Raw genomic sequence first — 56,000 nt, 5'->3', positions numbered from 1 at the left:
GCCCATGTCGCGGCGGTTGGCGGGCAGCGCGGTGACGTCCTTGCCGCCGACCAGCACCCGTCCGCCGTCGGCGTCCTCCAGGCCGGCCAGCACCCGCAGGGCGGTGGTCTTGCCGCAGCCGGACGGACCGAGCAGGGCGATCAGCTCGCCCGCCGCGATCTCCAGGTCGAGGTTGTCCAGGGCGTGCACCGAACCGAACGTGCGGCGCAGCCCTTCCAGGTGTACGGCTACGCCGGTCATTTCGACTCCTTCTTGGAACCGCCGGCCAGCGACAGCAGCATCAGCAGGACGAACGCCAGCAGCAGCGCGGCGAGGGAGACCGCGACCGACATGGTGGCGCTGCTCTTGCCGAGCAACTCGATGGAGACCTGCAGGTTGGTGCGGTTGAGCAGGGACGCGATGGTGAACTCGCCGAGCACCAGGGCGACGGTGAGGAACGCGGCGGACAGCACGGCCGAGCGGATGTTGGGCAGCACCACCCGTACGATCACCGTCGTCCAGCCGGCGCCGAGGCTGCGGGCCGCCTCCGCGAGGGTTTTGACGTCGATGGCCGAGAGGCCGGCGTCGATGGCCCGGTAGGCATAGGGCAGAACCAGGATGGTGTACGCGAAGACCAGCGTGAGCGAGGAACCGCCGAGGAAGTACGTGACCCAGGCGTAGACCGGCGCGAGGCCCACCACCAGCACGATCGCCGGAATGGTCAGCGGCAGCAGGCACAGGAACTCGACGAGCCGCCGCAGCCTGGGCAGGCGCAGCCGCACCCAGATCGCGGTCGGGACGAGCAGCACGAGCATCAGAACCGCGGTGAGTGCGGCCTGTTCCAGCGAGGACACGATGCCCTCGGCCAGGTCGGGATAGGTGTCGCTGAGTTTCGGCCAGTTGACCAGCAGCGGCCACGTCTCCGAGTTGCGGGTGCTGAACTCGAGCATCGCGGCCAGCGGCAACAGGAAGAAGATGCCGAGTACGACGAGAACGGTCCAGCGGAAGACGCGCTGTCTCCGCCTCCGGGCCGCGATCACCCCAGCCATTTCGCGGTCCTTCTCTCCAGCAGCGAGTAGAGCCCCATCACGACCGCCACCACGATCACCATGCCGAGCGCCATCGCCTTGCCCAGATTTTGCTGGCCGAGGACGACCTCGCTGGTCAGGGCACCGCGGATCTGCAACGGGATGATCGGGCTGCCCTGGCTGACCAGGGCGGCGGCCGTCGCGTAGGCCGAGAAGGCGTTGGCGAACAGCAGCAGCGTGGAACCGAGGAAGGCCGGTGCGAGCAGCGGCCCGGCGACCCGGGTCCAGTACTGCCAGGTGGTCGCGCCGAGGTTCTCGCACGCCTCCCGCCACTGCGGACGGATGCCGTCCAAGGCCGGCAGGAACACGATCAGCATCAGCGGGATCTGGAAGTACGTGTAGACCAGGATCAGTCCGGGCAGCTCGAACAGCCAGACGCCGCCGGAGTAGATGTCCAGGCTCAGATGGTCCTTGAGCCACACCGTGACGAAACCGCTCAGGCCGATCGTCGCCAGGAACGCGAACGCCAGGGTGACACCGCCGAACTGCGCGAGAACGCCGGCCGCCGAGGTGACGATGCGCCTGATCGTTCCCCCGGCGGTGACCAGGGCGTACGCGAGAAGGGCCCCGCCGATCGCGCCGATCAGGGCGCTCACCGCGGACAGCACGATGCTGCGCCCGAACGCGTCCAGGATGTAGTCGTTGGTCAGCGCCCGGACGTTGGCGAGACTGACCCCGCCGTCGTCACCGGCGAACGCCCCGATCACCACGACCAGCGTCGGGATGATCAGGAAGATCGTCACGTACGCGAAGAACGGCACCGTCCCCAGCAGGGCGGTGCCCCGCGGCCTGCGCCGCGGGGCCGCTACGGCCTGACTAGCCAACGGTCTTGGCCCAGTTCGCCGTCAGGTATTCCTTGGCCTTGGTGTTCTGCGCCTCGGTCGGGACGACCGGGGTGCCCTCGATCTTCGGCAGCGCGGCGAACGCGGTCGCGTCGATCGTGCCGGCCTTCTGCATGGCCTCGGCGCGGACCGGGCGGGCTCCGCCCTTCAGCCACAGGTTCTGGCCGTCGTCGGAGTAGAGGAACTCCTCCCACAGCCGCGCGGCGGCCGGGTGCGGGGCGTCCTTGCTGATCGCCTGCACGTAGTACGAGCCGAGCACCGCGCCGGACGGCACGAACGTCTTCCAGGTCTTGACCTTGGCGGCCTCGGCGACGTTCAGGTAGTCCCAGTCGAACACGACGGGGGTCTGTCCGGACTCGATGGTCGCGGCGGTCGGGTCGACCGGCAGGAAGTTGCCGGCCTTCTTGAGGCTGCCGAAGAACTCGACACCCTTGGTGATGTCGTCGGCCGAACCGCCGTTGGCGATCGCGGCCATCTGCACGCCACCGAACGCGGCACCGGCCTGCGTCGGGTCACCGTTCAGCGCGACCTTGCCCTTGTACGCAGGCTTCAGCAGGTCGGCCACGCTGGTCGGGGCCGGGACCTTGGCGCTGTCGTAGCCGATCGACATGTAGCCGCCGTAGTCGTTGACCCAGGTGCCGGCGGCCTCCTTGAGGGCGTCCGGGACGTCGGCGAACGTGGCGACCTTGTACGGCGCGAACATCGCCGTGTTGGCCGAGGCGACGGATCCGCCGAGGTCGAACACGTCCGGCGCCTTGTCCTGGCCCTTGAGCTGGTTGGCGGCGTTGATCTCGTCCTGGCTGGAGCCGTCCGGCTGGGCCGAGTTGACCTTGATGCCGTACTTGTCGCCGAAGGCCTTGATGATCTCGCCGTAGTTCGCCCAGGTCGGCGGCAGCGCGATGACGTTGAGCTCGCCCTCCTTCTTGGCCGCGGCGATCAGGGCATCGAGCCCGCCGAGGTCGGCGGCGCTGGTGGCGGTGGCGGCGCTACCGGCGGCCTCGTCCTTCTTCTTCTCCGGCGGCGAGCAGGCCGCGACGGCGACGGCCGTGGTGGCGGCAATGACAACGGCCAGGGTACGGCCGACAGGGGTGCGCACTGTTGGTGTCCTCCTTCTGCGCGACCGCAACCGGTGCGCGCTGGGTGGATCATGGGAGTGCATAGTTGCGGACAGGCGTCCGCGGTACGTACAGATGGAAACATTCCTGTCGGACGTTGCCTAGACCACAGATCAACAACCCGGTAACCATCGGAGGATGTCGCTGAGGTTATCCGCCTCCTCGTACCGGACCTCCGGCAGCGTGTCCGGCAGGACCCGACCGGCGAGGAGGGCATCGGCGGCTGGTTCCACCGGATCGGCGACCGGGACCGGGCAGCCTGGACACAGGCCGGCCACGAGGGTCGAGGTCGGACACGACCGGTCCCTGGGCCGGCAGACTGATCGCATGGCCGAGACTCACTTCGGCGAGTGGATCGCCGCGCACTACGCCACCCTGTGGCCGGAGCTGTTCGACCCGGCGCTGATCGGCGCCACGGTGGGCTTCCTCGCCGGGCTGGCGCCCGGCGGCGGCTCAGCCCTGGAATTCGGCGTCGGCACCGGCCGCATCGCCATCCCCCTGCAAGATCAAGGGCTCGAGGTGTACGGGATGGAGCTCTCCCCCGCCATGGCCGCCCATCTGGACGGCACCGGCGTCGAGGTGCTCGTGGGCGATTACGCGACCGCCCACATGACAAGGACGTTCGACATCGTCTATCTGCTGCGGAACACGATCACGAACCTGGTCACCCAGGACGAGCAGGTGCGGGCCTTCGAGAACGCCGCGGCACACCTGCGCCCCGGCGGATGCTTTGTCGTCGAGAATTACATCCCCCGGCTGCGGGACCGGGTCTTCGCCGAGACGCCGGAGCATCTCGGCGTCGAGGAGTACGACCTGGCCACCCAGATCGCGGTGTCCCGTCACCGGTGGATCATCGACGGCGAGCAGCGCGAGTTTTCCTCGCCGCACCGCTACGTCTGGCCGGCCGAGCTGGATCTGATGGCCCGGATCGCCGGGCTCCGCCTGCGGGAGCGCTGGTCGGACTGGCACCGCGCCCCGTTCACCGCGGCGAGCACCGACCATGTATCGGTCTGGGCGAAGCCGTTCAGTCATTCGCGCGCCGTGCCGAACAGTTAGGTGTCGTCTGTCCCGCGGTAGGGGGTTCGGGTGCGCCGGTTCCGGTTCACGATCAAGGTACGGATCATCACCTCGATGGTGTTGATGCTGGTCGTCTCCATGTTGGTGGTGGTCTGGTACATCACCAGCCGCAACGCCGACGACGCCCGGAAGACCGGTTTCGCATACGCCGGTGAGGTCGCCGAGCGCAACGCCACCCAGGTCCAGGAGGTCGTGCAGAGCGGCCTCGGCACCGCCCGTGACGTCGCGCAGGCCACCGCCGCGCTGTCCGCGAACGGCGGCAGCCGCAAGATCGCGTCGGCCGAGCTGCGGGCCGTGCTCGCGGCGCACACCGATTACCTGGGGGTCTGGACCGGCTGGGAGCCGAACGCGTTCGACGGCCGGGACAGGAGTTACCGCAACAAGACCGGCCACGACGCCACCGGCCGGTTCGTCCCGTACTGGTACCGCGACGGCAGCACGCTCAGTCTCGCCCCGCTGACCGACTACACCGTCGAGGGCACCGGCGACTACTACCTGATCCCGAAGAACACCGGGGCCGAGAAGATCATCGAGCCGTACACGTACCAGGTGGGCGGCAAGGACGTGCTGATGACCTCGGTGGCGGTGCCGATCCTGCGCGACGGCGTACTCAGCGGGGTTTCCGGGGTTGACATGGCCTTGACCACCCTGCAGACGCTGGTGGCCGGGATCAGGCCGTTCGGGACGGGCACCGCCACCCTGTTCAGCACCGCGGGCACCCGGGTGGCCGGCGACGACTCGGTGGCGGAGAAGCTGACGGCCGGCAGCCGGCGGGTGGTCGACGTCGGCGGCACCGAGACGCTGCAGGTGGCCGCGGCCGTGCCGCTGGGCGAGAGCGACACCTGGACGCTGGTGGTGTCGGTGCCGACCGGCACGATCCTGGCCGCCGCGAACACCACTCAGCGGGTCAGCATCGTGATCACCGTGGTCGCCGTGCTGATCGCCGGGGCGGCGGCCTTCTTCCTGGCCCGCACGATCGTGCGGCCGATCGAGCGGCTGCGTGACCGGATGCGGGAGATCTCGCACGGCGACGGCGATCTGACCCAGCGGGTGACGGTGGCCCGCGACGACGAGGCCGGGCAGCTGGCCGACGCGTTCAACCGGTTCGTGGAGAAGGTCGCGACCACGATCCGCGGTATCGCCGAGTCCACCGGCCTGCTCACCGCGGCAGCCCGGGACCTGAACGACGTCAGCACCCAGCTCCAGTCCGGCGCCGCGAACGCCTCGGACCGCGCGGTGACCGCCCGCACGGCCAGCGAGCAGGTCAACGCGGGCGTGCATTCGATCGCGGCCGGCGCCGAGCAGATGAGCGCGTCGATCGGTGAGATCTCGTCGAACGCGGCCCAGGCGGCGCAGGTCGCGGCCCAGGCGATGAACGTCGCCGAGCGCACCAACGTCGAGGTCGCCGCCCTCGGCACGGCGACCGCCGAGGTCACCGAGGTGGTCGCGCTGATCACCGCGATCGCCGAGCAGACCAATCTGCTGGCTCTGAACGCGACCATCGAGGCCGCCCGGGCCGGTGACATGGGCAAGGGGTTCGCGGTGGTGGCCTCCGAGGTCAAGGACCTGTCCCAGGAGACGGCCAAGGCGACCGAGCAGATCACCGCCCGGATCACCGCGATCCAGCAGTCGAGCGCGTCGGCGGCCGCGGCGATCGGTGAGATCGCGCAGGTCATCACGCAGATCGGCGACTACACGACGACGATCGCCTCGGCGGTGGAGGAGCAGACCGCGACGACCGCGGAGATGAGCCGCACGGTGACCGAGGCCGCCGCGAACAGCGGGGACGTGGCGCACACGATCACCGGTGTGGCCGATGTGGCGTCGTCGACCGCGGACGTCGCCGGCACCACCCAGCTGGCCGCCACCAACCTGTCAAAGCTGGCGGCCGACCTGACCGCGCTGGTCGGCACCTTCCGCTACTGAGACCGCCAGCCACGCCTGGGAGCTGTAGGTCGGCCGGATGTCGTCGGTGCCCAGCACGTCGCGCAGCTCGTCGCGGGTCAGGAAGTGGTGCGCCGAGTTGCGCAGCAGCCGCACGTTGATCACTCCGACGACGAGCAGCGGCAGGATGATCCGCCCGAGCGAGAGCACACCCCGTGATCGGATGTGGTCACGCAGGATCACCCCGGTGCCGGCCCCGTCGCGCGGGGTGGTGACCACGAGCCGCCCGCCCGGTGCCAGCCGTTCCCGGAGCCGGGCCATCGACCGGGCCGGGTCGGCCAGCGCGTAGAGCACGTTCCCGCACACGATCGCGTCGAACTGCCCGGGCAGCGCGGCCAGGTCGCCGTTCAGATCGACGCGCAGGTGAGTGACCCGGGGATTCTTGCGCCGCGCCCGCTTCAGCATCACCGGCGACATGTCCACCGCGACGATCTCGCCCGGCTCCCGCTGCCGCAGCGCCCGGGTCAGGTTCCCGGTCCCGCAGCCGGCGTCCAGCACCCGCCCGGCCCGCAACGGCACCTCGGAGATCACCAGCAACCGCTTCCGGCCGCCCGCGATGCTCGCCAAGATCGCCGCGACCGTCGACGTGGTGGCCGGCGGCCGGATGGTGTTCGGCATCGGCGTCGGCTCCCGGCCCGGCCATCCGCTGGCCAGGCGCGAGTACGACGGGTACGGCCTGCCGTTCCACGACACCCCGCACGCGGTGGGCAGTTTCGCCGAGGCCTGCACGGTTATCCGCCGGCTGTGGAGCGAGGACAAGCCGTTCGACTTCCACGGTGACCACATCCGGCTCACCGGGGCGTTCTGCAACCCGAAGCCGGTGCGGCGGCCGCTCGTCGGCCGTGCTGCGGCTGGCCGCCGAGCACGCCGACATCTGGAACATCCCCGGCTTCGCCGACCTGGACGACCTGAAGAGCCGCAGCGCGCTGCTCGATCGGTACTGCGCCGAGATCGGCCGCGACCCGGCCGGGATCACCCGGTCGATCCCGGTGCCGGTCTCCTACGACCGGCCCGGCGAGACCCGGGACGCGATCGCGGCGGCCCGGGAGATCGGCATCGGGCACTTCGTGCTCAGCCTGCCGGCGCCTTACCCCGCCGGGGTCGCCCGGTGGGTCGCCGACGAGCTGATCACGACGTCGCGGTGACCGGCCGGGCCGGGCCGTAGGTGGTGCCGGCCCGGTCCCGCTCCAGCCAGCCGGTCTCCACCAGCATGCGGCGGGCGCCGGCCACGTCGTCGGTGACCGCGGACAGGCGGCGGTTGATCTCGTCCTCGGTGTGCAGGCCCTCCAGCGCCAGGAACCGCGCGAACAGCTCGCCGACCTGCTGATAGCGCTCGCTCATGGTGGGCGGCAGGCTGGTCAGGCGGCCGTGCGCGAAATTGCCGCGCAGCTGCGGATAGTCGGCGAGGAAACCGGCGATCGGCTGGGAGCGGTCGACCGCGTTGGCCGCCTCGCGCAGAGCGCCGGGCGACGCCCGGTAGACGCCGTTGCCGGTGCCCGTCGCGAGCCCCACCCCGGACAGCCGGGCCAGCAGCTCCCCCGCCTCCTGGATCGGCACGTCCAGCGCGTAGGCCAGCTCGGCCAGGGTCGCGCCGTCCTTACCCCGTTTCACCAGCTCGGCGAAGGCCGCCAAGCGGGCGGGAACGGCAAGCTGCGACAGAAACTCGGCGGCGCGGGCGGCATCGGCGGACATCAGCCCACCGTATTGAAGAAGGCACGCACCGCGCATCCGGATTTTTCCGGGCCGGAAAGGTGCGCGCACGCCGTACGATCACCGATGCATCGACCATCACGGGGAGAGCGACGCGCGGTGACCAATCACAGCAGAGCGGGTTTGCCGGGACAACCGAAGCCGGCCACCGGCTGGGCGATCGGCGGTGTGGTCGCGGCGTCGCCGGTCGCCGTCGGTTTCGGGCTGGGCCTGCCGTTGGGGAACGCATTGACCCTGTCCCTCGGCCTGCTCGCGGCCGGCCTGATCGTCGGGCTGACCGGCCGGGTCAAGCGCCTGGAAGCCAGGGCGCTCAAACCGTTCCTGGCCGCGGCGCTGCTGATCCCGGGCGGCCTGGTCGCCATCGAGGGTGCCCAGATCACGCCGTTCCACGTCGTGCCGCAGTCGCCGGTCGATCTCGCCTCGCTGCAGCAGCCGCTGCTGGTCCTGCCGACCGGCACGTTCGCCGACGGGCTGACCGACGGGTTCCCGGTCATCGCCGACGACCTCCGCAGCGCGGTGCGGACGTTCCCCGACGCGGCCAGCATCGCCTTCCTCCGCAGCCGGGGCATCCGCACGGTGGTGGCGCCCGGCGACCTGTACAACCACGAGAAGATCGCGCCGGAGACCTCGATGAAGCAGGTCCCCGGCGCGGTGATCTTCACACTCAGCTGACGTCGGCCACGAAGGCCGAGATCCACGCGAGCGCGGCGTTCCAGTTGATCGCCTCCTCGTTGGTCGACCAGGACTGGATGTCGTCGATGTAGCAGAACTGCCCGACGCAGCCGGTGAGCTTGCTCTGCGCGTACGGATCCTGGATCGACGAGTTCGCGCCACCGGCGAGGGTGCCGGCGGGCGGGTTGGGCAGGGCCGGGTCGAGCTCGTGGGCGTACCAGCGGCTGTGCTCGTTCTGCGAGCTGACCTCGCCGTACCCGGTCACGTAGGACTGGTTCAGCGCGTTGCGCCCGAGCACGTAGTCGAGCCCGGTGAGCACGGCACTGCGGTAGACCGGGCGCCCGGTCAGCTGGTAGGCCGACGCCAGCACGACCATGTTGTTCAGGACGGTGCTGTTCGAGCCCCAGTCGTACATGTTGTTGTTCGGGGCGTACGGAATCCCGTACGCCTGGGCCTTCTGCACGGCCAGGTACTTGTCGGCTCCGGCGACCACCGACGCCTTGACGGCCTTGCGGCCGGGCAGTCTGTTCGGGATCGACGCCAGGTCGAGGCGGCCGGCCGCGGCCGTCGAGGCCCAGTCGAACGCACCCGGGCCGAACACGTCGGCGGTGTGCTCGGGCGAGGCGAGCACGTCGTTGGCGTAACCCCGCTCCCCCGTGGTCAGGTACAGCTCGGCGGCGGCCCAGTAGAACTCGTCGCTGACCTTGCTGTCGTTGTAGGCACCGCCGCCCACCCCGTCGGACTCCGGCGCGAGCAGCGCCGGGTTGGCCTTGGCCGCCGTGTAGGCGGTCCGGGCCGCCCGCAGCGCGCGGTCGGCGAACGCCCGGTCGTAGGGCCGGTAGATCCGCGCGGCCTGCGCGGCCACCGCGGCCAGGTTGAGCGTCGCGGCGGTCGAGACCGGGTGCAGTTCCCGCGGCTGCGGGTCCTGGTCGGGCAGCAGCGGCAGCCCGGTCCACGCCTGGTCGTGGATCTTGTGGTGGACCATCCCGGCCAGCGGCTTCCCGGCCGGCACCTGCATGCTGAGCAGGAAGTTCAGCTCCCAGCGAGCCTCGTCCAGGATGTCCGGGACGCGGTTGCCGCTCTCCGGGATGGCGAGCGACACCTTCCGGACGGCGTGCGACCGTTCGTACTCGCTGAGGATCTCCCAGGTGGTGATGCCACCGTTGACCACGTATTTGCCGTGGTCGCCCGCGTCGTACCAGCCGCCGCGCACGTCGAGGGTGTAGTCACACACGCCCGCCTGGCAGGGCACGTTGCCGTCGCCCTGGTTGGGTGCCACGTCGACGTGCCCGGCGGCCCGGCCGTAGCCCGGCCGCAACGCGTCGTCGATCGCGATGCCGCTGCGCTGGGTGTAGTAGAACTTCAGCGCGTCGGCCCGCAATTTGTCATACGCCGCCGTCCCGATGTCGAACGGCCGGCTCGTCTCCCCGTCGGCGACAACGGTATAACCCGAGCCCGGCCGTGAATACCGGCCGAAGTCGATCGTCTGCACGTTCTCGCCGGAGGAGATGTCGACGCCGCGCGGCGTGCTGTTACCCCGGGCGACCGCCCGGCCGGCCGCGTCGCGCAGAACCCATGGCAGCGGCGTCGTCGCGGTGGTCACCACGGTCGCGGTCTTGGGGCCGGACGGCACGTACGCGACCTGGTTGACCCGCACCCGCGGGCCGGTGTCGGGCACGTACACCTCGGGCGGCACCCCGCCGACCAGCGAGACGTTGTCGACGCAGAAGTGCCACGGATCGGCGCTGCCGCCGAGCTGGAAGCCGACCTGCCCCTGCGCGGTGTCGGCCGAGGCGGTGAACGTGTAGGAGTAGTGCGTCAGCCCGCCGAGCACGGGCGACTGCTCGAAGTAGGTGTCGTAGGGCGAGACCGCGAGGCCGACGATGGCCCGCACGACGTGCCCGGCGTCGCCGGCGGCGTCGAAGCTGAACCGGTAACTCTCGCCGGCGACCAGGGGCAGATCGTTCTGCCCGATCGCCACGTCCCAGCGGTTGGTGGTGCCGCCGGGCACGTCCACGCAGGCCTGACCGTCGACCAGCGTCATCGGCATGCCTTCGGTGGACCAGAAGGGATCGGTAGTGCCGTCGAATCCGCCGTTGCGGACCTGCTCGACCTCGTCGGCCAGGGCCGGCGCGGCCGCACCGCCGACGAGGAGAGCGGTGAGGACGGCTACCGTTCGGGAGCGCTCCCATAGAGACATGGAAAAGATTGAATCGAGCCGGTGACGCGCTGTCAACGCTGGCGAAACAACGCGTTCACGGCCGGAGCCCCCCGGCATGAGGGCTCCGGCCATGCGCGCCGTCAGTTGACGAAGACCACCGGCGAGCCCTCGACCGTGGTGTCCACGACCGGGGCGTAGGTAGCGGTGAAGTACCCCGCGCTCGGGCAGGTGACCGGCCCGGACGACTTCGTGAACGGCTGGTTCGTGAAGGTGATCGAGTTGCCGGTGTTCGACGAGACGCCGCTGATCGAGCCGCCTTCGGCCTGGAAGACGCAGGTCACCGAGCCGAGCAGGGTGCCGAGCACCAGGGTGGTCTGCACCGGGGCGCCGGCCGCGCCGCTGACCGTCACGGCGCCGGTCGCACTGTCGATCGTGGTACCGAACGGCAGGTTGTTGACCGTCACGCTGTTCACCCTGGTCACGCCGAGGATGTTGGCCGTGCACGAGGCGAACGTGTGCGCGGTGGCCGACTCGGTCGCCACGCCCGGGGCGGCCGGATTGTCGGCGACGGTCGCGGTGAACGCCGACTCGGCGCACTTGATGCCGGTGGTGCCGCCGGACGCGGTGGTGAAGTCGGCGGTCGTGCCGGCCGCGACCGCGGCGTTCAGCACGTCACCGACGGCCACACTCGCACCGGCGAGACTGCCGGTGGTCAGCACGGCCACCGCGTCGTCGGCGGCCCGGGCCGGGCCGGCCACCAGCGCCACCGAGAGTGCCGCGAGCGCGGCGATCGGGAGGCTTCTGGACGCACGCATGGGTGTTCCTCCTTGCGTTGGGAAACGAGACACCCGGGCGGCCACCTGCGGGGGGATGCGGGAAACCGGTCCGGGCTTGCTGCTGCATTTCCGGAAATACAATTAACCGTACGTAATACTCAGCGCCGTCGATGTATAGACCGCTCGCAGGCTGCTCGTCAAGCCGAGAAGACACCCCCTTGACCCGGTCCATACTCAGCGGTAACTTCGGGGCGATACATAGACGGCGGACTTTACATAATGCCGTTGTCGATGAACGACAATTCGATTCCGCTCCATTGTTTACGGCACACAAAGGGAGAAGCTTGATGAGTGCACCGGACACTGTTTCCGCCGGTGGTGTCCGCTGGCGGCGGTTCGCCGTGATGTTCGGCCTGACCGGGGTGGCCACCGCCGCCCTGATGGCCCTGACCGCCCAGGGCGTGCTCGCCGCGAACTTCTCGATCTCCGGCATGCCGTTCGTGGTGGCCGCCGACGAGCTGAACGGCCAGGGCTTCGAGCAGTTCGCGACGCTGGACTCCACCCGCGAGGGCAATCCCAACCTGGCCGACGAGGGTGGGCAGAAGGTTCTCATCGTGTCGGCCATCAACACGGCCACGCTGACCAAGCTGTGCCAGAGCGTCTCGCTCGGCGGCGCGTACCTGAAGATCACCGCCGGCGACGCCGGCACGCCGGTGTCGGCCAAGGCCCTGGTCGTCGACTCCGACCAGATCAACGGCAACGCCGACTTCACCAACATCGAGGTGGGCGGCGACGCCGGCACCTTCGACAAGGTGAAGAACCCGAACACCGGCAAGGAGGTCGTCGGCCCCGACTACGTCTTCGGGCAGCAGGCCGACGCGGTGCAGATCAAGAACCTGTGGCAGAACAACTACGCGACCACCGCGGCCAAGTTCACGCTGCCGCACCTGCGGATGTCGTTCTCGACGACCGGCTGCTGACAATGCCGCGCGGGTCCGGTTTCTGGAACTGGCGACACGCCCGCCCCTTCTGGGGCGGGCTGCTCGTCCTGGTGGGCGGCGTCGAGATCTTCCTGACCGTCATGGCGCCACTGCCGATCGTCGTGCACGTCGGCATGCAGGGCTTCATCGGCTATCTGCTGCCGATCCTGATCGCCGTCCTCGGCGTTCTGCTGATCTTCAACCCGCAGCAGCACGTCTTCTACTCGATCGTCGCGGCCGTGCTCGCGCTCGCCTCGTGGCTCACGTCCAACCTGGGCGGCTTCGTCATCGGTCTGCTGCTCGCGGTGGTCGGCAGCGCCCTGGCGTTCGCCTGGTCACCGGACAAGCGCCGGGTGGCCCCGCCGGCCGAACCGGCCGGCGAGGAGGCCGACGACGCCGATCAGGCCGAGGACGCCGATCAGGATGCGGCGGCCAGCCCCGGCGTCCAGCCGGACACGTCGGAGAGCCGGCCACGCCACAGGCGTACCTCGTCGGGCTTGCTGTCCGGCGAGTAGATCCGCGTGTTGCGCAGGTGGATGTACTTCGTCGGGGCCAGCAGGGCACTCATCTGGCGGTGGGTCACCTCACCGCCGATGTCCCGCTGACGGATCGCGTTGTGGGCGAGGTCGGACTGCTCCTTCATGTGCTCGGCCATGCCGACGAAGAAGGCGTCCTCGTAGTCGTTCATCTCGCTGACCTCGGCGTACCACTGCCACTGCGGGATCAGGTCACCGCTGACCAGCAGGCCGTGCACGGTCAGGCTGAGCGGCACCCCCGGCTCCACCAGGTTGATGAGGCGGTCCATCTGAGCCACGTACGTGCCGAGCACGCTGTCCGGCTCGCTCCAGTCGGATCGGCTCATGATCGAGTCGAGCATCGGATCGGACAACACCACACACACCCCCGTGTCAGGCTCCCCGTCCGACTCTAGAACAGCCGGACGGGGCGCCGGAGGCGAACGGGAAAGTCAGCGGTGCAGGTGGCGGCGCCAGTCCTCGGGGACCGCGCCGGCCGGCCCGGGCGCGGGCTGATCGACGGGGTGGCTGGTCGCCGGGGCCAGCTCGGGGCCGTTGCCGGCCTCGTCGGCCGAGTAGTCCCAGAACCAGTCCTCGCCCGGCTCGAAGGACTGGATGATCGGGTGGCCGGTGGCCTTCCAGTGCGCGGTGGCGTGCTGCGCCGGAGAGCTGTCGCAGCAGCCGATGTGGCCGCACTGAGCACAGCGGCGCAGGTGGAACCACCAGCCGTCGGCACCCAGGCACTCCACACAACCGGTGCCGGACGGGGGAACGTCGGGCTGAATCGGGTCGTCGCTCGTCACGCCGGAAAACTTACCCCAGGGTCGTCTCGGTGACATCCGCGAACGTACCCCCGAGGGCCGCGACCGCCTCGCCGGCCGCCACCTGAAGTCCGACGCCGCGCACCCCGGCGCCGAGGTTGATCGTCCGCCCCTCGGTGCTGGCGTCCGCGATGACCGGCCACGGCTTGGCCGAGCCGAACGGCGTGATCGTGCCGCGCTCGTAACCGGTGGCCTCCTTGGCGGTGGCCGCGTCGGGCAGCGACAGCCGGTTGACCCCGAGCAGGGCTCGCAGCTTGGGCCAGGAGATCTGCCGGTCGCCCGGGACCAGCACGAAGACGTAATCTCCCTCGCCCCGGCGCACGACGATGGTCTTGACCAGGTCACGCACCTCGACACCCTGCGCGGCGGCGGCCTCGGCGACACTGGCGACGGGCCCGTGCTCCAGCACCCGATGTGTGATTCCGAGCGCGATGGCGGCCTGTTCGGCTGGTCCTGGCATGTGATCGACTTTAGTCCGGAGTACGTTTCAGGTATGTCTGACAAGCCGGTGCTTCAACCCGGACCGACCCACCCGATCACCGTCACGCCCACGGCCGGCCGCGTCGTGGTGACCTCGGGCGGCAAGGTCGTCGCCGACAGCCGCAACTCGCTGACCCTGCAGGAGTCGACCTACCCCGCGGTGCAATATGTCCCGCTGGCCGACGTCGACCAGACGCTGCTGGAGCGCACCACCACCGAAAGCTACTGCCCGTTCAAGGGCGACGCGAGCTACTACTCCATCACGTCCGGCGGCGACCGGGCCGTCGACTCCGTCTGGGAATACCGGAACCCGCACGACGCGGTGGCCGAGATCAAGGACCACGTGGCGTTCTACCCCGACCGGGTCGACGCCATCGAGATCCAGACCGACTGACCTTCCGGAGCTCTTACTCGTAACGAAGTGCGTCGATCGGACGCAGGCGGGCCGCCCGCGCGGCGGGCAGCCCGCCGAAGAACAGGCCGATGACCACGGAGACGCTGAGGGCGAGCACCACCGAGCTGGGTACGACGACCGGCGTCACGCCGACGATGGTGAAGTTGGCGCCGATCAGGGCGGCGGCCACGCCGAGCCCGCCGCCGATGAAGCTGAGCAGCGTGGCCTCGATCAGGAACTGGGTGAGGATGACCCGGCGGGGTGCGCCCAGGGCCTTGCGGATGCCGATCTCCCGGGTCCGCTCGGTGACCGTCACCAGCATGATGTTGGTGATGCCGATGCCGCCGACCAGCAGGCTGATCGCGGCGACCGCGCCGAGCAGGGTGGTGAACGTGTCGGCGGTCTCGGTCTGGGTCTGCAGCAGCTGCGACGCGCTGCGGATCGTGTAACCGGCCGAGCCGGTCGACGTGGGCGGCACCCGCTGGCCGAGGATCACGGTGATCTCGCTGGTGACCGTGCTGACCATGGTCGAGTTCGCGGCCTCGACCAGGATCGAGTTGAGTGCGCCGTACCCGGTCAGCACCTGGCGGACCGCGGTGATCGGCGCGATGGCGACGTCGTTGGCGTCCTGGAAGCCGCCGCTCGAGCTCTTCTCGTCGAGCACACCCACCACGGTGAACAGTGCTCCGCTCACGGTGACCTGCTCGCCGACCGGGTCGACGCCCGGGAACAGCTCCTCGGCGACGGTCTGCCCGATCACCACGACCCGGCGGCCCTGCGCATCGTCGTCCGCGCTGAACGCGGCGCCGGACGCGAGCGGGTAGTTGGCCGCGGTGAAGTAGCTGGGCGTGGAGCCGACGAACGAGTTGATGTCGTACGAGGTGCTGCCGTACGCCATCGTCGCCGACGTGCTCACCACCGGCGACACCGACTTCACGTCGGGGGCGAGCACCGGGTCGTCGAGGGCGTCGGCGACCTTGAGCGTCAGGCCACTGCTGCTGGTGGTGGTGCCGCCGCCCCGGCCGCCGCCGGTCGACACGGTCAGGGTGTTGGTGCCGAGCGCGCTGATCCGGTCGCTGACCGCCTTGGCCGAGCCGTTGCCGACCGCGACCAGCAGGATCACCGAGGCCACACCGATCAGGATGCCCAGCATGGTGAGCCCGGACCGCAGCTTGTTGGCCGCGAGCCCGCGTAACGCGAATCGAATGATCTCGGCAAAGCTCATCCCGCTGCCCCCACCGCTTCCGAATGACCGGGCGGATGGTACGAGCGGTAGCTCGGAGTCAGCTCAAAGACGGCCCGGCGGGGTGCGCCCCGCCGGGCCGTTCCCGGCTCAGCTCGCCGGCGCGGACGCGTTCGCGGTCGGCTTCAGGGTCGCGCAGGCCGTGGTCGCCTTGGTCCAGGTGGCGTCGTCCACGCCGTCCGGCTGGGTGATCTCGCGGCCGCCACCACCCGGGGCACCCGACGGGCGAGCACCACCCGACGGGCGGGCACCACCCGACGGGGGCGTGCCGCCGTTTCCGCCACCCGGGCCGCCGGACGGCATCGTGATGGTCACGCCGTTCTCCGAGAGGCAGTTGATGTAGGCGGTCATCGCACTGTTGTTGCGGCCGCCACCCGGGCCGGCGCTGGCGTTGCCGCCGGCCGGCGTGGTGCCGGCGTCGCCGGTGGAGTCGTCGTCGGAGCCGCAGGCGGCCAGGGATGCCGCGGCCACGGCCGTGAGCAGGCCGGCAGCCAGGCGCCGATTACGGGACAGCACGGCGGTCAGGGACACGGGGGACTCCTTCGGACCGGCCGCGGCGTCGCGCCGCGGCCGAGGGGGGTAGGCGGCTCAGCGAAGGCGCTGGCCGCTGGTCAGCCGAGCGGCGACGGCGGGCTCCCGCTGCCGGGTGCGCACCACCGCCCGCGCGTCGTTCGCCATGACCCGTACGGGGGCCAGCCGGTCGCGAACCGCGAGCCGGATCCGGTCCACCCGGTCGATGGGGGTGGGCATGGCGTAGGTGGCGGGCTCGTACCCGAAACGGCTCAGCCGGGACCCGAACACCGCTTCGCAGCGTTCGATCTCGCCGGCCGTGAGCCGCTGCTGCCAGCTGCGTACCCGTTCGGTGGTGACGCCCTGGTGCGTGCGGGTGTGCCAGGTCTTGTACTCCGGGACGGCCACCCGGGCCATCTCGTGCGGGCGGGCCATGGCCGGGTCGTACTCCTCGTCGAGGAAGGCGCACAGCCGCCGCAGGTGCGGTTCCGGGTCGGCGACCAGGTCCTCGTACCGGATCAGGTGATAGGTGCCGGGTCCGTAACGGCGTTCGGCGCGCAGCGACGCGTCGGCCGCGCGGGCCCAGCTGGCGAGGTGCTCACCGAAGTCGGCCGAGCTCCACGGCGCCTCCTTGAGGGAGGCCACGCAGTCGCGGCCGTCGCGCATGATGTTGACGATCTGCGCGTCCGGGAACATCCGCAGCAGAGCCGGCAGGCTGCGCAGGTAGGTCGGCCGCTTGTCGCCCCAGCGCGGCTTGCCGAACCGTTCGGCGTACAGCCGGAACACGGTGCCGATGGCCGAGCCGAGCGTGGGCGGCGCGCCGACCACGGCGTCCACGACGCGTTCGGGGTCCAGCCCGAGGTCCGCGAACTGCGCCGTGCCGGTCATCCAGCGGGCCAGGTCGCGGCGGCGTTCCGGGTCGCACAGGTCGCCGAACTCGTGCCGCCGCTGATAGGCGGGCATCACGAACCGGTTCTCCGGCGGCAGGGCGATCCGCGGGTGCGCGTGCAGCATGAGCTGCAGCATCGTGGTCCCCGATCGGGGGCATCCGACGACGAAGATCGGGCGATCAGAGGGCATGACGCTGACCTTAGGCTAGTATTTACGATTTTTCGGTTATGTGGGATGAGCCGGTCAACGCCCGGCCGGCCGCCGGACGAGTGAAGCTTCGGCGGCCATGCTGTGGCTCATCGAGCTTGCGGCTGTCGGGAGGCTATGAACCGCCCGGGTCACCTGCCACAGGTGCCGCACGAGGCGTAGTTCGAAGATCACCAGCAGTGCCGCAGCGGCCAGGGCGGCACCGCCGACGAAGCCGGTGATCGGACCGATCACGAAGACCGTCATCTCGAACTCGATGCCGCTGAACAGGTGCACCCGGATGCGCCGGGCGGCCAGGGCAGCCTTGACCCGGCCTCGGCGGGACCGCGGCGGCGCGGCGGCCAGGCCGGAGTCCTGCCCGCACGCCTCGCGCAGCTGGGTCACCTGGCCGGCGTTGAGATAGCGCAGCAGGTCGAGGCTGATCACCAGCGGCGCCGAGGCCGAAGACGGCGGACAGCCCGGTGAGCCGGTTCGGGGTCACCCACCTCCACCCCGAAACCAGACGAACAAGCCGGACGGCGTACGGGTCGACCAGCGCGACCGTCCACCACGCATCGAGCGGCTTGCAGGTCCGGGCACGTACCTCGGCCAGTGAGTCCCTACGCATCACGCCATCAAAGCAACCGTACGGTGTGAATTAGGACTTACTTGGTCGAAGACCTGTTTACAGCTTGATAACGGCCTCCCGCACGCCGGCCAGGATCTCGTCGGCCACCGGGTAGGGCGTATAGAAGGAGATCCGGTCGATGGTGCCGCCGAACCGGTCGCGCAGCCCGGCCGGCACGTCCCCGCCGACCGCGAACGTGTCCAGCACGTCGTCGCTGATCAGCGTGGTCATCTCGGCCCAGGCCTGCCGCCGGGAGAGCTGGTTGAGCCGGTCGGCGAGCTCGCCCCAGCCGTGCAGCTCGAGAACCGGCCGGTAGGCGGGCGTCGAGCCGTAGAACGCGATCTGCCCCTTCACCGCCTGCTCGGCCGCCGACCGCTCCTTCTCGTCCGCGCCGAGCACCACGAACGCGGACAGCCCGAGCTGGAAGCCGTCGAGCGAGCCGCCCCGGGCCTCCCGCAGGATCGGCAGGGTGCGCTCACGCAGGTAGTCCGGGCTGGTCAGCGGGTGCACGAGCAGCCCGTCGGCGGCCCGCCCGGCCACCGCGGTCATCCGCTCCCCCACCGCGGCGAGCAGGATCGGCGGATTTCCGTACGGGTTGGGGCCCGGATCGAAGAACGGGGTCATCAGGGTGTGCCGGTAGAACTCGCCGCGGAACGCCAGCCGTTCCCCGGTGGCCCAGCACTCCCAGATCGCCCGCACCGCCGCCACGAACTCGGCCATCCGCGCGGCCGGCTTGCTCCAGGGCATCGCGAACCGGCGCTCGATGTGCGGCTGCACCTGCGACCCGAGCCCGAGCTGGAACCGCCCGCCGGAGACGAGTTGCAGGTCGTTGGCGAGGATGGCGAGGTTCATCGGGTTGCGGGCGAACGCCACCGCGATCCCCGACTGGAGCGTGATCTTCTCGGTGGCCCGGGCGGCCAGGGTCAGCGACGTGAAGACGTCATGCTTGGTCTCGGCCGCCCCGAACCCGGCGTACCCGTCCCGCTCGGCCCGGGCCGCGGCCTCTTCCACCTGCAACGGCGAAGCGGCCACCCCGGCCGCGAAGTCAACCAGCATCGGAAAGGTCTACCACGTGGAGATCCTGCAGGACGGCCCGCACCGGCGGGTGGTCCGGATCGGCGACACCGTGCGGCGTCCGCTGTACCCGTGGTCGGCGACCATCCACGACCTGCTGCTCTTCCTGGAGCGAGCCGGGTTCCCGTACTCTCCGCGGTTTCTCGGCCTCGATGAGGACGGCCGTGAGGTTCTCACCTACCTGCCCGGCGATTCCGGCCCGGAGGGCTGGTCGCGGGTGGTGACCGACGAGGGCCTGGTCGCGATGGCCCGGCTGCTGCGGGAGTACCACGACGTGGTCGCCGCCTACCGGCCGACGAGCACGGCGTGGGCGGCGGCTGTCTCGTCCGGAGGACCGGGCGAGATCGTCTGCCACGGTGACTTCGGACCGTGGAACCTGGTGTGGCGGGGCAACCAGCCGGTCGGGATTCTCGACTGGGACTACGCGTGGCCGCAGCCGCCCCGGCACGACGTGGCCTATGCGCTCGAGTACGTCGCGCCGTTCCGCAGCGACGAGGACTGCCTGCGGTGGTTGCGCTATTCGTCGCCGCCGGACCGTCGCCGCCGGATGGAGCGCTTCACCCGGGCGTACGGCCGGGAAGAGGTCACCGCCGCGGCCGTCGTCGCCCAGCAGGAGACCGTCCTGGCCCGGGTCCGGCGGCTCGCCGCCGATGGCTGTCAGCCGCAGGCGGACTGGCTGGCGGCCGGAGCCCTCGACGAGACCGTCGAGCACATCCGGTGGAGCCGGGAGTTCTTCGGGGTCGGCTGAGGCGTCCGTCCCGGAGCGGGGGCGCTCCGGGACGGACGCTTCTTCACCGGCCCGACCGTGTGGAGTTCGGCGTACCGCTGGGGTGGTCCGCCGGACGGGGGCCGGGCTTTCCGGATCCGCTGGGGCGGACGGATCCGGACGTGCGAACTTCGGGCTTGCCACTGGTCTGCGGCCGGCGCAGGTCGGTGCAGAAGTGGTCGACGCGGTCGCGGTCCTTGCGGCCGGCCTCCCGGACGAGGTTGCCGAACTCGGGCTCGTCGAGGGCGCCCTTGCGCTGGTCGCCGGGGCGGGCCGTCCACCGGGCGCAGAGCTTGGCCAGGTCGGCCGGGGCGAGGGAGTGGCTGGGCCGGGCCGACGGGGTGGTCGACTTCGGCCGGGCCGGGTGCGAAGCCTCCGCCGCTACGGACGACGCGGGCGGCCCGGCCGGTTTGTGCAGGGGGCCGGGCAGCGTGCCGGTGCCGGCCGCGAGGGCGACGCCGCCCGCGCCGAGGGCCGCGACCGCGGCGGCCACCTTCACGGTCAGCAGCTTGGCCAGGGTGGTCTTGAGCATCTGGATCCTCCGGGAGCGTGGGGATGTCAGATGGGCCGCCGTGAAGGCCATTGCCGCCGCGTCCTCGCCGGCCAGGTGGCGGCCGGTGGCCGGCGCGGACGCGGCCGCCAGCAACGCACCGACCGGGTGCGCGCGGCGGGCCGCCGGGTCGCGCAGCAGAAGCTCCGCGGTGTCCCGGTCGAGCGGGTGGTGGTCCTCGTGGATGCTCATCTCACTCCCCTCAGCGCCGGAGCCGGTTCGGATGTCACTGGCCCGGGAAATCGCTGCGCGAGCGTGCGCAACCCCCGGTAGGCCGCGGTGCGCACGGCACCGGCCCGCTTGCCGAGCACCTTGCCGGCCGAGGCCGCGTCGAGCCCGATCACGGCCCGCAGCATCACCGCCTCGGCCTGGTCCCGCGGCAGCGACGCGATCAGGGCGATCGCCGCGTCGGTGCCGAGCGACTCGAGGACCTGCTCGGCGGTGTCCTGGGCGGCCACCAGGTCGGCGGCGACCAGGTCGATCGGCCCGGCCGGGACCGGGCGGCGGCGGGTGCGACGCAGGTGGTCCATGGCCCGGTGCCGGGCGATCGTGGCCGACCAGCCGCGGAAACCGTCCCAGTCGCCGCGGAAGGTGCGCAGGTCGCGGGCGATCTGCAGCCAAGCCTCGGACGCGACGTCCTCGGCATCCGCACCGACCAGCACCGTGAGGTAGCGCAGCAGCGACGGTTGCTGGGCCCGGTAGACGATGCGGAACGCCGTCTCGTCGCCCGCGCACGCCGCCGGCAGCATCGCCGCGAGCTCGTCGTCCTCGGCCGTCATGACCACCCCCAAACCTCTCAGCGCGCGGAGGCTCGGATGTGTCACACCTGGATCTTGAATCGGGCCAGGAGGTCGCCGACCCAGAGCGCGTCGAGGATCATGGCACAGCGCGCGCCGAAGACCACGTCGGCCGCGGCCTCCGGTTCGGCGGCGGCGAACGACCCGCACAGCGACATCAGGTTGTTGGTGGCCAGGGTCAGGGTGCTGGCGGTGCCGATGTGCGCGCCGTAGGCCGGGTCGAGGCCGAACCACCGCATCGTGTCCCGGAACAGCTCCTGGTGCATGCGCTGCATGCCTCCCCTGTGACGGCACCCACAAGAAGGTCAACTTCCGGGCCTGAACTTTCGTTAAGCACTTAACACCCGCTAAGGTGTTGTTCGGCTCCTCGATCAGGCAGCCTTTCCGCGCCCCGCGCGTGGCCGGCCAACCGCCGTGCCCCCGGGCGCTGTTCACCAGCCTGACCGGGAGTTTCTGATGACCCACCCTGCCGTCCGCCCCGCGCTGCCCGCACAGCGTCTCGCCGGCGTCGCCAGCTCGCCCGTCCGCGACCTGCTCGCCCTCGTCGACCGCCCGTCGGTCATCTCGTTCGCCGGCGGCCTGCCCGCGCCCGAACTGTTCGACCTGGACGGTTTACGGGCCGCCTTCGACCGGGCGCTGTCCGCCCCCGGCGGCCGCCGCCACCTGCAGTACGCGCCGACCGAGGGCAACCTCGCGCTGCGTACCCTGGTGGCCGCCCGGATGACCGCCCGCGGCCTGCCCACCGGGGCCGGCGACCTGCTCGTCACCACCGGGTCGCAGCAGGCCCTCACCCTGATCGCGGCGGCCCTGCTCGACCCCGGCGACGTGGTCGCCGTCGAGGAACCCACCTACCTGGCTGCGCTTCAGTGCTTCCAGCTGGCCGGCTGTCGCATCGTCACCGTCCCGGCCGACGACTCCGGCGTCGATCCGGACGCGCTGCGGCGGGTCATCGCCGAGGCCCGGCCCAAGCTGCTCTACCTGGTGCCGACGTTCGCCAACCCGACCGGCCGCACCCTGCCGCTCGCCCACCGCGCGGCCGTCGCCTCGCTCGCCGCCGAGCACGGCATGTGGGTGGTCGAGGACGACCCGTACGGCGAGCTTCGCTACCGCGGCGAGTCGGTGCCCACCCTGGCCGCCCAGCCCGGCGCCGAGGAGCACGTGCTGCACCTGGGCAGCTTCTCCAAGATCGCCGCGCCCGGCCTGCGGCTCGGCTGGGTGCGCACCCCGGCCGCGCTGCGCCCCGCGCTGACCGTCGCCAAGCAGGCCGCCGACCTGCACACGTCCACCGTCGACCAGGCCGCGGCGGCCGAGTGGCTGGCCGCCACCGACCTGGACGCACACATCGGCGGGCTGCGCGACGCCTACCGGGCCCGCCGGGACGCCATGATCGCGGCCATGCCGGCCACCGCACCGGCCGGCAGCATCTGGTCCGACCCGGACGGCGGCATGTTCACCTGGCTGCGCCTGCCCGGCGGCGTCGACACCGCCACGCTGCTGCCGGCCGCCCTGGCGCGGGACGTGGCGTTCGTGCCCGGCGCGCCGTTCCACGCGGGCCGGCCGGACACCGCGACCATGCGCCTGTCCTTCACCACCCACACTCCCGCCGAGATCGGCGAGGGCATGGGCCGGCTGGCCACCGTGCTCAGGACGCCTGCTTCCTGATCCAGGACACGCAGGCTTTGTCCACGGCGGCGAACGGCACCCCGTACGCGTCCCGGGCGGCCTGGTCGTAGCTGTTGTCCTGGGTCAGCACCAGCCGCACGAAGGTGAACAGCTTCGCCTCGCCGTACCTCGTGGCCATGCAGTCGGCGGCCCAGTGGCTGAGCCCGTAGAACGCGTCGCCCGCCCGGGCCGGGGCCTTGGGTCCCGGCCGGGGCGGCACCATCGAGTCCGGTGCGTCCCGGTCGAGCTGCCACCGCACGCTGTACCGGCGGAAACTCTCCACCGCACCCTTCGGCCGCCACCCGATGTACTCCGCGATGCCCTCGCTGAGCCAGGTGTCCTCGAGCGCGTCCATCTGATAGGCGCCGGTCAGCGTCACCACGTGCCCGAGCTCGTGCTGCACGGTGGTCCGCAGCGTCAGCGCGTCGTCCATCTCGGACATCCGCACGATGACGTCGATGCCGCGCCGGTTGAGCGGCATGGCCAGTCCGATCGCCCACTCGTCCTGCTCCCCGCCGTACCACGCCTTCCACTGTTTCTCGCCGGCCAGGAAAACCCGGTAGTTCCGCTGCGGTGTGCCGTTGAGCGCCGCGTAGTGGTCGCCGGTCACCGCGGCCTGCTCGGCCACCGGCAGCACCCGCTTCAGGTCGGCCTCCTGCCCGCGAGCCGCCGCGACGATCACCCGCTTGCCCTGGGCGAAGACCAGGTCGGTGCCCTCCCAGGGCAGCGGCTGGCGCAAGTCCGGCGCGGCGGACCTGCCGAGGGCGCTGATCACGTACCGTCCACCCACGAGCCGCAGCGTCAGCTCCTGCGAGATGTGCGGCGGCCGGGCCCAGTCGGTGCCCGGGTTCGCCGGGCACATGTCGTCGGAGAAGCAGTAGTCGGCGTCCACCCGCATCGCCACCGCCGACGCGTCGCCCTTGACCGGTTTCCCCAGGCCCGGCTGGTAGGCGAACCGGGTCACCCGGAGCCCGCGCAGGTTGCGGAACATCGTCCGGTACTTGACCCGCAGATCGGCCTTCCCCGGGTCGACCGCCGCCAGCCACCCGCCCTCGTCCCCGCCGTTCAGCGCCGCCTCCTGCGCCTTCAGCACCGCCACCGCCCGGTCGTAGGGCGTGGTCGCCGCCGACGACGCCGGCGCCGCGCTGGTCGCGGCCACTGCCGCGCCTTCCGGCGACGACTTCGGCGAGAGAACCAGAACCCCGAGCAGCAGTACGCCGAGAGCCGCCACGACCGCGACCGCGACGCGTACGCCCCACCGGCGGCCCCGCCGCACCGACACCTCCGGCTCCGCGGCGACCGGCGCAACCGGCAGCGTGTCGTGCCCGGGGACGCGCTGGGCGGGAATCGCGGCGACGTCGGGATCGTCGGGCATCGCGTCTCCTTGTGAGGTTGGTCAATGGATCCAACCAGATGAGCCGTCGTAACACGACCGGCATGTGGATCAATAGGATGCCGCGCATGCCTGAATCGCTGAGGGCCCTCGTGCCCGGGTCCGAGCTGGACGCGACGATCAACGCCTACCGCACCTGTGAGCTGGTCACCGTCGGGAAGGACGGCACCCCGCTGGCCTGGCCGACCTCCGGGATCTCGCTCGCCGACGGCACGTTCCTGCTGACCACGTCGCTCGGTTTCCCGCAGAAGGCCTACAACATCCGGCGCGACGAGCGGGTGGCGCTGCTGTTCTCCGAGCCGCACGCGAGCGGCCTCGAGCGGCCCGGGCAGATCCTCGTACAGGGCACGGCCATCTGCCCCGACCGGGTGCACACCGTGCCCGAGGGCGACCTGGCCGCGTTCTGGCGGCGGTTGTTCGAACGCCAGCCGAACTGCCGCAAGTACCTGGACCGGCCGGCCACCGCGCTGACCGACTTCTACTTCATGCGGCTGCTCATCACGGTCACCCCGGCCGCCGTCACCGCGCGCGACCTGCCCGCCGCGACCGGCACCCTGCCGGTGGCCGGGAGCGGCCTGATCGGCGAACAGGTGCTGGCCTCGTACCCTTCGACGGTCCTGGCCGCCCGCGACGCCGCCGGCGCGCCGACCCTGCTCCGCACGACGGTCTCCGCCGACGGCGGCGCCTACCGCGTCGCCGTCCCGGACGGCCACCCGGTGGCCGACGGCCGCGCGAGCCTGCTGGTGCACCGCCACGATGCGCAACTGTGGAACCTGCACAGCGCGGTGGTCACCGGCACCCTGAAGTCCGACGCCGACGGCGGCCGCCTCCTGACCCCGGACCGCCTGATCGAGCCGGCCGGCGGCGCGAAGCCCAGCCTCACCGACCCGATCCGCACCGTCCGCGACTGCCGGGCTACCACCAAGAAATACCTGGCCAAGCGCGGCCTGCCACGCCCGCGGATCCCCTGGAAGGCGTACCGCGAGCTGCGCGACTCGCTCTGATTCCGCTACCGGCTAGCGTTTTGCGGCACGGTCGTCGTACTCCTCGCGGGCATCGAGAACTTCCTCGATGTGCTGCACCGACCACTCCGTGAGCGCCTTCAGAGGGCCCCGCAGGGTATGGCCGAGCGGCGTCAGCTCGTACTCCACCCGGATCGGCGCCTCCGGGTACACCGTCCGCACGAGCAGCCCGTCACGTTCGAGCGTGCGCAGCGTCTGGGTGAGCATCTTCTCGCTGACCCCCGCGAGTTCCTGTCGCAGCCGCGTGAACCGGCATGCCCCATGCCGGCCGAGCTCGCCCAGCACGAGCACCGCCCACTTGCTGCCGATGTGGTCGAGCACGTCACGCGACGGGCAGCCGCGCACATAGGGGTCCCACGACGACGTGGGCTCGCTCACCTTCCGCGTAGTCGCCACCGTGCTCACCTCGATCGTTTCGTCCGAGTGGCCACCTTACCCGGAAGTACGTCCTTACCAAAGGAGAGTGACCAGTTCATCGTGGACGCTGTGCCGCGGGAGGTCCACGGCGAGAAAGGAGATGATCATGTCGATCGTAGTCACCGGAGCCTCCGGGCAGCTGGGCCGGCTCACCGTCGAAGCGCTGCTGAACCGTGGGGTGCCGGCCTCCGGCATCGTCGCGACCAGCCGTGACGTCACGAAGATCAAGGACTTCGCCGACCGCGGTGTCGATGTCCGCCAGGCCGATTTCGCGGAACCCGACAGCCTGCCCGCAGCCTTCGAGGGCGCGGACAGGCTCCTGCTGATCTCCACCACGACCCCGAGCGAGCGCGTCGCCAACCACCGCCGCGCCATCGATGCCGCGGTGGCGGCAGGTATGTCGCTGGTCGCGTTCACCAGCATGCTGCACGCGGACACGTCCACCACGAGTCTCGCTCCCACCCACCGTGCCACGGAGCAGTACCTGCGCGAGCGCCTACCCAGCGTGATGCTGCGCAACGGCTGGTACCTGGAGAACTACACCGTCCAGCTCCCCCAGGTGCTGCACGGTGGAGTCCTCGTCGGGGCCGCCGGCCAGGGCAGGATCAGCGCCGCGACCCGAGCCGACTACGCCGACGCCGCCGCGGTCGTGCTGACTACCGACGGCCACACCAGCCAGGCGTACGAGCTGGGTGGGGATGAGGCCTTCACCCTGACCGAGCTGGCCGCGGCGATCTCGGCCGCCACCGGGAAGCGGATCGAGTACACCGATCTCCCGGTCGACGCGTTCGCCCGGCTGCTGACCGACGCGGGCGTGCCGGCCGAGTTGGCGGACGTCCTCGCCGACGCCGACCGCGCCATGAGCCGCGACGAGTTCCGCACCAGCTCCGGCGACCTGCGGCGGCTGATCGGACGGCCGACCGCGACCCCGGCCGAGGCGATCGCCGCCGCACTCCGCTGAACCGCCGCACTGCTGTCCCTCGAACTTCCCGCCGAGACCGCCGATCAACGCAGGACAGGCCCTACGCCGCGACCGGGGCCTCGCCGGCCAGGAACTCGCGGACGCCGCGCAGGCGGGTGTGCAGGAGGGCCTCGGCCCGGCCGGTGCGCAGGCGGATGTCGGCCGGCAGCGCCAGGCCCGCGTCGGTGGTGGTGGACGCCGGGATCAGTGCCGGGTCGAGGCCGTCCCGGACGGCGACCAGGACGCCCAGGTCGTAGCGGCTGATCGGGTCGGTGCCGGCCACGTTGAGGATGCCGTGGTAGTCGTTCGCCGCCAGTTCGAGCAGGGCGTCGGACAGGTCGTCGACGTGCACCGGCTTGCGGATCTGGTCGGTGAGCAGCACGCCGGTGCGGTGGCCCGCGATCAGGTCGTGGGTGAGCCGCTCGTGGCTGCCGCGGCCGTCGCCGACGATCAGCGAGGTGCGCACCACGACCGCGGACGGGTCGATGGCCCGGACCGCGGTCTCGGCGGCCGCCTTGGCCGCGCCGTAGAGATAGGTCGGGTCGGGCAGGGCCGTCTCGTCGTACTCGATGTCGCGGCCGGAGAAGACGGCCTCGCTGGACACGTGCACCAGGCGGGCGCCGACCGCGTAGGCGGCCGCCGCCACGTGGGCGGCGCCGTCGGCGATCACCCGCCAGTCGTCGCGGCCGGCCGCGGTGTGGATGACGACGCTCGGGAAGACCCGCCGGACCAGGTCGCGGACCGCGGCCGGGTCGCGGATGTCGAGCGGCACCTCGCCCAGCTCACCGGCCGTGCTGAACCTGGTGCCGACGACCATCCACCCGGCCGCCATCGCCCGCGACGCGACCTTGCGGCCCAGGTGCCCGCTCGCACCGACGACGAGCATCCTCTCGGTCATGGGAGCGCACCTTACCGACTCACCACACTGGACCGGCACCCCCTGGAGCGGCCTAATCCAGTGCCGGTCCGACCATCAGCTTGGCGGTCCAGCGGCGGGAGGCCTCCTCGTCGCAGTGGTACTGCACGGCGACGCCGTTCTCGACGGCACTGCCACCGGCGATGGTCAGGCACTTGTGGCTGTGCGCGTTCTCCAGCCGGACGTCGGCCAGGGCCAGCCCGCTGCGGCCGCCGACCTGCCACTCGCCGGCCGGGCCGCCGCAGCGGTGCTGGATCGCGAAGCCGTTGTCCTCAAGACTGTCGCCCGCGATCGTGAGGCACTTTCCGCTCTTCACGTTGACGATCCGGTAGCCGGCCCCGGACCGCTGGAACCGCCACCGGTAGGACGAGTCCCGCGCGCAGTCCTTCTGGATCAGGATCGCGTTGTCGGCGAGACCGCCGGCGGTGACCGTGAGGCACCGGTTGCTGTTGGCGTTGACGAGCTGATAACCGAGGTCGAGCAGGCCGCGGTCCTGCGCGGCGACCGGCCCCGCGACCACTCCGGGAACCGCGACTCCGGCAAGGACCGCGACACCGCAGCGGCTCCAGAAGGACTTCATCACAGAACACCCCCGTACCCCGAAGATCAGCACCGCCACGCTAGCGGCTTTGTTATGGTTTACCCGTTTTTTCACCCTTTAACGCGCTGGCGCGTCGCAGCAGGTCCCGGAGGGCCGTCACCACCTCGCCCGGCGCCTCCTCCGCCATGAAGTGGCCGCAGCTGACCGGCAGGTGCACCAGGTCGGGCGCCCAGGCCCGCCAGAGCCCGGCGGCGTCGAAGCCGAGCGCCGAACCCCAGTCCTGCTGCATCACCGTCACCGGCATCTCGAGCCGGCGGCCCGCGGCCCGGTCCGCCGCGTCGTGCTCGACGTCGATGCCGGCCGACGCGCGGTAGTCGGCGACGATCGACGGCACCGCCGCCCGGCAGGCGGCCAGGTAGGCCGCCCGCACGTCGGCCGGGATGGCGGCCGGGTCGTTGGTCCACAGGTCGAGGAAGTAGCCGAAGAACTCGTCGGCGGTCGCCGCGATCATCCGCTCGGGCAGGCCGGGCGGCTGCGCCATCAGATAGAGGTGGAAGCCGATCGCCGCGCTGGTGCCGTGCATGACGTCCCACATGTCGATGGTGGGCAGCACGTCCAGCGACGCCAGGTGCGTCACCACGCGCGGGTGATCGAGCCCGGCCCGGATCGCGACCAGCGCCCCGCGGTCGTGCCCGGCCAGCGCGAACCGCTCGTGCCCCAGTTCCCGGGCGAGCGCGACGACGTCCGCGGCCATGGTCCGCTTCGAGTAGGTGTCCGGTGACGTCTCGGCCGGCTTGTCGCTGTCGCCGTATCCCCGCAGGTCCGGGCAGATGACGGTGTGATCGGCGGCGAGATCGGCGGCCACGTGCCGCCACATCAGGTGGGTCTGCGGGAAGCCGTGCAGCAGCACGATGGGGCTGCCCTGCCCGCCGACCTCGGCCCGGAGGGAGACGCCGTCGGCGACCTGGACGCGGTGGGTTTCGAACTTGGTCATGAACCCAGCCTGGCCGGGCCCGATGAGCAGCGAATGAGTACGGTGAACCGGTGGTGGTCTCGTTCGGCGTGCTGGGTCCGGTCACGGCCTGGGACACGGCCGGCGACCCGATCCCGCTCAAGGGCCCGCGGCACCGCGCGGTGCTGGCCCGGCTGATCGCCGCCCGGGGCCGGGTGGTTCCGGTGGGCGACCTGGTCACGGACCTGTGGGTGGCACCGCCGGACGGAGCAGTCCCGGCCGTACGCACGTTCGTCGCGGCCCTGCGCCGGGCGATCGAGCCGGACCGTACGCCGCGGGTTCCGGCCCGCCTGCTGGTCACCGACGGCCCCGGGTACGCCCTGCGCGCCGCCACCGCCGCCGTCGACGCATGGCGGTTCGAGGATGCCGTGCGCGCCACCCCACCCCCGGACGACCCGGTGAAACACCTGGTGGAAGCGCTGTCCTGGTGGCGCGGCCCGGCCTACGCCGACTTCGCCGACGAACCGTGGACCGGCGCCGACCGCGCCCGCCTGGCCGAGCTGCGCCTGCGCGCGGTCGAGCAGCTGGCCGAGGCCCGGCTGACCGCCGGCGACCCGGCCGGCGCCATCCCCGACCTGGACGCCCACGCCACCGAGCACCCGTGGCGCGAGCAGGCGTGGCGGCTGCTGGCCCTGGCCCTCTACCGCACCGGCCGGCAGCCCGACGCCCTCGCCGTGCTGCGCCGCGCCCGCGACCTGCTCTCCGGCCGGCTCGGCCTGGACCCCACCCCCGAGCTGCGCCGACTCGAGTCGGACATCCTGCACCAGGCGCCTCACCTGAGCCCCGGCCGGGCCGGCGAGGTCTGGGCCTCGGCGGCCGCCGACTACGACCGCATCGTCGCGGCCGGTGCCCGAGCCCGCCTGGACTCGACCGTGACCCTGCTGCGCAGCCTGGCCGTCACCAGCGGCGGCGGCCTGGAGGCGGCCCGCCGGCACCGCACCGCCGCGATCGCCGCCGCCGAGGAGCTGGGCGACCCGGCCCTGACCGCCCGGGTGATCGGCGCCTACGACGTCCCGGCGATCTGGCCCCGCTGCGACGACCCGGCCCAGGCCGCCGCCATCGTCGCCGCCGCCCGCCGGGCATTGCGCCACGCGAGCGGACCGCCCACCCGGGCGCGGCTGCTCGCCACCGTCGCCGTCGAGTCACGGGGCGCGGCGGCCACCGCGGACAGCCGGGCGTGCGCCGAGGAAGCCGTCGGCATCGCGCGCGGGCACAACGATCCGGGGCTGCTGGCGTTCGCGCTCAACGGCCTGTTCATGCAGACCACCCACCGGCCCGGGCTGGCCGCCGAGCGCGACCGCATCGGTGCCGAGCTGGTCGATCTCTGCGGCCGGCACGGCCTGGTCACCTCGGAGATCCTCGGGCATCTGATCCGGATGCAGGCCCGCGGCGCCCTGGCCGATCTCGCGGGCGCCGACGAGCATGCCGCGAGCGCCGACGAGCTCTCGGCGCGGCACGAGCTTCCCCTGGTCACGGTGTTCACGACCTGGTATAGGGCGATGCGGCTGTCGATCGACGACCCGGTGGCGGCCGGGCCCGCCTACCGGCGAGCCGCCGGACTTCTCGACGACTCCGGAATGCCGGGCCTGGCCGACGGCCTGCCGGCCCTGACCCGGCTCGCCCTGGACGTGCGGTGCGGCGAGCCGGCCCGGGACGGCGACTTCGGACCGTACGACAAATGGGCGCGACCACACGTACACCTCGCCGAAGGCCGCACCCGGCAAGCGCGAGCCGCCCTCGCGGATCTCCCCGCGCCCGCGCCCGATCTTCTGACCGAGGTGCTCTGGGACCTGACCGCCCACGCCGCGCACCGGCTCGGCGATCAGGCCACTCTGGACCGCGCGCGGTCCGCTCTGGAGCCCGCCCGCCACGAGATCGCGGCCGGCAGCGGCCTGATCTACGTGCCGGTGTACGCCGCGTAGCCGCGGTCGGCGCGGGCCGCGGCCACCGCCGGGTCCTCACCGTCGGCGATCGACACCTCGGCCCAGGCGTCGGCGCTCAACCGCATGAACAGCTTGCCGTCGCCCTCGGCCACCCAGGCCATGACCTCCTCCATCGACAGCCGGGTGAAGTTGCGGTCGAGGACGTAGCTCGCGAGGCCGAGCAGGCCGGAATCCCAGCCGATGCCGGTGGCTCCGGGGCCGAACTGGTCCCACCACTCGTCCTTGACGTGGGCCACGTGCTCGAGCTCGAAACGGGTGCCCCCGTCGGTCTCCGCCAGGCGCACCGTGATCCAGCTGACGTCCCCGCCGAACTCCCAGGTCGCGGTGAACCCGTGCGGCTTGTCGCAGGACGTGATGGTGCCGCCGGCGTTGCCCTCGAGCTGGTAGTGGCCACCCTCCTTGAGCTCGCCGGTGATCGGCATGAACCAGCGCTCGATCCGCTCGGCGCTGGTCACCACGGTCCACAGGTCGTCGATGTCGGTCTCGTAGACCTGGCTGATCGTGGAGACGCGGGCCTCACCCGCCTCCAGGGTGCGGCGGCCGAGCGTGCGCCGCACGCTCGAGATCTGCTGTCGGACGTCGGGCATGGCCATGGGTCAGTTCCCCTCATCGGCAAGGCGTCGTTGGCGTTTGCCACGGGCCACCTCGGTGGCCATGGCGGCGAGGTGCGGCGTCCAGAACCGGCGGAACCGGCCCAGCCAGGCGTCGGCCTCGCGCAGTGCGGTGTCGTCGACCGCGTAGAGGCGGCGGGCGCCGTCGGGGCGCACGGTGGCGAAGCCGTTCTCGCGCAGCACCTTCAGGTGTTGCGAGACGGCCGGCTGGGAGATGCCGAACTCGGCCCGGATGACCTCGGTGACCTCGCCGGAGGACTGCTCGCCGTCGGCGAGCAGCTCCAGGATGCGCCGGCGGACGGGGTCGCCGAGGACGTCGAACGCGTGCACGGGCCGTACACTATCAGACTTTGCTTATATAAGTCAGTACCTAAATGTGGAGACGAGACTCGTCAGCTCGGCCGACATCCGGGCCAGCTCGGCCGTGGCCTCCTCCGACTCCCGTGCGCCCTGACACCTGATGACCCCTCCGCCCCCAGGGGCCCCACCGGCACCCGGGTAGGGTTGTTGCTTGCGTCAACAACTTCTTCGAGGAACGGAACCGCCCGGTGAGTGATCTGAATCTGCTGGTCGTAGTCGCAAGCACCCGGCCCGGCCGCAACGGCCTGCCCGTGTCGCAGTGGTTCGTCGATGCCGCGAAGGCCCACGGCGGTTTCCAGGTGACCGTGGCCGACCTGGCCGAGGAGAACCTGCCGCTGATGGACGAGCCGCACCACCCGCGCCTGTCGAACTACCAGCACGACCACACCAAGCGCTGGGCCGAGAAGGTCGCCGCCGCCGACGCGTTCGTCTTCGTGATCCCCGAGTACAACTTCGGGCTGAGCGCGCCGCTGAAGAACGCGCTCGACTACCTGCACAACGAGTGGCGCTACAAGGCCGCCAGCGTCGTCAGCTACGGCGGCGTCTCGGCCGGCACCCGCTCCGCGGTGGCCGTGCACGGCGTCACCTACGCCCTGAACATCTTCATGATCGCCCAGGCGGTGAACATCCCGTTCGTGACGAACCAGATCGTCGACGGCAAGTTCGACCCCAGCGAGACCACCGAACAGGCCGCCCAGGCGATGCTCACCGAGTTGGCCAAGGTGGCCGAGGCCCTGAAGCCGCTGCGCGGCTGATGCGAAGGCCCCCCGCCGCGTCTCAGGCGCGGCGGGCGTTGGCCACGACCGCGTCGACGATCTGCCCCCAGAGCTGAACCGGCAGGTCATGCCCCATCCCCGGGAGGACGAGAAGCTCGGCCCCCGGAACGGCCGCCGCCGTGGCCTCCCCGCCGTCGACCGGAATCAGCGGATCGTCGGCGCCATGGATCACCAGCGTGGGCGCGGTGACCTCGCGCAGTCCCGGCGTCCGGTCCGGCGACGCGATGATCGCCGCGTACTGCCGGAGCGTCCCCTGCGGCCGGTATCCCCGGTCGTACTTGGCGGCGGCCCGCCGTTCGAGCTCGGCCTGCGGAGCCGGATAACCGGGCGACCCGACGACCCGGGCCCCCGCCACCGCGTTGGCGACCGCCTCCGCCCGATCCGCGGCCGGCGGCCGGATCAGCACCGCGGCCGCCGCGTCGGTAGGGCGCCCCACCCCGCGCGCCCCCGTGGTCGACATGATCGACGTCAGGCTGGCAACCATCTCCGGATGATCGAGCGTGAGCTGCTGCGCGACCATCCCACCCATCGAGGCCCCCACGACGTGCGCCCGCGCGATCCCGAGCTCCTTGAGCAGCCCGGCGGCGTCCGCGGCCAGGTCGGAGAGAAGGTAGGCCACGGTGGACCGGTCCCCCGCCAGAATTCCCGGCACGTCCGGGAGCCCGACCTCGTCGAACCCCGAGGACAGCCCCGAATCCCGGTTGTCGAACAGCACGACGTAGAAGCCGCGCGAGGCAAGCTGCTCGACAAACCCCGCAGGCCAGTCGATCAGCTGCGCACCGAGCCCCATCACGAGGAGCAGCGCGGGATCCCCCGGAGAACCGACGGTCTCATACCAGATGTCGACCCCGTTGGCGCGAACCTCAGCCACGGCAACTCCCCTCTAGACCAACACGCGAGCCCATCCTTCCCCACCACCTTCACGTTTCCCAGGCTCCCGAAACCCCACCCACCGTGCTAAGAGCCGATCTCCGCAGCGCGTGGCCGGGGTATGGGGCGGAGCCCCGAAGAGACCCTCACCGAACAGCCCGAAGAGTCCGCCGCCCGGCCAGCACGGCAACCCCCGCAAGCACGACAAACACCCCACCACCGGCAACAGCCAGCGTCCAGACCCGAGGAAACGACGGCAACGGCAGAGCCGGCGGATCAAGCCCGGCAAGCGGCAACGCCCACCCCGTCAACCACCACCCGAGAAGCGCGATAGCCATCCCCGCCACAACCGCGGCCCCCACCAGCACGGGATAGGTCCAGAGAGTGGCCCGGCGAACGGCCACCCGAGCCAACCCTTGCCCCCGCAGCGCCGTGAGATCCTCCACGCGCCGCCCCCGATCAACGGCCGCCGCCAGGATCAACGCACCAGCGGCAAGCGCCACCGCCAGCCCAGCGACGATCACATAGAACCACAGGGCGAGCGCCGGCCCTTGCCGATCCAGCCGAGCACGGACCTGCCCGGCCCCGGTATCCGAGATGACCACCAATCCCCGCCCCCGCAACCGATCCAGGACATCGGCCGGCGCCGACGAGGACAGCCACACCTGGGCGGAGGAAACGGGCATGGAATCGGTGGCGGCCCGGTCGGCATAGTCCAGATCAGCCAGAACAGCCGGCAACCCGAGCCCGGGAACAGCCGGAATCCGGGCCACCGCGGCGACCGGCAGGGCACGACCGTCGAAGCCCGGCACCGAGGGCTGGGCCACGTCTCCGGCAACAGCCACCGGCAACGGCAACGGAACATCAGCGGGCTGGACGAACAGGCCGCTGGAAATGCCGTTCAGCGAGGTGACCGCGACCTGCAGCCCCGCACCACCGGCGGACAGCCGGCCGCCGACGGTGACCCGCCACCCGGACGCCGAGGCGAACAGACCCGGCGACACCCCCGTCATGGCGTGCACGGTGATCTGCCCGGTCAGGTCGAGCGACCCTTGCCGCCCACCGATCTGCAGTGCCTTCAACCGGCACCCCGACGCACAGGCCGCCGCCGCGAAGGCGTAGGCGTGCCGCCCCGGCCGGAGCTCCCCGAGTTCGACCGTGCTGTCGGCCGGCCCGCCGACCGGCGCCAGCACCACGGTGGCCAGCAGCGGCTTGCCGACGGTGAGTCCGGTGCTGGTCATGTCGAGGCTGAGCCGTGAGCCGCGCAGAATCACCGGCTCGCCGGTCGCCGGGCGCAGGGCGCGCAGGTCGGGCGGGTGGCCACCCCACGCGGCGACCGAGTCCAGCCCGGCGGTGTCGACGGCGAGGACGGGCGGCTGGCCCTTGGTGGCGGGCAACCGGACGGCGGCCATCGCGAACGTCCCGGACGGGTCGACGCCCCGGACCGCCGCGAGGAGGCCCTGCCGGCTGAGCGGCCCCACCGCGACCACCCGGGCGGCCCCGGTGCCGAGGCCGGCCTGGACCTCCCGGCCACGAGCTCCGACGTCGACGGCGCAGGTCGCATATCCCACCACCGCGACCGACGCGGTGAGCAGCGCGAACAGCCGGGTCCCGCCGGGCCGCCGGGACAGTTGGAAGGCGGCGACAGCGGCGGCGAGCCGGCCGTCGCGGAGCTGACGGCGGGCGAAGACGGTGGCCCAGGGCAGCAGAAGCCGGGCAGCGATCAGGGCCGCGGCGACCAGAACCAGCCCGGTGGCTAGCGTGCCGACCCCGTCCAGCCCGCCGTCGCTGACGAAGAGCTGAAAAACGGCGACGGCGGCCAGCAGAACGACGACCGCCTCGGCCGCGATGGCGGAGGCGGCACGCTGGGCCGGTGGCACTCGCCGGAGCAGTTCGGCGACCGGCCGGCCGAGCTGCCGGCGCTCGGCGAGCAGGGCGGTGACCACCGCGGCGGCCGCGGCGAACGGCGCCCACCGCAGGGCGGCCGGTCCGGGGTCGGCGCCGAGTCCGGGAAACCGCCAGGCGGCGAACGCGTCGACCAGCAGTTGCCCGGCGACGCACCCCAACCCGGTGCCGAGCAGGATGGCGACCAGGTTCTCGCCGGTGGCGAGCCACCACCGCTGGCCCCACCGTGCGCCCCGGAGTGCGACGACGGCGAGTTCGGGGCGGCGGCCTTCGGTGCCGTACCCGACGGCCAGGAAGATGGTGAGGCAGGCGAGCAGCACCAGGCAGACGGCCAGGACCGGCACGATGCGGTGGGCGGCCGACCGCTCGTCGTCGATCCGCGCGAGCAGCGCCGGGATCCCGGTGTCGACCTCGATGCCGGCGCCGAGGGCGGTGGCCCGGGCCTGGACGCGGGCGAGCCCCTCGCGCACGGCCGGCAGCCGGTCGACGGTGAGCGCGCCGGGTGCGGCACCGCCGTCCAGGCTGAGTTCGATGGCGCCGTGGTCCATGGCCCCGACCGAGGCGTACGTGACGAAGGCCGGCTCGCCGGCCCGCCCGCCGGTGTCGGGGCCGAAGTAGTTGTGCCGTCCCCAGTAGGCGTCGGCCGGGTCGCCCGGTTCGTAGATGCCGGTGATCAGGAAGCGTTTCGGAGCGCCGTCCGGGATGAAGGCCGCGACCGCCGGGTCGGAGTTGTAGAACGCGTACGTCAGCGTCAGCGTGGAACCGGGGGTGAGCTTCGCGCGCGCCGCCGTCTCCGGACCGATCATGATGTCGGACTCGCCGAGGACGCAGCGCCCGGCGATCATCCGGAGGTGGGCGCAGACGTCCTGGCGGTAGACGAACCGGGTGCGGATCTTGTCGGTGGGTTCGATGCCGAGCGTGGCGTACTCGGCGGCGTAGACGTAGTCGAAGCCGGGGATGCCCGCGAGTGACGATCCGGTCTCGGTGAGTTTGACGTCGGCCTTCACCGCGTCCGGGTTGGCCTTGCCGGGCCGCGGGTCGTGCTGCCGGGCGATCAGGGTGAGGCTGCGGGAGCCGGCGTCGGCGGTGCTGACCTGCTCGTCGGCGACGGCCCGGTCGGCGGCCCGCAGGTAGGCGGGTGCGGCCACGGCCGCGGCGACGCCGAACATGGTGAGCAGGGCGAGGGTGATGGCCTGGCCGCGGCGGGTCCACACCATGGCGAGGACGAGGGCGATCACCGGGCACCTCGGCGCAGGCCGCGCACGGACAGCCAGCCGGCGATCCCGAAGACGACGAGCCCGATGCCGGCGGCGGCGGCGAGCACCGGCCCGCCGAGGACGCCGGGCGGCGGTATCACCCGCCATCCGTCGGGGAACGGCGGCGCGGTGACGGCGGCGACCGGCCGGGCGATCAGGGCGGCGAGCAGCCCGGCGGCGACGCCGGTGACGACGAGGGCGGCGGTGCCCGCGTAGCCGGCGGTGAGGGCCCGGCCCGGGTCGAGGCCCTGGGTGCGCAGGGCGCGGAGCATGGCCAGTTGCGGTTCGCGTTCGGCGGCGGCGACCACACCGATCATCGCGGCCGCGACGACCAGCGCCAGGCCGGCCGCGAACAGGCCGAACGACGAGGTGATCACCCGGCCTTCGGCGGCGAGGGCGGTGCCCCGGGCCGCGGCGGTCCGATCGGAGAGTACGGCGAGCCCGTTGTCGCGCAGCGCGTCGACCAGCGACGCCGGGGCACCGTCGGCCAGCCAGACCTGGAAGGTTCCGCCGAGGTCGGCGTCCCCGGCCACCCGGCGGGCGGCGTCGAGGTCGGTGAGCATTCCGTCCCGCCCGAGCACCGGGAGCACCGCAGCGGTGGCGACGACCCGGACCGGGGTGGTGACCCCGCCGAAGCGCCCGGACATGGCGTCGTCGAACCGCCACCGGTCGGGCCGTCCGCCGGCGAGGACGATCGGCACCGGCAGCGGAGCGTCGACCGCGTAGACCTCGGTGCCCTCGTTGCCGGCGGCCCGCAGCGCGAGGCCACCCGCCGACGTGGAGAGCCGGGCCACGGTTCCGGTGAATCCGGCCCGCCAGCGGCCGACGTCGGCGACCGCGGTGGTGTCCAGCACCGTCGCGGCCGGGGACCGCTGCCCGACCGAGCGGATGGTCAACCCGCCGCCGGCCGGGAAGAGCTGCCACCCGACCAGGCGGCAACCGGGAGCGACAGCGCACGACGGCACGGCGACGGTCGCGGTCTGCGCTCCGGCCCGCAGTCCCCGCAGCTCCACCCGGAACCCGTCCCCGGTCCCCTCGTGCTGCAGGATCGCTCCGAGCAGCGCCGGCCCGCGGGCGTCCCGGACCAGGTCGACGGCGAGCGTCGAACCGGTGATCAGTGGCGCCGCGGACGGCAGCCGGGCCGCCGCGACGGCCGAGGCCAGCGCCTCCACCGGACCGTAGGCGGGCCGCCACCGGGCCACCGCGGCCAGCCGCGAGCTGTCGACCGCGAGCACCGGTGGCGCGGCGGCGGTGTCGACGACCACGGCCATCGCCTGTTTCCCGCCCGGGTCGGCCCGCCGGACGGCGTACTCGAGGGCGGTCCGCGACGCCGCGCGGACGGTGAGGACCCGGGCCGCGCCGAGTTCGACGTCGGCGCGTGCGGCGCGCTCCGCCCGCCCGGCGGCCAGGCCGCCGGTGGTCAGCGCGAGCAGGGCGACGGCCACGACGAGCAGGGCGAAGACCCGGTCGGTGCCGGGCTGCCGGGACACCTGTACGGCGGTGAGCCCCAGCCGCAGCCGTCCCGCCCGCACCGCCGCCCCGCCGATCCGGTCGGCGACCCAGCGCAGGAACCGGGCCAGCAGCAGCCCGACCGCGAGCGCGACCAGCCCGGGCGCCGCGACGCCGAGCCCGCTCTCCGGCCCGCCGGTGCGCGCCTGGTAGACCGCACCGGCGGCGAGCAGGACGAAGAACACGTCGACGAACCGGGACCGCCAGTCCCGCCGCGCCCCGGAGACCCGCTGCAGCAGCGCGACCACCGGGGCCCGCTGGGCGATCCCGTCCACCCCGGTGAGCACGAGCAACCCGATCAGCTCGACGACCAGGATCGCCGCCACCGAGACGAGCAGGGCGAGCCACCACTCGGCGCGCACCGGAAGGTCCCCGGCGATCAGCCACGCGGCGGCGATCCCGACCGGCAGCCCGGCCACCGCGCCGACGACGAGCGGCACGACGTGCTGGCCGGCGGCGAGCCGCAGCAGCCCGCCCCCGGTGGCGCCGCGCAGCTTGAGCAGCCCGGCGTCGGCCCGCCGGTCCCGCCCGGTGAGCCGGCCGGCCAGCCCGAGCGCGAACCAGGCCAGGATCAGCACCTGGGCGAGCGCCACCAGAACCCCGACGATGACGGTACGACGGTCGGCCAGCACCGCGTCGAACAGCTCGCCGGTCGGGTTGTCCAGGTCGAGCTGGGCGGAGGCGAACCGGGGTTCGGCCGCGTTGAGCACCCCGTTGAGGTCGTAGTTGTTGTCGCCGCGCAGCAGCTCGAGCGGCACCGGCACCGCGACGGCGAGGGTGGGCCGGTCGAGCTGCGGTTCCCGGAACGTCTCCAGGGTGGCGAACGCCGGGTCGAGGTCGCCCTGCGCCCGGAACAGCGGATCGGTCCAGTAGCGGCCGTCCGCGCCGGTGACCGCGTACACCCCGGAGACGCTCAGGCGCAGCGTGCCGAGGGAGCCGTCCGGGCGTACCTCAAAGGTGTCTCCGGTCTGGAGACCCACGCGTTGCGCGACGTCCGCGCTGATCGCGACCGCGCCCGGGGCGGACGGGCAGGCGCCGGTGATCCGCACGTGCGCGCAGAAATCGTCGCGGTAGGCAACCGGCATGCCGGACCGCGCCGACCCGTGCAGCCGGTCGGTGTAGAAGGTGTCCTGGGCCAGGCCGAGGATCGGGGTGGTGCCGGGCAGCGGCAGCAGGCCCCGGGTGGTGGCGGCGAGCCGGTCGAGGGCCCGCCGCGGGTCGCCGTTCGTCGCCACCTGCTGGTGCACGGTGATCACCTGCTGCTCGGCGGGCCGGGCGGTGACCTCGGCGCCGGCCGCGCGGGCGGCGACGGTCAGGCCGTACCAGGTGCCGGCGGTGGCGGCAGCCGCGGCGAGCGCGGCCAGCAGGGTGAGCAGGGCGGCCTGGGTCGTCCGGCGCCGCACCGCGCCCCAGCTCCCGAAGTACATCCCGGCCCGCTCTCCCCGTTTCGCCGGCTCAGCGCCGCAATCGCGCGGCCCGCATGGTCAGGTACCGCCGCTCGGGCAGGCTGCTGGTTCGGGCCGCCGCGGCAGCGTACAGCCGCGCGGCCGTCGATGGATCTCCCGCCTGTTCGTGCAGATGGGCGCGGACCGCATCGAGGCGGTGGTTCCCGGCGAGCTGATCGCCGAGATCATCCAGCAGGGCGAGGCCGGCGGCCGGGCCGTCGGACATCGCCACGGCCACCGCACGGTTGAGCGATACGACCGGGTTGCCGGTGACCCGCGCGAGAAGTCCGTAAAGGGCGGCGATCTGCGGCCAGTCGGTGGTCTCGAAGGTCGGCGCCCGGCAGTGCAGCGCCGCGATCGCCGCCTGCAGCTGATATTCGCCGACCGTCCCGGTCCCGGCCACGGCATCGAATATGCCGATCCCCTCCACGATCAAATTCCGGTTCCAGAGGGCACGGTCCTGCTCCTCCAGCGGAATCAGGTCACCGTCCACCGACGTACGGGCCGGGCGGCGCGCGTCGGTGAGCAGCATCAGCGCGAGCAGAGCGGCACTCTCCGCGTCGACGTGACTGATCCGGCGAGCCAGCCGGATGGCCTCGGCGGACAGCTCGACCCGGTGCAGCGTCCGGCCGGCGCTGACGGCGTACCCCTCATTGAAGATCAGGTAGAGCACCCGGCGGAGGGAGGTGAGGTCGGTGGACGGCCCGAAGGGCCGGCCACGCAGTTTCTGTTTGGCCCGGCTGATCCGCTGGGCCATGGTCGCCTCCGGCACCAGGAAGGCCGCCGCGATCTCCGCGGTGGTGAGCCCGCCCGCGGCCCGCAGGGTGAGCGCGACCTGCGACGACGGCGGCAGATCGGGATGGCAGCACATCATCAGCACGGCGAGGGTGTCGTCGGCCGGGTAGGCGTCGACCGGCCGGTCCAGCCGGGACACCAGTTCCTCGCGCCGGCGCCGGGCCTGCTCGCCGCGGATCGCGTCGATCAGCTTGCGCGAGGCGGTCTGCAGCAGCCAGCCGCGCGGATTGTCCGGCACGCCGTCGACCGGCCAGTGCAGGTGCGCGGCGAGCAGCGCCTCCTGCACCGCGTCCTCGGCGTCGTCGAACGAACCGCACCGCCGCGCGAGCACCCCCAGCACCGCCGGGGCGTGCTCGCGCAACAGGTCGGCGATCACCGGCCGGTCATGGCCTCGAAGTCGGTGCCGTCCATCACCCGGCGGACCGTGACCGGCTGGCGCAGCGGCACCCCGCCCGGCCCCGGCACCGCTGAGACGAGGGCGGCGATCTCGATCGCCCGGGCCTCCGACTCGACCTCGACGATCTGGTAGCCGGCCAGGATCTCCTTCGATTCGGCGAACGGCCCGTCCGTCACCACCGGCGCCGAGGTGCCGTCGGAGATCACCTCGCGGGCCGACCGCGGCTCGGTCAGCGCCTCGCCCCCGACCAGCTCGCCGCTGTCGCGCAGCGCGGCGTTCAGCACGTCGTAGTAGTTCATGTGCGCCTTGATCTCCTCCGGGCGCCACTGGTCCATCGGTGTGTCGTCGTCGCCCGGCCGGTAGTCGACGATGAGCAGGTAGCGCGGCATGGAAACCTCCTTGAGCGGATCTTCTACCTCAGGGACGAAGCCGATCTACCCCGCTCGACATGATCACGTGGATTAAGTTCGCCGGTATGAGTGTGCGCTTCGGGGTATTCGTGCCGCAGGGCTGGAAGATGGACCTGGTCGAGATCGCCGACCCGGTCGAGCAGTACGAGGCGATGACGGCGGTGGCGAAACTCGCCGACGCCGGCCCGTGGGACTCGATCTGGCTCTACGACCACTTCCACACCGTGCCCGAGCCGACGATCAACTCGGTCTTCGAGGTCTGGACGGCGACCGCCACCCTGGCCCGGGACACGTCGCGGGTCAACATCGGCCAGATGGTCGGCTGCAACGGCTACCGGCAGCCCTCGCTGTACGCCAAGATCGCGTCGACCGTCGACGTGGCCAGTCACGGCCGGCTGTACGCCGGGCTCGGCGCCGGCTGGTACGAGCACGAGTGGAAGGCGTACGGCTACGAGTGGGCCGACGTGCCGCAGCGGATGGCCGCCTTCCGCGAGGCGGTCGAGATCGTGCACCGGATGTGGACCGAGGAACGCCCGGTCTTCACCGGCCGGCACTACCGCATCGACGCCCCGATCAACCAGCCGATGCGCCGCCCGAAGCTGTGGCTGGGTGGCGGCGGCGAGAAGGTGACGCTCAAGCTGGTCGCGCAGTACGCCGACGGCTCCAACGTCGGCAACGGCAACCCGGAGATCATCCGGCAGAAGCTGGGTGTGCTGCGTGAGCACTGCGACCGCCTGGGCCGTTCCTATGACGCGATCGCCAAGTCGACCACCGTCGAGGTCGACCTGTCCTGGTCGACGTCGCAGGCCATCGCCAAGGTCGAGCAGGTGCTGGAGGCCGGCGCCGACTACGTGATCTTCTACATCCCGCGGGTGGCCTACGACCACGAGCCGCTGCGGCGCTTCGCCGAGGAGGTCGTGCCCCGGTTCACAACGCCGGCAGCGACACCGTGAACGTGCAGCCCGTCCCCGCGGCGGGTTGAGCCGTCAGGGTGCCGCCGTGGGCGTCCACGATGGCCTTGGTGATGGCCAGGCCCAGGCCGGTGCCCTTGATGCCCTGCTGCACCGCGTTGCTGGCCCGGAAGAACCGGTCGAACAGGTGCGGGTACTGGTCGGCCGGGATGCCGATGCCGGTGTCGGACACCTCGATCACCACGTCGCCGTCGCCGGTGCCGGCTCGTTCGGGCGGCTGGTGCCGGGCCGTCACGGTGACCCCGCCGCCGGCCGGCGTGTACTTGATCGCGTTGGCGACGAGGTTGTCGAGGACCTGCCGCAACCGCACCGGGTCGGCCTGCACCAGCAGCTCCCGCGGTGCCGTCACCTCGATGGTCAGGCCCTTCGCCTCGGCGGCGGGCCGCAGCGTCTGCACCACGTCGCGGATCAGCCGGGTGGCCGACAGCGGCTTCCGTTCCAGGTGCAGCTGACCGGCCTCGAGGCGGGCCATGTCGAGCAGGTCGTCGACGAGGACCTGCATGTGGGCGCTGCGCCGGTCGATCACCTCGGTCAGGTGGCGCTGGTCCCCGGTGAGCTCCGGATCGTCGAGCAGCGCCTCGGTGTAGCTGCGGATCGCACCGAGCGGGTTCCGCAGTTCGTGACTGACCAGCGCGACCAGCTCGTCCTTGAGCCGGTCGACCCGGCGCAGCTTCTCGTTCTGCGACCGCTGGTCGGTCAGCAACCGCTCGCGCTGCTCGGCGAGCACGTGCCGGTCGGTGACGTTGGTGCTGATCCCGTCGACGAGCAGCCGGCCGTTCTCCCGCCGCGGCATCGCCCGGGTCCAGACCCACCGGGTCACCCCGTCCGCGCCGAGCATCCGCACCTCGTTCTCGGCCGGCCGGCCGGCCCGCACCTCGGCGACGAACAGGTCGTAGGCGGCCTGGTCGTCCGGATGGATCCGGCCCTCCATGGCGGCCGCCATGTCCGACTGGACGGCCAGTCGCTCGCCGAACACGCCGCTGCCGTCCGGGCTGGCGTAGACCGAGCCGATGGTCCGGTCCGGCCGCACCTCGACCGTCCACACGTAGTCGTTGACCTGCTCGATCACCCGGTCGAAGTCGCGCCGGGCGGCGGCCAGCGCGAGGGCCAGGTCCTCGGTGCGGCGCCGCTCGAGGTAGCGGCCCAGCTGAGCGCCGATCAGCTCGAGCAGGTCGGTGACGTCCGCGTCGTACTCCTCGACGGCCACGCTGAACAGCAGCAGCACGCCCAGCACCCGGTCACCCGACCGGACCGGCACCCCGAGGGCGCTGTGCAGGCCGGCCGCCCGGATCTGCTCGGCCCGGCTCATCAGTCGCGGATCGTCGGCGACCTCGGCCGAGAACAGTTCGGCCTCGTCGGCCCAGATGTGCCCGGCCAGGCCGACGCCCCGCCGGACACCGAACGGGCGGCCGTCGGTGACGGCACTGAGGTCATACGCCGGATCGGTCCACTGCCCGACCCGGTTGATCACCCCGGCGTCGTCGTCGGCCTGCCAGAACTCGCCGTACACCCAGCCGAGCGCCCGGGTCACCGCGGCCACCGTACGGTCGGCCGCCTCCTCGGCGCTGGTGGCGTCGGCGAGAGCGCGGGCCACCGCGTACCGGACGTCCCGGGAGCGCTCGGCGATCCGCTGGTCGGTGATGTCGTGCATGGCGACCACCGCGCCCAGCCGGCGACCGTCGGTGGTCTCGATCGGGCGGGCGTTGACGTGGAAATGGTGCGGGACGCCGCCGCGCGGGGCGACCACGAGGTGCTGCCGGTCGACCTGCTCCCCGTTGAACGCCCGGATCAGCGGCAACTCCCCGGCCTCCAGCGGGGTGACCTCGTCCGGACCGTAGAGGTCGTACTCCTCGGGCCAGTCACCGAACGACACCGGCCGGGCGTCCGCGCCGTGGATCTCCCGCATCGCATGGTTGAACAGGGTCAGCCGGCCGTCCGAGTCGCAGGCGCCGACGCCCACGTCGAGGCTGTCCAGCAGCGCCTGCAGGAAGGTGCGCTCGTGTTCCAGCTGGCGCCGGTCGGCGACCCGGCCGCTGATGTCGTGCAGGAACGCGTGGTAGCTGTCCTCCTCGACCTGCAGGGTCATCTCGATCGGGAACTCGTCGCCGGCGCGGTTGCGGGCGGACAACTCGATCCGGTGGCCGGCCAACCGGGACCGGCCGCCCCCGTGCAACCGGGCCAGCCCGGCCGAGTGCGCGGCCCGGAACCGGGCCGGGATGATCAGGCCGGCGACCTGGCTGCCGAGGGCCTCCGCGGCGGAGTAGCCGAACAGCTTCTCGGCGGCGGCGTTCCAGGCCAGCACGTTCCCGGCGCCGTCCACCGACACGTACGCGTCCTGGCAGGCGTCGAGGACACCCTGCAGCCGGCGGGCGGCGGCCGCGTGCACCCGGGCCTCGGCCCGCATGGCGATCTCCGCCTCCGCGGTGGCCGCGAGGTCCTCCACCAGCAGCAGGTCCCGCGGTTCCCAGTCCCGCGGCTCGTCGTGCAGCACGCAGAACGCGCCGAGCGGGTGACCGTCGAGACTGCGGATCGGGAAACCGGCGTACGCGACCACGCCGTCCCCGATCGCCGGGTGCCCGGCCACCCGGTCGTCCGCGCGCGCGTCGGTGACCAGCAGCGGGGCGTCGGTGTCGACGACCATCCGGCAGTACGTGTGGGCGACCGGCGAGCCGGCCGAACCGACCACCACCCGCCGGTCGGCGGTCACCAGCGACACCTGGGCCCGGGTGGTGCGCAACTGGTGGGCGGCGGCCCGGGCGAGCCGGTCCAGCGATGCGCTGGAGGCACCCTCGAGCAGCCCGCTGTCACGCATCCGGCGCAGACGCGCCGCATCGCTCAGCCGGCCGTCCGCACCCGTCGTGCCCGCGGTGGACCCCACTCCCTCCAAGTTCGGCCCGCCCCGCCGAAGGCTGAGCGGGTAAACGGAAGTCGTCGCTTCAACCTCTTGTCAGCTTCGGAATCAGTGGAAAGATGGGCCGGAAAGTGTCCGATCCTGCTCCTGGAGATCTCGTGACCGCCAAGACCGTGCTGCACAACTTCATCGGTGGCGCCCCGGCCGCGCCCGCCGAGGGCCGATACGAGGACCTCATCGACCCGGCCACCGGCGAGGTCTTCGCCTCCGCACCGGTTTCCGGCAAACCGGATGTGGACCGGGCTTTCACCGCCGCGTCGGAGGCGTTCGAGAAATGGCGTAACACGACGCCGAGCGAGCGGCAGCAGGCGCTGCTGAAGTTCGCCGACGCGATCGAGGCGCGCACCGACGAACTGGTCGCCGCCGAGTCGCAGAACACCGGCAAGCCGCTCGGGCTGACCAGGAGCGAGGAACTGCCGCCCGCGATCGACCAGATCCGGTTCTTCGCCGGCGCGGCCCGGCTGCTCGAGGGCCGCTCCGCGGGCCAGTACCTGAACGGTTTCGAGTCCTACGTCCGGCGCGAGCCGGTCGGCGTGTGCGCGCAGGTCACCCCGTGGAACTACCCGCTGATGATGGCCGTGTGGAAGATCGCGCCGGCGCTCGCGGCCGGCAACACGGTGGTCCTCAAGCCGTCCGACACCACCCCGGTCACCTCGGTGCTGCTCGCCGAGATCGCCGCCGAGTTCCTCCCGGCGGGCGTGTTCAACGTCGTCATCGGCGACCGCGACACCGGCCGCCAGCTGGTCAGCCACCCGACGCCGCAGATGGTGTCGATCACCGGCAGCGTGCGGGCCGGCATGGAGGTCGCCCAGGCTGCCTCCGCCGACCTCAAGCGCACCCACCTCGAGCTGGGCGGCAAGGCGCCGGTCGTGGTCTTCGACGACGCGGACATCGCGGCGGCGGCCGAGGCCATCGCAGTCGGCGGCTATTTCAACGCCGGCCAGGACTGCACCGCCGCCACCCGGGTGCTGGTCTCCCCGCGGGCGTACTCCGACTTCGTGGCCGCCCTCGCCGAGCAGGCCAAGGGCACCCGGACCGGCGCCGCCGACGACGAGGACGTGCTGTACGGGCCGCTGAACAACGCCCGCCAGCTCGACCGGGTCAAGGGCTTCGTCGACCGCCTGCCCGACCACGCCTCCCTCGACGCCGGCGGCGCCCGGGTCGGCGACCGCGGCTACTTCTACTCCCCCACCGTCATCTCCGGGCTGCGCCAGAACGACGAGGTCGTCCAGGACGAGATCTTCGGCCCGGTGATCACCGTCCAGCAGTTCAGCGACGAGGACGAGGCGGTCCGCTGGGCCAACGGGGTGGAATACGGGCTGGCGTCGAGTGTCTGGACCAAGGACCACGGCCGGGCCATGCGGATGACGCAGCGCCTGGACTTCGGCTGCGTCTGGGTCAACTGCCACATCCCGCTGGTCGCGGAGATGCCGCACGGCGGATTCAAGCACTCCGGCCACGGCAAGGACCTTTCGGTGTACGGGCTTGAGGACTACACCCGCATCAAGCACGTCATGCACTCGCTCGACTGATCTCACCGTCAGGTGCGGAAGCCCGGGCCCGAGGGGGGTCCGGGCCTCCGTTCGTCAGCAGGGCGGTTCGTAGGGCACTCCCGGCACGTACGTCCGCCACTCAGCGGGCGAGATCGGGTCACCGGCCGACGCGCACACCCGGGCGATGACCTCCTCCGGGTCGGTCGACCAGAAGTCGACGCCATCGCTTCCCCGCACCGCCAGCAGCTTGCCGTTCGGACTGAACGCCAGCCCGTTCGGGCTCGTGTTGACCTCCATGCTCGCGTTCAGCCGGGTGGTGCGGGGGTCGCTGATGTCGTAGAGATCAACTATCCCGTCACCGCTGCTCTCGCCGCCCTGCAAGGCGAGGAGTTTGCCGTCCGGGCTGACCGCGAGGTCCGTGTTCACGAAGTTCCGGCGGCCGCCCAGGAGCATCGGTTCGCCGAGCCGCCCGTCATCGCCGACCGGGAAGATACGGACGTACCGGCTGTTGTCGCCGATCACCAGGTAACGGCCGTCCCCGGTCAGCTGGCCGTTGGCCAGGAGGCTGTCGGCCGTGACCGGACGCGACCCGAGCGGCCGAGGGTTGACCGGATCGCTGATGTCCCAGGCCAGGACCTCGTTGTCGCTGAAGCTGTACAGGTAGGGACCGACCGTGGAGAACGCGAACTGGAAGGCCAGCGTCGGCAGGTTGACCAACAGTTTCGGCGTAGCCGGATCACTGAGGTCGAACAGGCGCATCGACGACGGGCGGCCGTCGTCGCGGTGCGAGACGTCGGCCACTGCGAGCAACCGTCCGTTGCCGCCGCCGAACGTGATGCCCATGGCGCCGGACGTGAAGTCCTTCAGCGTCGCCAGCGGCTTGACGACCGTGGTGTATTTGGCCGCGGTCAGCTCGCTGGTGGCGACGATGTCGACCAGGGCCTGGTTGCCGTCGGTGCGAGGGACCGCGAACAGGGAGCCGTCCGGGCTGAACGCCGTCGATGCGTCGATGCCCTCGCCGTCCTCGGTGGACATGTTGTCGCCGTGGGAGGGGAAGTCGCGCACCGGCACCGGGCTGCGGGTCTGGGTGATGTCCCAGACCCGGGTGCCGATGTCGGAGCTGGTGTCGGCCACCAGCTTCGGGCCCTGCGGGTTGAAGGTCACCCCGTTGAGCAGGCCGGCCTTCAGCAGCGGCGTCGATCCGGTCGCGCCCGGACGGAACGCGTCGGCGAGGTCCCAGAGCAGCACGCCCGCGTCGGTCGGGGTCGCCACCACCGGATAATCCGGCTCCGAAGACTTGAGGATCACCGCCGCGCCGAGGCTGTGGGTGGTGCCGGCCGGTGTCTTGCTGGCGAACCACAGCCCGTCGGAGAGCTTCCGCCAGACACAGAGGTCACCGTTTCCGCCACCGACGACGTAGCCGAGCCGGTCGTCGTCCCGGTCCTGGCTGTAGACCAGCGAGCTGACGTTCGAGCACGTGTTGCCGTAGGGACGATCCCAGTTCCGGTCGTCGGTGACCGCCGACACCTTCCGGGGATCGCCGACGTCCCAGAGGCGCGGATACTCGTCGCTTTTCGTGCCGGCCACGGTCAGCAGGTACCGGCCCGTCTTGTCGAACGCGACGCGGTGCATGAAGACGCGAGGCTTCAAGAGCCAGTCGGCCGGCGACGTGGACTCGGCCCGCTTCGCCAGCTCCGGCACGGCCCACAGCCGGGACTTCTTGTCGAGGCCGGAGCTGGCCAGCAACCGGCCGGACGGCGCGAAGGCCAGCGAGTCCACCATGCCCTGGTGCGCGTCGATGGTCCCGGCGGCGCTGGGCTGCCCGGGCCGGGTCACATCCCAGAGCCGGATGCGGCCGTTGTGCCCGGCCGCCGTCAGGGTCCTGCCGTCGGCGGTGAGCGCCACGGCGGTGATGCTGGTGTCCCCCGTCTCCAGCACGGCGAGCGACACCGGGTGCGCCGGGTCGGCCAGCCCGTAGAGCCGGACCCGCGGCCGGGGCAGATCACGCATGTCCTCGGTGTTGGCCTCGGGCGAATCGGGGCCGACCCCGACCGCCAGCAGCCGCCCGTCGGTGCTGAGAGCGACCGGCCCGTTCAGCTCGCCGTCGCCGAACTCGCTGATCACCGCCGCCGACCGGGGGTCGCGCAGCACGAGCGTGTCGCCGGTCGAGACGGCCACGAACGCGCCGTCGCCCGACTGCGCCAGGTCGTAGGCGACCCGGCCCGCGTTGAGCGTGCCGGTACTGGCCAGGCTGGCGAGGACCGGACCGGTTCCGGTGGCCGGGTCGATCTTGTAGGACAGCACACTCAACTGCTTGGCCAGGTTGGGCTGCCGATCGCGCAGTTGGTCGGCCTCGGCGGCGAGCAGGCGGGACAGCGCGAGGTCCCGCTGGTCGGCCGCCCGCCTCTGGAACACCACCGCGGTGATCGCCGCCGCCACCGCCACCACCAGCAGGGTCGCGAGCACCGAGATCACCGACCGGCGTACCCGATCGGACCGGCGCTGCGCCGACCCTGACGCCGCGAGGAACGCGGTCGCCTCCGGCCCGAGTTCGGCGGCCGCCTCCGCCGCTCCGCCCAACCGGGCACCGCGGTAGAGAAGGCCAGAGTCACGGCCGTTCTCCGCCCACGTCCGTGCGTCCGCCGTGACTCGCTGGCCGGTCCGCAGCCGTTCCCGGTCCTCCTCGATCCAGTCCCGCAGCCGCGGCCACGAGCGCAGCAGCGCCTCGTGGCTGAGCCGCACCGACGTACTGTCCCGGGTGACCAGCCGGTCGCGGGTGAAGCGTTCCAGCGCGCGTTCGCCCGCCGCCGGATCGTCGAGGCCGCGCAGCAGGTCGTCGAGCGGCACCGGCCGAATCGTCTCGGGTCCGTCGCCGACGACCCGTACCAGCCGCGGCAGCATCCGGCGCAGCGCCCCGGCCGCCGCCTCGTCCTCGGCGAGACTCGCCCACGCGGCCTCGGCGGTGGCGCCGATCGCGTCCACCCCGCCGGCCCGGCTGTAGCCGCCCAGGGTGAGCCGGTTCTCCTCGCGTTGCTGCCAGGTCGCCCACAACGCGTGCGACAGCAGCGGCAGCCGGTCCTGCTCGCCGAGATCGCGCAGGATCAGGCCGGCCAGACCGTCCTCCACCCGCAACCCGGCCGCCGCGGCCGGGCCCTCGATGGCCGCGCGCATCTCGCCGGGGGTCATCGCGGTGATCAGCGTCTGGTGGTGGCGCAGCGCGTCGGTGAGCTCGGGTCGCTCGGCCGCCCGGCCGTAGAAGTCGGCGCGCAGCGCCAGCACCACCACGTGCCGCTCGGCGAGTGCCCGGACCGCGCCGAGGAAGGACGTGCGTTCCTCGGCCGATTCGCAGAGCGTGAAGACCTGTTCCAGCTGGTCGACGATCAGAACCAGCCGGCTCGCGCCATGTTCCGTGCAGGCGGCCGCAGCGAGGTCCACCACCTGGGCCGGCTGCACCGGAGCCGCCCATTCGCTGTCCGCCGGCATGTTTGCCCGCTGCTCTTTTCCGGCCTCGGCGTCGAGTCGGATGACCAGTTGGGCCATCGGGTGCTCGCCCGGGGTCATCAGCAGCACCGGCCAGCCCGGCGAACCGGCCAGCTCGGGTGTCCCCGCCGCCAGCATCGGCCGCAGACCCGCGTTGAGCAGCGACGTCTTTCCCGCGCCGGAGGCCGCGACGAGCATCGACGGCGAGCGCTTCGCGGCCGCGCCCGCCACCCCGGCGACGAGGCCGGCAACCGTGTCGTCGCGACCGAAGTAGCGGTCGGCGTCCTTCGGCCGGAACGCGTCCAGCCCCAGGTAGGGGCATTCCCCGGCGGCCGGCGGGATCCGCTGCTCCGGCCCGGCCGGCCGGTGGGCGCGGTTGACGGCCAGCACGAACGAGCCGGACTCGTCCCCGGACCGGCTCGTGGGCTTGGCCGTACCCGCGGTCTCGGCCGCCGCGGCGAGACGGTCGTAGACCGTATTCAGCGTGAGCACCGGCCCGGTCCGGGCGTCGCCCTCCTCCAGCAGGCGCACGAATCGCCCGCTGAACGTGGTCAGCGCCTCCTCCGCCGGCGCCTCGGCCAGCCGCTCCGCGGAGGCCAGCAGGAAGGTGCCGGACGCCGCCGCCGGGCTGAACCCCGGCAACGCCGGCCGGGCCGCATCGGAGAGTTCCGCCCGGGCCGAGTAGCAGCAGTCGAGGATCACGATGCGGGTCTTCGCCCGGCTGCCGGCGAGCGTGTCGGCGAGCTCCTGGAACGGCAGCGCCTGGCGGTGCGGCCGGGGCGCGGTCACCACGTCGGTGGCGCACGCCGCGAGGTACAGCCGGTTGCGCGGCCCGATCAGTCCGTGGCCGACGTAGTAGATCAGCAGCACCGACTCGGCCGCCTCCGCGGCTTCCGCCACCAGCGCGGACATCGCGTCCACGTCCGGCGGGTCGACGACCACCCGCACCTGTTCCGGGTCGGCCCCGCCGGCCGCGATCAGGGCGGCACCGACCGCCTCGGCACTGCGCCTCGCCGCCGGCACCGGCGTGAGGGTGGGCCCGGCGTGACTGGCCGTGCCGATCACCAGGATCCGCACCCCCGGCCCGGACAGACCCGTCCTGGGTTTCGGGTCGGCGTCGGCAGCGTCGGTCATTTCCGGGCGGGATCAGGACCGGCCGATGGCCCTTCCTCGGTGTCGGGGCCGGTGCGGCGCTCCGCCTCGCCGAGCAACGCCACGATCCGGTTCAGCTCGGCCGACAGGGCCGGCGTGTTGAGGTCCCGCACGCGCTTGGCATCCAGGGTGATCGTCGTGCCGTCGGGCCGTGTCACGATGACCGACACCTGCCCGCGCCGCCCGCGCACCCAGGTCACGAGGGCCGCGCCGAGCGCCGCCGCCGTGCTGCCCGGCCCGATCGCGACCAGCAACGCCTCGAGAACCGGCCCCAGCGTGCCCGGCAGCGGCGGTGCGTGCCGCGCCGTCACCCGGCCGCGCAGCTCCGGATCACCGGCCAGCCACTCGTCCAGCGCCACTAGCTCGTCAGGATCGGCCGCCCCCGCCACAACGATCTGAACGTCCACGCAACTCCCCTCGCTGCCCCGGACTCTACCGTCCACTATCGACCGGGCCTATCGGCCCGCGAGGCGGACGAACAGGTCGTGGGCCGCGTCCACCTCGGCCGGATCCTCGCCCGCGAGCAGGTCGATCCGGGAGTGGTAGAGCAGCATGCGGTGGCTGGTGTCGACGCCGGCCGCGATCCCCCGCAGGCTGCTTCGCGCGCCAGGCCGCCGCGGTCCGCTGGTTCCTACTGCTCGCGCATCTCCCAGGGGGAGCCGTACTCGACCAGCTTGTCGAGGAACGGCTGCGGGTCGAAGGCCTCGGGGCCCAGGACGCCGGTGCCGTGCCACTTGCCGGAGGCCAGGAGCTCCAGGGCGATGACCGGGTTGACCGCGGTCTGCCAGACGACGGCCTGGGCGCCGTACTCGCGCATCGACCAGTCGTTGTCCACCAGGTGGTAGAGGTAGACCTCGCGGGGCTTGAAGTCCTTGCCGAGGCCCCGCACCACGGTGCCGGCGCAGGTCTTGCCGGTCATCTTGTCGCCCAGGGTGGCCGGGTCGGGCAGCACCGCGGCCACCACGTCGCGCGGGGACACCCGCGCGGCGCCGACCTGCACCGGCTCGGTGCGGTCCAGGCCCAGTTTGTGCAGGGTGCGGAGCACCTCGATGAACTCGCGGCCCAGGCCGTACTTGAAGGTGACCCGGCCGGCGTCCACCCAGCGCGGGATGAGGAGCACCTCCTCGTGCTCCACGTGCACGCACTCGACCGGGCCGATGCCGCCGGGGAAGTCGAAGATCTCCGGCTCGCTCAGCGGCTCGGTGGTGAACCAGCCGCGGCCCTTCTCGTAGATGACCGGCGGGTTCAGGCACTCCTCGATCGTGGTCCACACCGAGAACGACGGGGCGAACTCGTAGCCGGCCACCTCGAGGTTGCCGCCGTCCCGGATGCCCACCTCGTCGATGCGGCTGAACAGGTGATCGGCGGCGTACCTGGCGAAGATGTCGGAAAGGCCGGGCTCGACGCCGATGCCCACCAGGGCCAGTCGGCCGGCCGCCGCCCAGGCGGGCGCGGCGGCGAACTGCTCGTCGCCCAGCTTCACCCCGGTCCGCTGGAACGGGTCGTCGGGGTGCGGGTGGGACAGCGACATGGCCATGTCGAGGTAGTCGGCGCCGGCGGCCCGGGCGCCTTCGAATACCGGCATGACGAAGCGGGGGTCGACGGCGTTGAGCACGTGGGTGATGTCGTGGGCGCGGCAGAGCGCGGCCACCGCCTCGGCGTTCGAGGCGTCGATCTGCGCCGCCACGAACCGCTCGTCGCCGACGGTGTCGATGACGCGGGTGGCGCGGGCGAGGTCGTAGTCGGCGACCACGAGGCGGGTGAAGAAATCGCGGCGGCAGGCTATGCCGGCTGCGGCGGATCCGACACCGCCCGCACCGACAACCAGGACGCGCATGGGGAACACACCTTTCGGGTGATAAACGGTCTTCTGATCACTGAAACCGTGTCCCAAGAGCCTCTACACCACTGAAACCCTTGTCAAGAGCGATCAACTCTGCGATAAACGCAGATGTCACTGCCGCTCGGAAGGACTGACCCGTGATCTCCCGGTACGGATTCCATTGATCACCGCAAACCGGACGAGCGATTCCATTGCCGTACACCCGCACCCGGGGAAGAATCGCGGCGTGACGGCGGACCTGGCTTTGGATCAGATCAACAAGCAGATCATCGAGCACCTGCAGCGCGACGGCCGCATGTCGTACGCGACGCTGGCCAAGGAGATCGGCCTCTCCGAGGCCGCCGTGCGCCAGCGGGTGCAGCGGCTGCTCGACGGCGGGCTCATGCAGATCGTGGCGGTGACCGACCCGCTCACGCTCGGCTTCGCGCGGCAGGCGATGGTCGGCCTCAAGGTGAACGGCGACCTGCGCGCCATCGCCGACGAGATCGCCGACATCCCCGAGGTCGACTACGTGGTGATCTGCGCGGGCGGGTTCGACCTGCTCGTCGAGCTCGTCTGCACCGACGACGAGCACCTGCTCGACCTGCTCAACGAGAAGGTCCGCCCGATCAAGGGCGTCACCTCGTGCGAGACGTTCATGTATCTGAAGCTGGCCAAACAGACCTACGCATGGGGTACGCGATGACCGCTCCGTCCTTCTGGTTGCACACCCTCGGACCGGTCACCCCGCGCCCGCCGCTCGACGGCGACGCGGACGTGGACGTGGCGATCGCCGGGGGCGGCTACACCGGGCTCTGGACGGCGTACTACCTCTCGCAGCTGGCCCCGCACCTGTCGATCGCCATCGTCGAGGCCGAGTACTGCGGTTTCGGGGCGTCCGGGCGCAACGGTGGCTGGGCGTCGGGCCTGTTCCCGGTTCCGGAGGCCAAGCTGGCGCGGCGCTACGGCGCTTCCCGCGCGACGGCGATGCATGCGGCATTGGCCGACGCGGTGGACGAGGTCGGGCGGGCCGCCGCGGCCGAGGGCATCGACTGCGACTACGCCAAGGGCGGCACGATCACCCTCGCCCGCACCCCGGCACAGTTGCGCCGCCAGCAGGGTTCGGCCGGCTTCGTCGACGCGGCCGAGGCGTCCGCCATCTGCGGCGCGACCGGCGTGCTCGGCGGCGTCTACAGCCCCGACTGCGCGGCGCTGCACCCGGCCAAGCTGGTGCGCGGCCTGGCGTCGGTGGTCGAGCAGCGCGGCGTCGCCATCTACGAGGGCACCCGGGTGCAGCGGATCACCCGCGGGCAGATCGTCACCGACCACGGCACGCTGCGGGCCGGCACGGTGGTGCGGGCCCTCGAGGGATACACCGCCCGGCTCGCCGGGCACCGTCGCGCGCTCGCCCCGGTCTACTCGCTGATGATCGCCACCAAGCCGCTGCCCGAGTCGGACTGGGAGCGGATCGGGCTGCGCCGCCGGGAGACGTTCGCCGACGAACGCCACATGATCATTTATGGCCAGCGGACCGCCGACGACCGGCTCGCGTTCGGCGGGCGGGGCGCGCCCTACCACTTCGGCTCGCGTATCGAACCGTCGTACGACCGGGTGCCGGCCGTCTTCGACAGCCTGCGCGACACCCTCACCGAGATGTTCGGCATCAAACCGGAGATCGCCTACCGCTGGGGCGGTCCGCTCGGCATCCCCCGCGACTGGATGCCGTCGGTCGGCCTCACCGACGGCTTCGGCTGGGCGGGCGGCTATGTCGGTGACGGCGTCGCGGCCGCCAACCTCGCCGGGCGTACGCTCGCCGACCTGATCGCCGGCAACCGGAGCGACCGGACCGCCCTGCCCTGGGTCGGCCATCGTTCCCGCCGCTGGGAGCCGGAACCGATCCGCTGGGTCGGCATCAACGCCGCCCTGCACGCGACCAACCTGCGCGACGCGCTCGAGCGCCCGCGAGCGTCCTGATCGGACTATGGTCGCCCTATGGGTGACCGGGAGTACGACTTCGACACGAGCGTGGCCCACCCCGCCCGGGTGTACGACTACTGGCTCGGCGGCAAGGACAACTTCGAGGCCGACCGCAGGGCGGCCGAGGAGGTCATCGCCGTCCGACCCGGCATCCGCTACGACATCCGGGCCAACCGGGACTTCCTCGGCCGGGCCGTGCGCTGGCTGGCCGGCGAGGCCGGCATCCGCCAGTTCCTGGACATCGGCACCGGCATCCCCGCGGCCGGCAACACCCACCAGATCGCCCAGGAGGTCGCTCCCTCATCGCGGATCGTCTACGTGGACAACGACCCGATCGTGCTCGTGCACGCCCGGGCGCTGCTCACCGGCAGCGACGCCGGCGCCACCGCCTACATCGACGGCGACCTGCGCGACCCGGCGCCGATCCTGGCCACCGCCCGGCAGACGCTCGACCTCGGCCGGCCGGTCGCGGTGCTGCTGATCGGCGTGCTGCACCTGATCGCCGACGAGGAAGATCCGGCCGGCATCATCGCCGAGCTGATGGCCGCGGTCCCGCCCGGCAGCTTTCTGGCCATCACCCAGCCGGCCAGCGACGTCAACGTCTCGCAGGCTGCGGCCGGGCAGCAGCGCTACAACAGCAAGGTGGCCACCAAGCAGACCCGCCGCACCCGCGACGAGACCGCCGCGTTCCTCGGCGGGCCGGACCTGGTCGAGCCGGGCGTCGTGCAGTGCCACCGCTGGAAGCCCGCCGCCGGCGCCGACCTGTCCCGGGAGGTCAGCGGGTGGGCCGCGGT

The 56,000-nt window shown here is 72.0% G+C and carries 53 protein-coding genes (2 of these 53 running past the window's edge); 18 read left to right on the top strand and 35 right to left on the bottom strand.

What is annotated here, in order from left to right:
* The 4 genes in view from Ato02nite_RS27905 to Ato02nite_RS27890 are tightly spaced (at most 55 nt apart) and all read right to left on the bottom strand, a layout consistent with a single transcriptional unit that may run on beyond the window.
* A protein-coding gene (locus tag Ato02nite_RS27905; RefSeq protein ID WP_213009597.1) for an ABC transporter ATP-binding protein crosses the window boundary here: on the bottom strand, positions 1–240 show its 5' end (the start). Its footprint begins 783 nt before the window's first position; 240 of the gene's 1,023 nt are visible here — the first part of the coding sequence; it begins with the start codon at positions 238–240; the stop codon falls past the left edge of the window.
* Positions 237–1,028, bottom strand: coding sequence for an ABC transporter permease (locus tag Ato02nite_RS27900; RefSeq protein WP_213009596.1), 792 nt, complete (start codon positions 1,026–1,028; stop codon positions 237–239). Before Ato02nite_RS27900 ends, Ato02nite_RS27905 begins: the two co-directional genes overlap by 4 nt.
* Positions 1,016–1,828: an ABC transporter permease gene (locus Ato02nite_RS27895; protein WP_246607476.1), complete on the bottom strand. Its 813-nt coding sequence runs from the start codon at positions 1,826–1,828 to the stop codon at positions 1,016–1,018. The genes Ato02nite_RS27900 and Ato02nite_RS27895 overlap by 13 nt, the downstream gene beginning before the upstream one ends.
* A 55-nt stretch (positions 1,829–1,883) precedes the next feature.
* Entirely contained in the window at positions 1,884–3,005 is a 1,122-nt protein-coding gene (locus Ato02nite_RS27890) for an ABC transporter substrate-binding protein (RefSeq protein WP_246607475.1), read from the bottom strand.
* 346 nt (positions 3,006–3,351) lie between these two features.
* Between Ato02nite_RS27890 and Ato02nite_RS27885 the strand changes: the two genes are divergently transcribed.
* Together Ato02nite_RS27885 and Ato02nite_RS27880 are read left to right on the top strand one after the other, a co-directional pair.
* The gene (locus Ato02nite_RS27885; protein WP_213009593.1) at positions 3,352–4,080 is read left to right on the top strand and encodes a class I SAM-dependent methyltransferase; all 729 of its coding nucleotides are present in this window, start codon (positions 3,352–3,354) and stop codon (positions 4,078–4,080) included.
* 30 nt (positions 4,081–4,110) lie between these two features.
* Entirely contained in the window at positions 4,111–6,027 is a 1,917-nt protein-coding gene (locus Ato02nite_RS27880; protein WP_213009592.1) for a methyl-accepting chemotaxis protein, read from the top strand.
* Here the strand turns inward: Ato02nite_RS27880 and Ato02nite_RS27875 are convergent.
* Positions 5,977–6,663, bottom strand: coding sequence for a class I SAM-dependent methyltransferase (locus Ato02nite_RS27875; protein WP_246607474.1), 687 nt, complete (start codon positions 6,661–6,663; stop codon positions 5,977–5,979). The genes Ato02nite_RS27880 and Ato02nite_RS27875 overlap by 51 nt on opposite strands.
* Between Ato02nite_RS27875 and Ato02nite_RS51905 the strand changes: the two genes are divergently transcribed.
* Positions 6,602–7,210, top strand: coding sequence for an LLM class flavin-dependent oxidoreductase (locus tag Ato02nite_RS51905; RefSeq protein ID WP_246607473.1), 609 nt, complete (start codon positions 6,602–6,604; stop codon positions 7,208–7,210). The two genes, Ato02nite_RS27875 and Ato02nite_RS51905, sit on opposite strands and share 62 nt — an antisense overlap.
* On the opposite strand, the gene Ato02nite_RS27865 is transcribed toward Ato02nite_RS51905, so the two are convergent.
* Positions 7,174–7,737 carry a DUF2087 domain-containing protein gene (locus tag Ato02nite_RS27865; RefSeq protein WP_213009589.1) on the bottom strand — a complete coding sequence of 188 codons (564 nt, stop codon included), beginning with the start codon at positions 7,735–7,737 and terminating at the stop codon, positions 7,174–7,176. The two genes, Ato02nite_RS51905 and Ato02nite_RS27865, sit on opposite strands and share 37 nt — an antisense overlap.
* A gap of 141 nt (positions 7,738–7,878) precedes the next feature.
* Between Ato02nite_RS27865 and Ato02nite_RS27860 the strand changes: the two genes are divergently transcribed.
* A complete protein-coding gene (locus Ato02nite_RS27860) occupies positions 7,879–8,427 on the top strand; it encodes a hypothetical protein (RefSeq protein WP_213009588.1) in 549 nt (182 codons plus the stop codon).
* Here Ato02nite_RS27860 and Ato02nite_RS27855 read toward each other — a convergent pair.
* Both Ato02nite_RS27855 and Ato02nite_RS27850 read right to left on the bottom strand, forming a co-directional pair.
* Entirely contained in the window at positions 8,420–10,627 is a 2,208-nt protein-coding gene (locus Ato02nite_RS27855) for a glycoside hydrolase family 9 protein (protein WP_213009587.1), read from the bottom strand. The genes Ato02nite_RS27860 and Ato02nite_RS27855 overlap by 8 nt on opposite strands.
* Positions 10,628–10,728: 101 nt before the next feature.
* Entirely contained in the window at positions 10,729–11,403 is a 675-nt protein-coding gene (locus Ato02nite_RS27850) for a Tat pathway signal sequence domain protein (protein WP_213009586.1), read from the bottom strand.
* Between the two features lie 308 nt (positions 11,404–11,711).
* Here Ato02nite_RS27850 and Ato02nite_RS27845 point away from each other — a divergent pair, with 308 nt between their 5' ends.
* Together Ato02nite_RS27845 and Ato02nite_RS27840 are read left to right on the top strand one after the other, a co-directional pair.
* Positions 11,712–12,344 (top strand): DUF6230 family protein, encoded by a 633-nt coding sequence (locus Ato02nite_RS27845; protein ID WP_213009585.1) that lies wholly within the window; start codon positions 11,712–11,714, stop codon positions 12,342–12,344.
* A 2-nt stretch (positions 12,345–12,346) separates the two neighbouring features.
* Positions 12,347–12,859, top strand: coding sequence for a DUF6114 domain-containing protein (locus Ato02nite_RS27840; RefSeq protein ID WP_246607472.1), 513 nt, complete (start codon positions 12,347–12,349; stop codon positions 12,857–12,859).
* Here Ato02nite_RS27840 and Ato02nite_RS27835 read toward each other — a convergent pair.
* From Ato02nite_RS27835 to Ato02nite_RS27825, 3 genes are all read right to left on the bottom strand, one after another.
* Positions 12,763–13,236 carry a GvpU-like protein gene (locus tag Ato02nite_RS27835; RefSeq protein WP_246607471.1) on the bottom strand — a complete coding sequence of 158 codons (474 nt, stop codon included), beginning with the start codon at positions 13,234–13,236 and terminating at the stop codon, positions 12,763–12,765. The two genes, Ato02nite_RS27840 and Ato02nite_RS27835, sit on opposite strands and share 97 nt — an antisense overlap.
* A 75-nt stretch (positions 13,237–13,311) precedes the next feature.
* Positions 13,312–13,662 carry a UBP-type zinc finger domain-containing protein gene (locus Ato02nite_RS27830; protein ID WP_246607470.1) on the bottom strand — a complete coding sequence of 117 codons (351 nt, stop codon included), beginning with the start codon at positions 13,660–13,662 and terminating at the stop codon, positions 13,312–13,314.
* Positions 13,663–13,672: 10 nt separating this feature from the next.
* Positions 13,673–14,140: an aminoacyl-tRNA deacylase gene (locus tag Ato02nite_RS27825; RefSeq protein ID WP_213009583.1), complete on the bottom strand. Its 468-nt coding sequence runs from the start codon at positions 14,138–14,140 to the stop codon at positions 13,673–13,675.
* A gap of 33 nt (positions 14,141–14,173) precedes the next feature.
* On the opposite strand from Ato02nite_RS27825, the gene Ato02nite_RS27820 reads away from it, so the two are divergent.
* Positions 14,174–14,554: a DUF427 domain-containing protein gene (locus Ato02nite_RS27820; protein WP_213009582.1), complete on the top strand. Its 381-nt coding sequence runs from the start codon at positions 14,174–14,176 to the stop codon at positions 14,552–14,554.
* A 13-nt stretch (positions 14,555–14,567) separates the two neighbouring features.
* Here the strand turns inward: Ato02nite_RS27820 and Ato02nite_RS27815 are convergent, their stop codons facing one another.
* The 5 genes from Ato02nite_RS27815 to Ato02nite_RS27795 all read right to left on the bottom strand — a co-directional run bounded on the left by Ato02nite_RS27815 (position 14,568) and on the right by Ato02nite_RS27795 (position 19,068).
* Entirely contained in the window at positions 14,568–15,779 is a 1,212-nt protein-coding gene (locus Ato02nite_RS27815; RefSeq protein WP_213009581.1) for an ABC transporter permease, read from the bottom strand.
* Between the two features lie 108 nt (positions 15,780–15,887).
* Positions 15,888–16,328 carry a hypothetical protein gene (locus Ato02nite_RS27810; RefSeq protein ID WP_213009580.1) on the bottom strand — a complete coding sequence of 147 codons (441 nt, stop codon included), beginning with the start codon at positions 16,326–16,328 and terminating at the stop codon, positions 15,888–15,890.
* Positions 16,329–16,385: 57 nt separating this feature from the next.
* Positions 16,386–17,387 carry a sulfotransferase family protein gene (locus Ato02nite_RS27805; protein ID WP_213009579.1) on the bottom strand — a complete coding sequence of 334 codons (1,002 nt, stop codon included), beginning with the start codon at positions 17,385–17,387 and terminating at the stop codon, positions 16,386–16,388.
* A 54-nt stretch (positions 17,388–17,441) separates the two neighbouring features.
* Complete coding sequence (locus Ato02nite_RS27800; protein ID WP_213009578.1) at positions 17,442–17,831, bottom strand: hypothetical protein; 390 nt, start codon at positions 17,829–17,831, stop codon at positions 17,442–17,444.
* A 238-nt stretch (positions 17,832–18,069) separates the two neighbouring features.
* A complete protein-coding gene (locus tag Ato02nite_RS27795; RefSeq protein WP_213009577.1) occupies positions 18,070–19,068 on the bottom strand; it encodes a TIGR03617 family F420-dependent LLM class oxidoreductase in 999 nt (332 codons plus the stop codon).
* Positions 19,069–19,084: 16 nt separating this feature from the next.
* Here Ato02nite_RS27795 and Ato02nite_RS27790 point away from each other — a divergent pair, with 16 nt between their 5' ends.
* Positions 19,085–19,834, top strand: coding sequence for an aminoglycoside phosphotransferase family protein (locus tag Ato02nite_RS27790; protein ID WP_213009576.1), 750 nt, complete (start codon positions 19,085–19,087; stop codon positions 19,832–19,834).
* A gap of 43 nt (positions 19,835–19,877) precedes the next feature.
* Here the strand turns inward: Ato02nite_RS27790 and Ato02nite_RS27785 are convergent, their stop codons facing one another.
* Genes Ato02nite_RS27785 through Ato02nite_RS27775 form a run of 3 tightly spaced genes read right to left on the bottom strand, consistent with a single transcriptional unit; the run spans position 19,878 to position 21,474 of the window.
* Entirely contained in the window at positions 19,878–20,594 is a 717-nt protein-coding gene (locus Ato02nite_RS27785) for a hypothetical protein (protein WP_213009575.1), read from the bottom strand.
* Positions 20,591–21,181: an RNA polymerase sigma factor gene (locus tag Ato02nite_RS27780; RefSeq protein ID WP_213009574.1), complete on the bottom strand. Its 591-nt coding sequence runs from the start codon at positions 21,179–21,181 to the stop codon at positions 20,591–20,593. Before Ato02nite_RS27780 ends, Ato02nite_RS27785 begins: the two co-directional genes overlap by 4 nt.
* A 41-nt stretch (positions 21,182–21,222) precedes the next feature.
* Positions 21,223–21,474 carry an iron-containing redox enzyme family protein gene (locus Ato02nite_RS27775; protein ID WP_213009573.1) on the bottom strand — a complete coding sequence of 84 codons (252 nt, stop codon included), beginning with the start codon at positions 21,472–21,474 and terminating at the stop codon, positions 21,223–21,225.
* A 181-nt stretch (positions 21,475–21,655) separates the two neighbouring features.
* Here Ato02nite_RS27775 and Ato02nite_RS27770 point away from each other — a divergent pair, with 181 nt between their 5' ends.
* Positions 21,656–22,861, top strand: coding sequence for an aminotransferase-like domain-containing protein (locus tag Ato02nite_RS27770; protein WP_213009572.1), 1,206 nt, complete (start codon positions 21,656–21,658; stop codon positions 22,859–22,861).
* On the opposite strand, the gene Ato02nite_RS27765 is transcribed toward Ato02nite_RS27770, so the two are convergent.
* Complete coding sequence (locus Ato02nite_RS27765; protein WP_213009571.1) at positions 22,842–24,236, bottom strand: hypothetical protein; 1,395 nt, start codon at positions 24,234–24,236, stop codon at positions 22,842–22,844. The two genes, Ato02nite_RS27770 and Ato02nite_RS27765, sit on opposite strands and share 20 nt — an antisense overlap.
* Before the next feature lie 86 nt (positions 24,237–24,322).
* On the opposite strand from Ato02nite_RS27765, the gene Ato02nite_RS27760 reads away from it, so the two are divergent.
* Positions 24,323–25,258 (top strand): pyridoxamine 5'-phosphate oxidase family protein, encoded by a 936-nt coding sequence (locus tag Ato02nite_RS27760; RefSeq protein ID WP_213009570.1) that lies wholly within the window; start codon positions 24,323–24,325, stop codon positions 25,256–25,258.
* 12 nt (positions 25,259–25,270) lie between these two features.
* Here Ato02nite_RS27760 and Ato02nite_RS27755 read toward each other — a convergent pair whose 3' ends face one another.
* Positions 25,271–25,654 (bottom strand): winged helix-turn-helix transcriptional regulator, encoded by a 384-nt coding sequence (locus tag Ato02nite_RS27755; protein WP_246607468.1) that lies wholly within the window; start codon positions 25,652–25,654, stop codon positions 25,271–25,273.
* 145 nt (positions 25,655–25,799) lie between these two features.
* Between Ato02nite_RS27755 and Ato02nite_RS27750 the strand changes: the two genes are divergently transcribed.
* Positions 25,800–26,654: an SDR family oxidoreductase gene (locus tag Ato02nite_RS27750; protein WP_213009568.1), complete on the top strand. Its 855-nt coding sequence runs from the start codon at positions 25,800–25,802 to the stop codon at positions 26,652–26,654.
* A 61-nt stretch (positions 26,655–26,715) separates the two neighbouring features.
* Here Ato02nite_RS27750 and Ato02nite_RS27745 read toward each other — a convergent pair whose 3' ends face one another.
* Genes Ato02nite_RS27745 through Ato02nite_RS27735 form a run of 3 tightly spaced genes read right to left on the bottom strand, consistent with a single transcriptional unit; the run spans position 26,716 to position 29,105 of the window.
* Entirely contained in the window at positions 26,716–27,552 is an 837-nt protein-coding gene (locus Ato02nite_RS27745; RefSeq protein WP_213009567.1) for an SDR family oxidoreductase, read from the bottom strand.
* Between the two features lie 52 nt (positions 27,553–27,604).
* Positions 27,605–28,150 (bottom strand): RICIN domain-containing protein, encoded by a 546-nt coding sequence (locus Ato02nite_RS27740; RefSeq protein WP_213009566.1) that lies wholly within the window; start codon positions 28,148–28,150, stop codon positions 27,605–27,607.
* 52 nt (positions 28,151–28,202) lie between these two features.
* Entirely contained in the window at positions 28,203–29,105 is a 903-nt protein-coding gene (locus Ato02nite_RS27735; RefSeq protein ID WP_213009565.1) for an alpha/beta fold hydrolase, read from the bottom strand.
* 50 nt (positions 29,106–29,155) lie between these two features.
* On the opposite strand from Ato02nite_RS27735, the gene Ato02nite_RS27730 reads away from it, so the two are divergent.
* Positions 29,156–31,045: an AfsR/SARP family transcriptional regulator gene (locus tag Ato02nite_RS27730; protein ID WP_213009564.1), complete on the top strand. Its 1,890-nt coding sequence runs from the start codon at positions 29,156–29,158 to the stop codon at positions 31,043–31,045.
* On the opposite strand, the gene Ato02nite_RS27725 is transcribed toward Ato02nite_RS27730, so the two are convergent.
* On the bottom strand, positions 31,021–31,659 hold the full coding sequence (locus Ato02nite_RS27725; RefSeq protein WP_246607467.1) for an SRPBCC family protein: 639 nt from the start codon (positions 31,657–31,659) through the stop codon (positions 31,021–31,023). The two genes, Ato02nite_RS27730 and Ato02nite_RS27725, sit on opposite strands and share 25 nt — an antisense overlap.
* Before the next feature lie 3 nt (positions 31,660–31,662).
* Positions 31,663–32,007: an ArsR/SmtB family transcription factor gene (locus Ato02nite_RS27720; RefSeq protein WP_213009563.1), complete on the bottom strand. Its 345-nt coding sequence runs from the start codon at positions 32,005–32,007 to the stop codon at positions 31,663–31,665.
* Between the two features lie 218 nt (positions 32,008–32,225).
* Here Ato02nite_RS27720 and Ato02nite_RS27715 point away from each other — a divergent pair, with 218 nt between their 5' ends.
* Positions 32,226–32,792, top strand: a complete 567-nt coding sequence (locus tag Ato02nite_RS27715; protein ID WP_213009562.1) for an NADPH-dependent FMN reductase — start codon at positions 32,226–32,228, stop codon at positions 32,790–32,792.
* Between the two features lie 22 nt (positions 32,793–32,814).
* Here the strand turns inward: Ato02nite_RS27715 and Ato02nite_RS27710 are convergent, their stop codons facing one another.
* From Ato02nite_RS27710 to Ato02nite_RS27690, 5 genes are all read right to left on the bottom strand, one after another.
* A complete protein-coding gene (locus tag Ato02nite_RS27710) occupies positions 32,815–33,684 on the bottom strand; it encodes an alpha/beta fold hydrolase (RefSeq protein ID WP_213009561.1) in 870 nt (289 codons plus the stop codon).
* A 145-nt stretch (positions 33,685–33,829) separates the two neighbouring features.
* A complete protein-coding gene (locus Ato02nite_RS27705; protein ID WP_213009560.1) occupies positions 33,830–36,826 on the bottom strand; it encodes an FtsX-like permease family protein in 2,997 nt (998 codons plus the stop codon).
* On the bottom strand, positions 36,823–39,780 hold the full coding sequence (locus Ato02nite_RS27700; protein WP_213009559.1) for an ABC transporter permease: 2,958 nt from the start codon (positions 39,778–39,780) through the stop codon (positions 36,823–36,825). The genes Ato02nite_RS27705 and Ato02nite_RS27700 overlap by 4 nt, the downstream gene beginning before the upstream one ends.
* A gap of 28 nt (positions 39,781–39,808) precedes the next feature.
* Positions 39,809–40,969, bottom strand: a complete 1,161-nt coding sequence (locus Ato02nite_RS27695; RefSeq protein ID WP_213009558.1) for an RNA polymerase sigma factor — start codon at positions 40,967–40,969, stop codon at positions 39,809–39,811.
* Positions 40,966–41,379 (bottom strand): YciI family protein, encoded by a 414-nt coding sequence (locus Ato02nite_RS27690; RefSeq protein ID WP_213009557.1) that lies wholly within the window; start codon positions 41,377–41,379, stop codon positions 40,966–40,968. Before Ato02nite_RS27690 ends, Ato02nite_RS27695 begins: the two co-directional genes overlap by 4 nt.
* 59 nt (positions 41,380–41,438) lie before the next feature.
* Between Ato02nite_RS27690 and Ato02nite_RS27685 the strand changes: the two genes are divergently transcribed.
* Positions 41,439–42,353, top strand: coding sequence for a TIGR03560 family F420-dependent LLM class oxidoreductase (locus Ato02nite_RS27685; protein ID WP_246607466.1), 915 nt, complete (start codon positions 41,439–41,441; stop codon positions 42,351–42,353).
* On the opposite strand, the gene Ato02nite_RS27680 is transcribed toward Ato02nite_RS27685, so the two are convergent.
* On the bottom strand, positions 42,328–45,249 hold the full coding sequence (locus Ato02nite_RS27680; RefSeq protein ID WP_213009556.1) for an ATP-binding protein: 2,922 nt from the start codon (positions 45,247–45,249) through the stop codon (positions 42,328–42,330). The genes Ato02nite_RS27685 and Ato02nite_RS27680 overlap by 26 nt on opposite strands.
* Positions 45,250–45,380: 131 nt before the next feature.
* Here Ato02nite_RS27680 and Ato02nite_RS27675 point away from each other — a divergent pair, with 131 nt between their 5' ends.
* Positions 45,381–46,814, top strand: coding sequence for a gamma-aminobutyraldehyde dehydrogenase (locus Ato02nite_RS27675; protein ID WP_213009555.1), 1,434 nt, complete (start codon positions 45,381–45,383; stop codon positions 46,812–46,814).
* Positions 46,815–46,868: 54 nt separating this feature from the next.
* On the opposite strand, the gene Ato02nite_RS27670 is transcribed toward Ato02nite_RS27675, so the two are convergent.
* The 3 genes from Ato02nite_RS27670 to Ato02nite_RS27660 form a co-directional block, all read right to left on the bottom strand.
* A complete protein-coding gene (locus Ato02nite_RS27670) occupies positions 46,869–51,389 on the bottom strand; it encodes a caspase, EACC1-associated type (RefSeq protein ID WP_213009554.1) in 4,521 nt (1,506 codons plus the stop codon).
* Positions 51,386–51,814 carry an effector-associated constant component EACC1 gene (locus tag Ato02nite_RS27665; RefSeq protein ID WP_213009553.1) on the bottom strand — a complete coding sequence of 143 codons (429 nt, stop codon included), beginning with the start codon at positions 51,812–51,814 and terminating at the stop codon, positions 51,386–51,388. Before Ato02nite_RS27665 ends, Ato02nite_RS27670 begins: the two co-directional genes overlap by 4 nt.
* A 224-nt stretch (positions 51,815–52,038) precedes the next feature.
* Positions 52,039–53,244 (bottom strand): saccharopine dehydrogenase family protein, encoded by a 1,206-nt coding sequence (locus Ato02nite_RS27660; RefSeq protein WP_213009552.1) that lies wholly within the window; start codon positions 53,242–53,244, stop codon positions 52,039–52,041.
* 232 nt (positions 53,245–53,476) lie between these two features.
* Between Ato02nite_RS27660 and Ato02nite_RS27655 the strand changes: the two genes are divergently transcribed.
* The 3 genes in view from Ato02nite_RS27655 to Ato02nite_RS27645 are tightly spaced (at most 18 nt apart) and all read left to right on the top strand, a layout consistent with a single transcriptional unit that may run on beyond the window.
* Positions 53,477–53,935, top strand: a complete 459-nt coding sequence (locus tag Ato02nite_RS27655; protein WP_203809136.1) for an Lrp/AsnC family transcriptional regulator — start codon at positions 53,477–53,479, stop codon at positions 53,933–53,935.
* Complete coding sequence (locus tag Ato02nite_RS27650) at positions 53,932–55,203, top strand: NAD(P)/FAD-dependent oxidoreductase (RefSeq protein WP_213009551.1); 1,272 nt, start codon at positions 53,932–53,934, stop codon at positions 55,201–55,203. Before Ato02nite_RS27655 ends, Ato02nite_RS27650 begins: the two co-directional genes overlap by 4 nt.
* A gap of 18 nt (positions 55,204–55,221) precedes the next feature.
* Positions 55,222–56,000, top strand: partial view of an SAM-dependent methyltransferase gene (locus tag Ato02nite_RS27645; RefSeq protein WP_213009550.1) — the 5' portion only. The gene runs 19 nt beyond the window's last position; 779 of the gene's 798 nt are visible here — the first part of the coding sequence; it begins with the start codon at positions 55,222–55,224; the stop codon falls past the right edge of the window.

It is taken from the genome of Paractinoplanes toevensis (genome assembly GCF_018332695.1).
GTDB lineage: Bacteria > Actinomycetota > Actinomycetes > Mycobacteriales > Micromonosporaceae > Actinoplanes > Actinoplanes toevensis.
Note: the sequence above shows the minus strand (reverse complement) of the source record. Positions and strands in the feature narration are given on the sequence as shown.

Excerpts from the sequence above, each read along its gene's own strand:
- Ato02nite_RS27840 (WP_246607472.1), top strand. The coding sequence starts at position 12,347 with ATGCCGCGCGGGTCCGGTTTCTGGAACTGGCGACACGCCCGCCCCTTC.
- Ato02nite_RS27855 (WP_213009587.1), bottom strand. The coding sequence starts at position 10,627 with ATGTCTCTATGGGAGCGCTCCCGAACGGTAGCCGTCCTCACCGCTCTC.
- Ato02nite_RS27865 (WP_213009589.1), bottom strand. The coding sequence starts at position 7,737 with ATGTCCGCCGATGCCGCCCGCGCCGCCGAGTTTCTGTCGCAGCTTGCC.
- Ato02nite_RS27750 (WP_213009568.1), top strand. The coding sequence starts at position 25,800 with ATGTCGATCGTAGTCACCGGAGCCTCCGGGCAGCTGGGCCGGCTCACC.
- Ato02nite_RS27795 (WP_213009577.1), bottom strand. The coding sequence starts at position 19,068 with ATGCTGGTTGACTTCGCGGCCGGGGTGGCCGCTTCGCCGTTGCAGGTG.
- Ato02nite_RS27885 (WP_213009593.1), top strand. The coding sequence starts at position 3,352 with ATGGCCGAGACTCACTTCGGCGAGTGGATCGCCGCGCACTACGCCACC.
- Ato02nite_RS27765 (WP_213009571.1), bottom strand. The coding sequence starts at position 24,236 with ATGCCCGACGATCCCGACGTCGCCGCGATTCCCGCCCAGCGCGTCCCC.
- Ato02nite_RS27670 (WP_213009554.1), bottom strand. The coding sequence starts at position 51,389 with ATGACCGACGCTGCCGACGCCGACCCGAAACCCAGGACGGGTCTGTCC.
- Ato02nite_RS27780 (WP_213009574.1), bottom strand. The coding sequence starts at position 21,181 with ATGACGGCCGAGGACGACGAGCTCGCGGCGATGCTGCCGGCGGCGTGC.
- Ato02nite_RS27785 (WP_213009575.1), bottom strand. The coding sequence starts at position 20,594 with ATGAGCATCCACGAGGACCACCACCCGCTCGACCGGGACACCGCGGAG.
- Ato02nite_RS27760 (WP_213009570.1), top strand. The coding sequence starts at position 24,323 with ATGCCTGAATCGCTGAGGGCCCTCGTGCCCGGGTCCGAGCTGGACGCG.
- Ato02nite_RS27820 (WP_213009582.1), top strand. The coding sequence starts at position 14,174 with ATGTCTGACAAGCCGGTGCTTCAACCCGGACCGACCCACCCGATCACC.
- Ato02nite_RS27740 (WP_213009566.1), bottom strand. The coding sequence starts at position 28,150 with ATGAAGTCCTTCTGGAGCCGCTGCGGTGTCGCGGTCCTTGCCGGAGTC.
- Ato02nite_RS27650 (WP_213009551.1), top strand. The coding sequence starts at position 53,932 with ATGACCGCTCCGTCCTTCTGGTTGCACACCCTCGGACCGGTCACCCCG.
- Ato02nite_RS27825 (WP_213009583.1), bottom strand. The coding sequence starts at position 14,140 with ATGCCAGGACCAGCCGAACAGGCCGCCATCGCGCTCGGAATCACACAT.
- Ato02nite_RS27815 (WP_213009581.1), bottom strand. The coding sequence starts at position 15,779 with ATGAGCTTTGCCGAGATCATTCGATTCGCGTTACGCGGGCTCGCGGCC.
- Ato02nite_RS51905 (WP_246607473.1), top strand. The coding sequence starts at position 6,602 with ATGCTCGCCAAGATCGCCGCGACCGTCGACGTGGTGGCCGGCGGCCGG.
- Ato02nite_RS27735 (WP_213009565.1), bottom strand. The coding sequence starts at position 29,105 with ATGACCAAGTTCGAAACCCACCGCGTCCAGGTCGCCGACGGCGTCTCC.
- Ato02nite_RS27845 (WP_213009585.1), top strand. The coding sequence starts at position 11,712 with ATGAGTGCACCGGACACTGTTTCCGCCGGTGGTGTCCGCTGGCGGCGG.
- Ato02nite_RS27685 (WP_246607466.1), top strand. The coding sequence starts at position 41,439 with ATGATCACGTGGATTAAGTTCGCCGGTATGAGTGTGCGCTTCGGGGTA.
- Ato02nite_RS27850 (WP_213009586.1), bottom strand. The coding sequence starts at position 11,403 with ATGCGTGCGTCCAGAAGCCTCCCGATCGCCGCGCTCGCGGCACTCTCG.
- Ato02nite_RS27805 (WP_213009579.1), bottom strand. The coding sequence starts at position 17,387 with ATGCCCTCTGATCGCCCGATCTTCGTCGTCGGATGCCCCCGATCGGGG.
- Ato02nite_RS27725 (WP_246607467.1), bottom strand. The coding sequence starts at position 31,659 with ATGGCCATGCCCGACGTCCGACAGCAGATCTCGAGCGTGCGGCGCACG.
- Ato02nite_RS27875 (WP_246607474.1), bottom strand. The coding sequence starts at position 6,663 with ATGCCGAACACCATCCGGCCGCCGGCCACCACGTCGACGGTCGCGGCG.
- Ato02nite_RS27900 (WP_213009596.1), bottom strand. The coding sequence starts at position 1,028 with ATGGCTGGGGTGATCGCGGCCCGGAGGCGGAGACAGCGCGTCTTCCGC.
- Ato02nite_RS27700 (WP_213009559.1), bottom strand. The coding sequence starts at position 39,780 with ATGTACTTCGGGAGCTGGGGCGCGGTGCGGCGCCGGACGACCCAGGCC.
- Ato02nite_RS27745 (WP_213009567.1), bottom strand. The coding sequence starts at position 27,552 with ATGACCGAGAGGATGCTCGTCGTCGGTGCGAGCGGGCACCTGGGCCGC.
- Ato02nite_RS27660 (WP_213009552.1), bottom strand. The coding sequence starts at position 53,244 with ATGCGCGTCCTGGTTGTCGGTGCGGGCGGTGTCGGATCCGCCGCAGCC.
- Ato02nite_RS27775 (WP_213009573.1), bottom strand. The coding sequence starts at position 21,474 with ATGCAGCGCATGCACCAGGAGCTGTTCCGGGACACGATGCGGTGGTTC.
- Ato02nite_RS27770 (WP_213009572.1), top strand. The coding sequence starts at position 21,656 with ATGACCCACCCTGCCGTCCGCCCCGCGCTGCCCGCACAGCGTCTCGCC.
- Ato02nite_RS27690 (WP_213009557.1), bottom strand. The coding sequence starts at position 41,379 with ATGCCGCGCTACCTGCTCATCGTCGACTACCGGCCGGGCGACGACGAC.